General features: G+C 68.4%; 41 protein-coding genes and 1 tRNA gene. 22 read left to right on the forward strand and 20 right to left on the reverse strand.

Annotated features, from left to right (window positions below; translation table 11 throughout):
• Window positions 1-936: 936 nt before the first annotated feature.
• From guaB to G1C96_RS08935, 3 genes are all read right to left on the reverse strand, one after another.
• On the reverse strand, window positions 937-2484 hold the full coding sequence (gene guaB, locus G1C96_RS08925) for an IMP dehydrogenase (RefSeq protein ID WP_169276249.1): 1548 nt from the start codon (window positions 2482-2484) through the stop codon (window positions 937-939).
• 153 nt (window positions 2485-2637) lie between these two features.
• Window positions 2638-3867 (reverse strand): MraY family glycosyltransferase, encoded by a 1230-nt coding sequence (locus G1C96_RS08930; RefSeq protein WP_169276250.1) that lies wholly within the window; start codon window positions 3865-3867, stop codon window positions 2638-2640.
• Entirely contained in the window at window positions 3864-4526 is a 663-nt protein-coding gene (locus G1C96_RS08935; protein WP_169276251.1) for an L-threonylcarbamoyladenylate synthase, read from the reverse strand. Before G1C96_RS08935 ends, G1C96_RS08930 begins: the two co-directional genes overlap by 4 nt.
• Window positions 4527-4789: 263 nt before the next feature.
• Between G1C96_RS08935 and G1C96_RS08940 the strand changes: the two genes are divergently transcribed.
• Both G1C96_RS08940 and G1C96_RS08945 read left to right on the forward strand, forming a co-directional pair.
• Complete coding sequence (locus G1C96_RS08940) at window positions 4790-5554, forward strand: hypothetical protein (RefSeq protein WP_169276252.1); 765 nt, start codon at window positions 4790-4792, stop codon at window positions 5552-5554.
• 201 nt (window positions 5555-5755) lie between these two features.
• On the forward strand, window positions 5756-6427 hold the full coding sequence (locus tag G1C96_RS08945) for a sugar O-acetyltransferase (RefSeq protein WP_169276253.1): 672 nt from the start codon (window positions 5756-5758) through the stop codon (window positions 6425-6427).
• Between the two features lie 33 nt (window positions 6428-6460).
• Here G1C96_RS08945 and G1C96_RS08950 read toward each other — a convergent pair whose 3' ends face one another.
• The 4 genes from G1C96_RS08950 to G1C96_RS08965 all read right to left on the reverse strand — a co-directional run bounded on the left by G1C96_RS08950 (window position 6461) and on the right by G1C96_RS08965 (window position 10986).
• Entirely contained in the window at window positions 6461-7894 is a 1434-nt protein-coding gene (locus G1C96_RS08950) for a hypothetical protein (RefSeq protein WP_169276254.1), read from the reverse strand.
• Window positions 7895-7954: 60 nt separating this feature from the next.
• Complete coding sequence (locus G1C96_RS08955) at window positions 7955-8797, reverse strand: ABC transporter ATP-binding protein (protein WP_169276255.1); 843 nt, start codon at window positions 8795-8797, stop codon at window positions 7955-7957.
• 141 nt (window positions 8798-8938) lie between these two features.
• Complete coding sequence (locus tag G1C96_RS08960; protein ID WP_169276256.1) at window positions 8939-10189, reverse strand: histidine kinase; 1251 nt, start codon at window positions 10187-10189, stop codon at window positions 8939-8941.
• Between the two features lie 101 nt (window positions 10190-10290).
• Window positions 10291-10986 (reverse strand): response regulator transcription factor, encoded by a 696-nt coding sequence (locus tag G1C96_RS08965; protein ID WP_169276257.1) that lies wholly within the window; start codon window positions 10984-10986, stop codon window positions 10291-10293.
• Between the two features lie 133 nt (window positions 10987-11119).
• Between G1C96_RS08965 and G1C96_RS08970 the strand changes: the two genes are divergently transcribed.
• From G1C96_RS08970 to G1C96_RS08980, 3 genes are read left to right on the forward strand one after another with little or no spacing between them, the layout of a single operon-like run.
• Entirely contained in the window at window positions 11120-11830 is a 711-nt protein-coding gene (locus G1C96_RS08970; RefSeq protein WP_169276258.1) for a hypothetical protein, read from the forward strand.
• 24 nt (window positions 11831-11854) lie between these two features.
• Window positions 11855-12178, forward strand: a complete 324-nt coding sequence (locus G1C96_RS08975) for a nucleotidyltransferase family protein (protein ID WP_169276259.1) — start codon at window positions 11855-11857, stop codon at window positions 12176-12178.
• A complete protein-coding gene (locus G1C96_RS08980; RefSeq protein WP_169276260.1) occupies window positions 12178-12537 on the forward strand; it encodes a HepT-like ribonuclease domain-containing protein in 360 nt (119 codons plus the stop codon). Before G1C96_RS08975 ends, G1C96_RS08980 begins: the two co-directional genes overlap by 1 nt.
• A 43-nt stretch (window positions 12538-12580) precedes the next feature.
• Here the strand turns inward: G1C96_RS08980 and prmC are convergent, their stop codons facing one another.
• The 5 genes from prmC to G1C96_RS09005 all read right to left on the reverse strand — a co-directional run bounded on the left by prmC (window position 12581) and on the right by G1C96_RS09005 (window position 18218).
• Entirely contained in the window at window positions 12581-13486 is a 906-nt protein-coding gene (gene prmC / locus G1C96_RS08985; RefSeq protein ID WP_205832117.1) for a peptide chain release factor N(5)-glutamine methyltransferase, read from the reverse strand.
• 84 nt (window positions 13487-13570) lie between these two features.
• Window positions 13571-14659: a peptide chain release factor 1 gene (gene prfA / locus G1C96_RS08990; protein WP_169276262.1), complete on the reverse strand. Its 1089-nt coding sequence runs from the start codon at window positions 14657-14659 to the stop codon at window positions 13571-13573.
• Window positions 14660-14802: 143 nt separating this feature from the next.
• On the reverse strand, window positions 14803-15015 hold the full coding sequence (gene rpmE, locus G1C96_RS08995) for a 50S ribosomal protein L31 (RefSeq protein ID WP_152350560.1): 213 nt from the start codon (window positions 15013-15015) through the stop codon (window positions 14803-14805).
• A 152-nt stretch (window positions 15016-15167) separates the two neighbouring features.
• Complete coding sequence (locus G1C96_RS09000) at window positions 15168-15980, reverse strand: hypothetical protein (RefSeq protein ID WP_169276263.1); 813 nt, start codon at window positions 15978-15980, stop codon at window positions 15168-15170.
• Window positions 15981-16055: 75 nt separating this feature from the next.
• The gene (locus G1C96_RS09005) at window positions 16056-18218 is read right to left on the reverse strand and encodes a zinc ribbon domain-containing protein (RefSeq protein WP_169276264.1); all 2163 of its coding nucleotides are present in this window, start codon (window positions 18216-18218) and stop codon (window positions 16056-16058) included.
• 155 nt (window positions 18219-18373) lie between these two features.
• Here G1C96_RS09005 and G1C96_RS09010 point away from each other — a divergent pair.
• Window positions 18374-18447, forward strand: a tRNA-Ile gene (locus tag G1C96_RS09010).
• Window positions 18448-18513: 66 nt separating this feature from the next.
• On the opposite strand, the gene G1C96_RS09015 is transcribed toward G1C96_RS09010, so the two are convergent.
• Complete coding sequence (locus G1C96_RS09015) at window positions 18514-19143, reverse strand: ECF transporter S component (protein ID WP_169276265.1); 630 nt, start codon at window positions 19141-19143, stop codon at window positions 18514-18516.
• Between the two features lie 262 nt (window positions 19144-19405).
• Here G1C96_RS09015 and hdhA point away from each other — a divergent pair, with 262 nt between their 5' ends.
• The gene (gene hdhA / locus G1C96_RS09020; protein WP_169276266.1) at window positions 19406-20227 is read left to right on the forward strand and encodes a 7alpha-hydroxysteroid dehydrogenase; all 822 of its coding nucleotides are present in this window, start codon (window positions 19406-19408) and stop codon (window positions 20225-20227) included.
• A gap of 187 nt (window positions 20228-20414) precedes the next feature.
• Here the strand turns inward: hdhA and G1C96_RS09025 are convergent, their stop codons facing one another.
• Both G1C96_RS09025 and G1C96_RS09030 read right to left on the reverse strand, forming a co-directional pair.
• On the reverse strand, window positions 20415-21719 hold the full coding sequence (locus G1C96_RS09025) for a class I SAM-dependent methyltransferase (RefSeq protein ID WP_169276267.1): 1305 nt from the start codon (window positions 21717-21719) through the stop codon (window positions 20415-20417).
• 150 nt (window positions 21720-21869) lie between these two features.
• Window positions 21870-22700 carry a hypothetical protein gene (locus G1C96_RS09030; protein WP_169276268.1) on the reverse strand — a complete coding sequence of 277 codons (831 nt, stop codon included), beginning with the start codon at window positions 22698-22700 and terminating at the stop codon, window positions 21870-21872.
• Window positions 22701-22987: 287 nt separating this feature from the next.
• Here G1C96_RS09030 and G1C96_RS09035 point away from each other — a divergent pair, with 287 nt between their 5' ends.
• On the forward strand, window positions 22988-23647 hold the full coding sequence (locus tag G1C96_RS09035; protein WP_335341946.1) for an HD domain-containing protein: 660 nt from the start codon (window positions 22988-22990) through the stop codon (window positions 23645-23647).
• Between the two features lie 926 nt (window positions 23648-24573).
• On the opposite strand, the gene G1C96_RS09040 is transcribed toward G1C96_RS09035, so the two are convergent.
• From G1C96_RS09040 to G1C96_RS09050, 3 genes are all read right to left on the reverse strand, one after another.
• The gene (locus G1C96_RS09040) at window positions 24574-25767 is read right to left on the reverse strand and encodes a hypothetical protein (protein ID WP_169276269.1); all 1194 of its coding nucleotides are present in this window, start codon (window positions 25765-25767) and stop codon (window positions 24574-24576) included.
• Window positions 25764-26447: an ATP-binding cassette domain-containing protein gene (locus G1C96_RS09045; protein ID WP_169276285.1), complete on the reverse strand. Its 684-nt coding sequence runs from the start codon at window positions 26445-26447 to the stop codon at window positions 25764-25766. Before G1C96_RS09045 ends, G1C96_RS09040 begins: the two co-directional genes overlap by 4 nt.
• A 74-nt stretch (window positions 26448-26521) precedes the next feature.
• Window positions 26522-27607, reverse strand: a complete 1086-nt coding sequence (locus G1C96_RS09050) for a peptidoglycan-binding domain-containing protein (RefSeq protein ID WP_169276270.1) — start codon at window positions 27605-27607, stop codon at window positions 26522-26524.
• Window positions 27608-27924: 317 nt separating this feature from the next.
• Here G1C96_RS09050 and G1C96_RS09055 point away from each other — a divergent pair, with 317 nt between their 5' ends.
• The 12 genes from G1C96_RS09055 (at window position 27925) to G1C96_RS09110 (ending at window position 40126) form a co-directional block, all read left to right on the forward strand.
• Window positions 27925-28632 (forward strand): response regulator transcription factor, encoded by a 708-nt coding sequence (locus G1C96_RS09055; protein ID WP_169276271.1) that lies wholly within the window; start codon window positions 27925-27927, stop codon window positions 28630-28632.
• Window positions 28629-29888, forward strand: coding sequence for a sensor histidine kinase (locus tag G1C96_RS09060; RefSeq protein ID WP_169276272.1), 1260 nt, complete (start codon window positions 28629-28631; stop codon window positions 29886-29888). The genes G1C96_RS09055 and G1C96_RS09060 overlap by 4 nt, the downstream gene beginning before the upstream one ends.
• A 266-nt stretch (window positions 29889-30154) precedes the next feature.
• Window positions 30155-30895, forward strand: coding sequence for a hypothetical protein (locus G1C96_RS09065; protein WP_169276273.1), 741 nt, complete (start codon window positions 30155-30157; stop codon window positions 30893-30895).
• 95 nt (window positions 30896-30990) lie between these two features.
• On the forward strand, window positions 30991-31725 hold the full coding sequence (locus G1C96_RS09070; protein ID WP_169276274.1) for a hypothetical protein: 735 nt from the start codon (window positions 30991-30993) through the stop codon (window positions 31723-31725).
• Between the two features lie 339 nt (window positions 31726-32064).
• Entirely contained in the window at window positions 32065-32484 is a 420-nt protein-coding gene (locus G1C96_RS09075; RefSeq protein ID WP_169276275.1) for a hypothetical protein, read from the forward strand.
• Window positions 32485-32745 carry a hypothetical protein gene (locus G1C96_RS09080; protein WP_169276276.1) on the forward strand — a complete coding sequence of 87 codons (261 nt, stop codon included), beginning with the start codon at window positions 32485-32487 and terminating at the stop codon, window positions 32743-32745.
• 435 nt (window positions 32746-33180) lie between these two features.
• Window positions 33181-34257 (forward strand): phosphate/phosphite/phosphonate ABC transporter substrate-binding protein, encoded by a 1077-nt coding sequence (locus tag G1C96_RS09085; protein WP_205832115.1) that lies wholly within the window; start codon window positions 33181-33183, stop codon window positions 34255-34257.
• A 166-nt stretch (window positions 34258-34423) separates the two neighbouring features.
• Window positions 34424-35242, forward strand: coding sequence for a phosphonate ABC transporter ATP-binding protein (phnC, locus tag G1C96_RS09090; RefSeq protein WP_169276277.1), 819 nt, complete (start codon window positions 34424-34426; stop codon window positions 35240-35242).
• A 1-nt stretch (window position 35243) separates the two neighbouring features.
• Complete coding sequence (gene phnE / locus G1C96_RS09095) at window positions 35244-36095, forward strand: phosphonate ABC transporter, permease protein PhnE (protein ID WP_169276278.1); 852 nt, start codon at window positions 35244-35246, stop codon at window positions 36093-36095.
• A 32-nt stretch (window positions 36096-36127) separates the two neighbouring features.
• Entirely contained in the window at window positions 36128-37012 is an 885-nt protein-coding gene (phnE, locus tag G1C96_RS09100; protein ID WP_169276279.1) for a phosphonate ABC transporter, permease protein PhnE, read from the forward strand.
• 192 nt (window positions 37013-37204) lie between these two features.
• Window positions 37205-38794, forward strand: a complete 1590-nt coding sequence (locus tag G1C96_RS09105) for a bifunctional metallophosphatase/5'-nucleotidase (protein WP_169276280.1) — start codon at window positions 37205-37207, stop codon at window positions 38792-38794.
• A gap of 252 nt (window positions 38795-39046) precedes the next feature.
• Entirely contained in the window at window positions 39047-40126 is a 1080-nt protein-coding gene (locus G1C96_RS09110) for a MurR/RpiR family transcriptional regulator (protein ID WP_169276281.1), read from the forward strand.
• Between the two features lie 308 nt (window positions 40127-40434).
• Here G1C96_RS09110 and G1C96_RS09115 read toward each other — a convergent pair whose 3' ends face one another.
• Together G1C96_RS09115 and G1C96_RS09120 are read right to left on the reverse strand one after the other, a co-directional pair.
• Entirely contained in the window at window positions 40435-41967 is a 1533-nt protein-coding gene (locus G1C96_RS09115) for a DHA2 family efflux MFS transporter permease subunit (protein ID WP_169276282.1), read from the reverse strand.
• Window positions 41964-42554, reverse strand: a complete 591-nt coding sequence (locus G1C96_RS09120; RefSeq protein ID WP_240945190.1) for a MarR family winged helix-turn-helix transcriptional regulator — start codon at window positions 42552-42554, stop codon at window positions 41964-41966. The genes G1C96_RS09115 and G1C96_RS09120 overlap by 4 nt, the downstream gene beginning before the upstream one ends.
• Window positions 42555-42709: 155 nt before the next feature.
• Between G1C96_RS09120 and G1C96_RS09125 the strand changes: the two genes are divergently transcribed.
• Window positions 42710-43624, forward strand: coding sequence for an EamA family transporter (locus G1C96_RS09125; protein WP_169276283.1), 915 nt, complete (start codon window positions 42710-42712; stop codon window positions 43622-43624).
• A 217-nt stretch (window positions 43625-43841) separates the two neighbouring features.
• The coding region (locus G1C96_RS10145) for a hypothetical protein (RefSeq protein WP_205832116.1) at window positions 43842-44179 on the forward strand (338 nt) is incomplete at its 3' end.

Below are 44179 nucleotides of genomic sequence, written 5' to 3' on the forward strand. Positions count from 1 at the left end.
CAGGCCGAGCAGGACCCGGCCGTCGAACGCGCTAGACTCGTTGACAAGCCGCGCGGTTTCCTTCACTTTTTCAATCACACACCGAATGAAACCGCACGGCCCTTACACACCAAAATCGGAAGAGCCAAAAAAGCCCACGTCTCCGCACAGGACGACAGAAGGAAACCCCCTCCCCAGTCACCCCAAGCGGAGACCGTTCTTTTCGGTCATCCTGAGCGGAGGCCGCAGGCCGGAGTCGAAGGATCCTTGAACACCCACACAGCACACCAAGGATCCTTCGACTCCGCTACGCTCCGCTCAGGATGACGGGAAAAAACCACGGCCTTGCTCAGGATAACGGGGGAAAAAAGACCTGCAGCCCCGCGCAGGACGACAGAGGGAAAGACCCCTCCCCAGCCATCCTGAGTGGAGACCATCCTTTCCCGTCATCCCGAACGGAAGCTGTTCTTTTCGGTCATCCTGAGCGGAGGCCGTCCTCTCCCGTCATCCCGAGCGGCGGCCGCACGAGCCTGCCCTCTGTCATCCTGAGCGGAGGCCGCAGGCCGGAGTCGAAGGATCCTTGAACACCCACACAGCACACCAAGGATCCTTCGACTCCGCTACGCTCCGCTCAGGATGACGGAGGAAAAACCACGGCCTTGCTCAGGATGACGAGGAAAAGACCTGCAGCCCCGCGCAGGACGACAGAGGGGAAAGCCCACGGCTCCGCTCAGGACGACAGGGGGAAAAAACGTGCAGTCCTGCGCGGGACGACGGGAGAACGAAAACGGCATGCAGGGGCTGGCCAACGCAAAAGTCCCCCACGCGGAGGTGCGAGGGGGACTTGAAGATCAGCGACCGTTGGCCGGCTGGTTGATCGGTCGGTCAGTCGACCAGTCGGCCAACCAACCGATCAAACGGTCAGTCGATCGATCAAACGGCCGACTAACCAGCCGATCAGTTGTTGTGGAAGCCGGAGTAGTTCGGGGCTTCGGCGGTCATCACGATGTCGTGCGGGTGCGACTCGCGCAGGCCGGCGTCGGTGATGCGGATGAAGCGACCCTTCTCGGCCATCTCCGGGATGTTGTGCGCGCCGATGTAGAACATCGACTGGTGCAGGCCGCCGAGCATCTGGTAGAGCACGGCGTTGAGCGGTCCGCGGTACGGCACCTCGCCCTCGACGCCTTCCGGCACGACCTTGTCGTTGCTGGTCACGTCGGCCTGGAAGTAGCGGTCCTTGGAGTAGGACTTCTTGCCGCGCGGGGCCATGGCGCCCAGCGAGCCCATGCCGCGGTACAGCTTGTACTGCTTGCCGTGCAGCAGGACCTTCTCGCCCGGAGCCTCCTCGCAGCCGGCGAGCGTGCCGCCGAGCATCACGGACGAGGCGCCGGCCACGAGGGCCTTGGCGATGTCGCCGGAGTAGTGGATGCCGCCGTCGGCGATGCAGGGCACGCCGGCCGCGCGGCAGGCCTGGGCGGCGTCGTACACGGCGGTGAGCTGCGGAACGCCCACGCCGGCCACCACGCGGGTGGTGCAGATGGAGCCGGGTCCGATGCCCACCTTCACGGCGTCGGCGCCGGCGTCGATCATGGCCTGGGCGCCGGAGCGGGTGCCGACGTTGCCGCCGATGATCTGCACGCCGTCGAAGGCGGAATCATGCTTGAGGCGGGAGATCATGTCGAGCGCGAGCTTGGCCTCGCCGTTGGCGGTGTCGACGACGAGCACGTCCACGCCGGCCTCCATCAGGGCGGAGGCGCGCTGCCACGCGTCGCCCAGGAAGCCCACGCCGGCGGCGACGCGCAGGCGGCCCTGCTCGTCCTTGGTGGCGTCCGGGTACTGCTCGGTCTTGACGAAGTCCTTGACGGTGATCAGGCCGGTGAGGCGGCCTTCGGCGTCCACGAGCGGCAGCTTCTCGACCTTGTGCTGGGCGAGGAGGCGATGCGCGTCTTCCTTGGAGATGTTGGACGGACCGGTGATGAGGTTGTCCTTGGTCATCACGTCCTTGACCTTGAGGTGGTCGTAGTCCTCGGAGGCGATGAAGCGCATGTCGCGGTTGGTGATGATGCCCACGAGCTTGTTGTCGCTGTCCACGACCGGCAGACCGGAGATGTGGAAGCGGCCGCAGAGCTTGTCCAGCTCGGCGAGGGTGACCTCGGGGTGCACGGTGAGCGGGTCGGTGATCATGCCCGACTCGGAGCGCTTGACGACGTCCACCTGGGCGGCCTGGTCGTCGATGGACAGGTTGCGGTGGAGCACGCCGATGCCGCCGTTGCGCGCCATGGCGATGGCCATTTCGGCTTCGGTGACGGTGTCCATGGCCGCGGAGAGGACCGGGGCCTTCATGGTGATCTTGCGGGTCAGGTGAGTGGTGGTGTCCACTTCGGACGGAATGACGTCCGTCTCGTTCGGCAGCAGCAGCACGTCGTCATATGCGAGGCCGAGCTTGGCGAAAATCGGAGGAAGCGGATTGAATGCGGACTGTTCTTCTGATTGCAAAGTAGCCATGAAAACACTATATGCACGGTGGCTGACGTTTGCGGGCCGCGTCGTGGTCATCGCCGCGCACGGCCGACGCCGCACGACACGCCGTACGGCACGGCGCCCGGAACGACGCCCGAAAAGACCGGCAGGAGATGCCGACCGGCCGTCCCGCGTCCGTTACCGGCGGTCTCCGTTCTTTCCGCCGCGCGCGCCCGTCGCATCGGACTTGCGCGACCCGCCGGAGCCGCCGTCGGCCTCCGCGCGCGCATGCTCTGCCCTGCGCCGGGCCGCGCGGTACTCCGCGTTCTCGCGCCGCAGGTCGGGCAGACGGGCACGCAGGTACGGGTACATGGTCACGATGGTGAGCACCACCACGGCCACCGCGAACCCCACGGCCACGTAGCGGATGCGGAAGAACAGGATGAGGATCGAGGAGAAGGAGATGAGCGCCGCCCAGCTCCACAGGATCGTCACCGCACCCTGCACGGTGTGCCCGATGCCGATCATGCGGTGGTGCAGGTGCATGCGGTCCGGGTGCATGGGCGACTGGCCGTGGCTCACGCGCCGCACGATCGCCAGGCACATGTCCAGCACCGGCAGGAACAGCACCAGCACGGGCAGCAGGATGGGCATGAACACCGGCAGGTAGATCGACGTGTGCACGCTCATCGGGTCGAGGCGTCCGGTCATGACGATGGACGCGCAGGTGATGAGGTAGCCGAGCAGCATGGATCCGGAATCGCCCATGAACAGCTTGGCGGGATGCCAGTTGTGCAGGATGAAGCCCACGCAGATGCCCACCAGCGCCACGTCGATGAGCGTGGCCATGGAGGCGTATGAGGGCGACGTGCGCGCCAGGATGTACGAGTAGATGCCGAACGCCGTGCCGCCGATCGCCACGATGCCCGACGCCAGGCCGTCCAGGCCGTCCACGAAGTTCACCGCGTTGATGGACGCCACGATGAGGATGGCCGTGAGCGCGATGGACAGGCTCGGCGAGGCGGCCACGAGCGAGCCGAGCGGCAGCGAGATGATCTGCACGCCGCCCCACGCCACGAACACGGAGATGAGCAGCTGCCCGGCGAGCTTGAGCATCCAGTCGAGGTCCCACAGGTCGTCGGCCACGCCCAGCAGGCAGATGCCCACCGCGCCGGCCATGATGGCCCATGCGGTGGTGTCGGAGGCGAACAGCTCGGCCATGAACGGGATGCGGCTGGCGAAGAGCATGGCCACGAGGAAGCCGATGAGCATGCCCACGCCGCCCATGCGCGGGGTGGGCACGGTGTGCACGTCGCGCGCGCGGACCTTGCCCACGGCGCCGATCTCGATGGCGAGGTGGCGGACGATCGGGGTGACGAGCCAGGTGACGCCGCCGGCGATCGCGGCGATCAGGAAGTAGACCCTCATGCGCCCAGTCCTCCCCCGTTGACGGTCAGGGCCCGGCGGATGGCCGACTGCGGGATCACGCCCTCGCGCAGGATCTCGATGCCGTCGCGCGCGTGCGGGTTCGCGGCCACCACCGTGCTGGAGACGTGTCCCGGCGTGGATCCGCCGTCCAAGTACAGCGCCACGCGGTCGCCGAACGCCGCCACGGCCTCGTCCACGCTTTGCGCGGATTCGTCGCCGGAACGGTTCGCGCTGGAGGCGGCCAGCGGGCCGGTGGCCCTGAGGATCCGCAGGCACAGCGCTGAGTTGGGGATGCGGATGCCTTGCGTGCCGGGGCCACCGTCCGCGCCGGCGCGCACGGTGGCCAGCGTGCAGTCCTCGCGCGCCACGGCGATGGGCGAGAACGCGCCGGGCAGGAACGCCGCGGCGAGGCGGTTCAGCGGCGCGGGCAGCTCCAGTCCCAGCGCGTCCACGTCGTCCACGGAGGCGACGAGCACCTGCAGCGCCTTGAACCGCGGACGGCGCTTGACCTCGTAGATGCGCGCGATGGCCTCGGCGTTGCGCGGGTCGCACGCCACGCCGTACACCGTGTCGGTGGGGATGACCACCAGTTCGCCGTCCCGCACCAGCCGCGCCGCCAAGGCGCATGACTCCTCGCTCACCGCACGCACATCGACCATCGTCGTCACTCTCTTCGTCCTCGTGTCCCCGCCGGACCGCCGGCATTCGTTCGATACGCATTCCATTGTGCATCACGCGGCGGCCCCGCGCGCCGCGACGGGACTAGACTTGAGGCGCCGACGCGGCCTGCACGGCGTCGATCACGCGGTTCCTTTCCTTGGGAGCGGCCGTGCGACGACCCCGCGGACGACCGTGCGGCGGCAGCGGGACGGCCCATGGATCAACCCGTGGAACGACCGTGGAACGAGCACGAAAAGAGGCAATGATGGGGTTCCTCGACCAGCTGAGGACGATGTTCGCCGGACATTCGGGCACCGGCAGGGTGCGGATCGGCGGGCCGCTCGCGGTGCCGGACGCCAAGCGGGCGCTCACGCACGTGCTGGTGCAGCAGCCGCTGCTGGGCATGCGCCCCGTGGCCGAGGCGCTGCGCGACCTGCAGCGCGAGACGCCGTGGCTGGTGACCTACGGCATGGACCACTACTTCAACTCCCCCAAGCTGGTGCGCTTCCAGAACTCGGGCGGCAAGCAGCTGGACGTGGACGCGATCGCCACGCTGCACGCGCAGCCCGGCCCGCTGGCGGACGAGGTGACGATCCAGCATCTGCTGGACGACATCGAGGACCGGCGCGGGCATGCGAGCGCGGACGCGCAGATCGGGCACATCAGCGTGACGCCGGTGGCGCGGCGGACCGCGGAGGTGCTGGGCGGCGCGAAGGCCGGCGCGGCGGCCGACGACGCGGCCGTGCGTGACTGGCTGTTCGCGCTGCTCGACCAGATCGGCGTGATCGACGAGGTGACCGGCGGCGATCTGAAGCCGCTGGCGGACGCGCTGAAACCGGCGATCGGCGAGGCCGAGGTCTCCGCTGCGGGTCTGCGCGGCGCGGTCGCGGACGCGCTGGGCATCGCGGACGCGGGGCTGCGCGCGGCGCTGATCGACCAGACCACCGCCACCGACGCCTATCTGGCGGCCGTGGAGATCCTGTCCCGGCACGGCATCGAGGTGCCGGAGACGGTCGAGCTGGCCTGAACCCGCAGGCGGGGGTTCACAAGATTTTCGGCGGCTCATCTTGTGCGACGGCATGTGCACAGAACCGCACATCACACTCGGCCGAAAACGGCGGACTTCCAAGGAAGCACCTGTTCATACGCGCAATGGGCGGGGTCACAAGATGAGCCGCCGAAAATCTTGTGACCCCGCATCGCCGGCAGGACGGCTACAATGCCGGCTATGACCGAGAACAACCCTTCCCCGATCCCGCCCGTGGAACTGAGAACGCCCCGCAAATCCGAACGCGAGGAGATGCTCGCCGGCAAGCTGTACGACGTCTCCGACCCGGAGCTGGTGGCGCTGCGCGACCGATCCGCCGACCTGTGCTCGCGCTTCAACGCCCTGCCGCGCGGCGCGCGCGCCGAACGCGCCGCCGTGCTGGACGAGCTGCTGCCCGGCCACGGCGAGGATCTGGACGTCCTGGGACCGGTGTTCTTCGACTACGGCTGCCATACGACGATCGGCGACCGCGTGTTCGCGAACTTCAACTTCACCGTGCTCGACTGTGCGCCGGTGACGATCGGCGACGACGTGCTGTTCGGCCCGAACGTCTCCCTGCTGCCGCCCATGCATCCGCTGCGCTTCGAGGACCGCAACGTGCGCCGCCGCCCGGACGGCTCCTCCTACGACTACGAGTACGGCCGTCCGATCGTGATCGGCTCGAACTGCTGGTTCGGCGGCAGCGTGACCGTGCTGGGCGGCGTGACGATCGGCGAGGGCTGCGTGATCGGCGCCGGCGCCGTGGTGACGCACGACATCCCGCCGCACACCGTGGCCGTGGGCAATCCGGCGCGCGTGCTGCGCGAGATCACCGAGGCGGACGCCTCCGCCCTGCAGGAGTACGCGCGCTAGGACGCGCTAGGACGCGCTAGGACGCGCTAGGAATCATCCCTCGGCGCCCGGCATGACCTGCGCCTCGGTGGCCTCGCAGGACCGCAGCAGCTCCCCGTGCCGTGTGAACCAGTCGGCGAACCGCGCATCGTCGAGCCGCGCCAGCGCATCCGCCAGCGCCCCGCCGCGGCGGGAGACCGTCTCGCCCGTCTCCACGTCCACGCCGGACGTCGTCGAACCGCCCAGCCGCGCGAGGATCTCCTGCTGCACGACGGACAGGACGTTCTCGCCTTCGGAAAGCGCCCTGCCCTCCCCCACCACCGGGGCCGGGCACCGCATGCGCCCGGCCACCGACTGGACCATCGTCTGACGGATCTCCGCCGCGATGCTCTCCGCTCCCGCGCCGCCCGCCGGCGCGGGGAACATCGCGGCGTCCTCCGCGTTCCGCCATTCCGCCCCGCTGAACTGCTCCGCCACGGTCACGTGCGGCAGGGGCGCCAGCGCGATCACGCGGTGCGCGGTGTCGGCGATGACGCCGACCAGACCGCGATCGGCCGGATGCACGCAGACCGTGACCCGTGCTGAGGCGTCCGAGCAGACCTCCGTCCGCCCGTCGTGGCGGACCAGCGGCATGGGCACGACGATCGACGCGACGGTCATGGCCACCGCCACGGCCGCGCCGATCCACAGCGGGACGTCGGTCACCCGGTCCCGGCGGCCGACGTCGTCCAGCACGTCGCGCCCGACGCGGAGCGCGGCGAGCCCCAGCGCGGCGAACAGCGCGATGCGGTACAGGCTGGACGCCGGGACGATCTCCGTCCCCGGCATCGGGAAGTCGTTGCCCCAGAGCGGCGCGGGCATCAGCGCCGAGAGGCCCGTGTTCGTGAGCACGGTGTTCGTCAGCATCACGCCGCCGTTCAGCCAGACGAACGTGACCAGGGGCAGCAGGACCGTCATCCACCGCGAGGCGACGACCGCGCCCAGCACGGATGCGCAGACCGTCACCGACGCCAGCGTCGTCAGGGCGGACAGCAGCGCCGGCAGATCGGGCGCGCCGTAGTCGGCGTGCATCGCGGTGCGCGCGGCCAGCGGAGTCAGGGCGACGACGTAGCCGGCCAGCGTCGCCGCGCAGCAGCCCGCGATCTGCCGCGAAAGCACGCGGAACGTCCCGCCCGCGCACAGACGCCCGATCACCAGACCGTGGACGCGGTAGGAGCGCCCGAACGCGGCCGCCGCGACGGCGACGACCAGCGCGGGCAGCAGGAGACCCTCCCGCGCGGCCACGGTCAGCGACGTCCAGCGGACCACCGGGGAGAACAAGTAGGACGACGTCTGCGCGAACGCGGCGAGCGCCACGCCTGCGCCGAGCGCCGCCATGGAGGGGACGCTCGGCCATGCGGCGCGGGACCCGCGCGCGCCCGCGCGGAGTCGGCGGGATGCCGTATGAAGCGTCGCCCGGGACGCCGTCCGATTCGTGGTCGCGGTCATGATGCCGTGCTCCTCTCCGCGCGTCGTCCGCGCATGGGCCCGTGCGTCCCGTCCGCCGCGTCACCCGCGCGCGGAGATCCGCAGGAACAGTTCCTCGATGGCGCGGGTGCGGTCCTCGTCGTTGCCCAGGGTGCCGACGCCGTCCGCAATGCCGCCCGGTCCGCCGACGCCGTCCGATCCGGCGATGTCCCCCGCGTAGGCAATGCCGCCGTCGACCATGATGAGCAGCCGGTCGGCGCCGCGCGAGACGTCGTCGATGATGTGGGTGCTGAGCAGCACCGTGGCGCGCTCGCCGAGCCTGGCCACCATCGTGCGGATGTTCGCGCGCTGCATCGGGTCCACGCCGGCCGTGGGCTCGTCCAGCAGGATCACCTCGGGCCGGTGGGCCGTCGCGCAGGCGATGGCGAGCCGCTGCCGCTGGCCGCCGGACAGCTGCCGCGCGCGCATCCCGCGGCGGTCGAGCAGGTCCACGGCGGCGAGCGCGTCGTCCACCGCCCGCGGGATCAGATCCTCGCGCAGCCCGTGGGCCCATGCGGCGTAGGCGACATTGTCCTCCAGCGTGGAGCATCCCATGAGCTCGAACCGCTGCGGCAGGTAGCCCAGTCCGGCCCGGGCCGACTCCCGTCCACGCGCGTCGGAGGCGTCGTGCCCGGCCACGACCACATGGCCTTCGTGCGGCCGCCGGAGCGTGGACAACACGTTGAGCAGCGTGGTCTTGCCGGCGCCGTTCGCGCCCAGCAGCCCGGTCACGCCGCGCCCGATGGAGAACGACACGTCGTGCAGCACCTGCGTCCTGCCGTAGCGGAACGAGACGTGCGAGCAGACGAGGCCAACATCGGCCGCGTGGGACCGATGCCCGTCCGTCGATCGACGTGCGTGCCGTGCCTGCGTTCGTCCCGCCATGATGCGCCTCCCTTGATGCTTCCCGATGCGTGCGACCCGTATGCCGATCCGCCGCGGACCGCATCGTCCGCGGGGCATACGGCCATTGCACCATCGCCGGCCGGAACGTTCCACCGGCTGCCGTAGCCGCTACGGCACTCGCTATGGCATGAACGGGACCGTCGCGTTCAGGGACCACACGCCGTTCTCGTCGCGCACGGCGAAGGTGCCGCCGGCCGCCTCGATCAGGCGCCCGTAGCGGGCGAGACCGGTGCCTCCGGAGACCGGCGCCCGTTCGCCGGAGGATGCATCCGGAGATGGCGGGAGGACCGCGGCGTCATCGGCCAGGGAGACGGCGACGCCGTCCGCGTGCACGGCGATCGACATCATGACCGGGCCGTGCGGGTCGGCGTGCTTGATGACGTTGCCCTCCAGCTCGTGCAGCAGGCCCTCGACCAGATCCGCGCGTTCCCCGGGAACCGTTCCGCCGCCACGGTCGGCATCGTCGAACAGCAGCTCCACGTCGAATCCCACGCGTCGCAGGTGCTCCCTCATGCGTTCGGCGGCGGCCCGCAGCCGGTCGCCCAGATCCGCGGCGGCGCCCGCGGATGCCGGCGGGGAGACATATGGCCCGCGGTCGCTCTCCGACGTCTCGATCAGGTCGATGACGTCCCGCACCTGGGCGAGCGACCGCCGCAGCGCGGCGTCCAGATCGTCCAGCGTCGCGTCGCACCGGGCGTCGGTGCCGTCGCCGTCGCGTTTCCGCATCGTCCCCACCAGGGACAGCGCGTACACGATCGTGTTGGCGGTGGAGTCGTGCAGCGTGCGTTCGATCCGGTCGCGCAGCGCGCGACGCCGCTCGCGCCGACGCAGTTCGGCCAGCCGCCGGTTCCTGCGCAGCGCGACGGCCGCGATCGCGGACGCCAGTTCGCCCACGCACAGCAGCACGAACCGCGGCACGCCGCCGGACGCCGCACCCGCCGCGGTCATCACCAGACAGGCGTAGACGGGCGGGGCGATCAGCAGGACGCCGAGCACCGGATGCCTGCCCGTGAGCCGGAACGTCGCCGCGCACACCGCAGCCACGGCGAGCACGGACATCGGCAGCGGCATGCGCCCGTCGAAGCCGTTGAGCAGCGCGCACGCGCTCCACATCGCCGTCACCGCGCAGGGCGCCCAGCGATCGGACCACGCCATGCAGGCGACGGCCGCCGCGAACAGGCACATGCCGCCCGCGGCGAGCGCGAACGGGCCGACGGCCGTGCCGTAGGGGGAGGCGAACAGCAGCAGGCAGGAATGGAGCAGCGTCGCCACGGCCAGCGCGGCGTAGACGGCGGGCCGTCCGTACCATGGCCCGAGCACGGACCGCAGCGTCCGCTCGACGCGTGCCGTCCGTGCTGTCGCCCGTGACATCTGTGCCTTCGCCCGTGCCGTCCACGCCGCCGCCGTCCGTGCCATCCGTGCCGTCCACGCCGCCCATGCGCGACGGATGCGCCATGCGCGCGGCCGCGCGTTCACAGCGCACCCCGTCTGGTGAGCAGATGGATCGCCTCGAGCAGACTGTGGGCGCCGAGCTTGGCGAGCGCGCGGTTGCGGTAGGAGTACACCGTGGTGGGCCCCACGCCCATGGCCCGCGTGATCTCCTCCGTGCTCATGCCGCGCGCGTAGTGCCGGAGCGTCTCCAGTTCGCGGGCGGACAGCGGCTGCGAATCCGGGACGGGCCGTCGGTCGCCGGCGTCCGGTTCGTTCCCGCGGACCCGGCCGTTCTCGTCGTCCAGGCCCCTTGGGCGTTCCGCGCCGGTTCGCCGCCTCCTCGCAGCCTCGGCGATCGCCGCGCCCAGTCCCGTGCCGATCTCCTCCTTGCCCATCAGCACGTCCATGCCCGCCGCGCGCGCCTCGTCCCGGAACCGGTCCGCCGAATAGGCGGTGACCCCCACCATGCCGATGCCCTCCGTGCCCGCACGCCCGCGGATCCGCCGGCACACCTGAAGACCGGAGATGTCCCCCAGCGAAACGTCCACCACCATCACGTCCGGCAGCGCGCCCCGGCCGCGCAGCGCGCGCGTCACCAGCTGCAGCGCCTCCACCCCGGACATGGCCCGCCACAGCACCACGCAGCCGCGGACGCGCCCCGCGGCGGCCACCAGCATGTCGAGCGCCAGCGGATCGTTGTCCGTCACCCCGACGCGAATCAGCCGTTCCCTGTCCATACGGCCCATTGTGGCATCCGCGGCCATGCGTCGCCATGCGGGAGCCCGCTCCTGCCGTACCCGCTACGGCACGGCGTTGCGCGACGCGCGGCAGCAGCGTTGAATGCGGTTACGGGCAGACAAAGGGGTGGCCATGGGCACGCATCGCGCATTCCATTACTGGCGCAGGGGACGGCGTCTCGGATCGGCCGCGCTCGTGCTCGCAGCCGGGTACGTGGCGACCTGGCTGTGGTGGGACGTGAGCGTCGACACGTATCTGCTCGGACAGTACTACGGGGTCACGGTGTCCGTCATGCAGGTGTCCCCCGCCGTGTTCGGCACCGCGGCGTTGGCGCTGACCGCGCCGGACATGCCACGCATGGAGCTGCTGTGCGGCCGGCGCACGCACGATCTGACGGCCGCGTTCATGGCCGTGGTCGCGCTGTGTGCCAGCTGCATGGTCCCCGCCGTGCGTCTGCTGTTGGACGTCGCGCCCGTCCGATGGATCCCGGGTGCGGGCGACGCCGGGCGGCGTCCGTTCGCTCCCGCGACGTGGGAGCTCCTCGCGCTGATGTGGATGCCGTGCGCGCTGACGATGGCCGTGGCCGTCATCGGGGTCACGGTGTGCGGGCGGCTGGCCGGCGGCGGCATCGTGCTGGTCTGGCTCGCGCTGCTGCTGGTCGTCGCCTCGTGGAAGCCCGTCTCGCGCCTGTCGCCGTTCATGTGGGATTCCTCCGTCCGCGGCGACGGCATGCCCGCCGCGATGGCGGCCGTGTTCCTCGCCGCGTGCGTGCTGCAATGGCAGTGCCTGCGCCGCGGCTGGACGCTCGCCGGCCGCTACGCGCCCTTCTCCGCCGTCAGGTAGCGGGGCGTGGACTACCATGAGGACATGGGCACTCTTTCGTTGGAACAGGTAAGGTCCGCCGCACGTCGCGTCGCCGCGAACCACGGCGTGGGGGCCATGTATGTCTACGGTTCGGTGGCGCGCGGCGACAACGGACCGTTTTCCGATGTGGATCTCGTCTACCGTCTGAACGAGGGCAACAAGGCCACGGCCGGAGCCATCCTGTCGTTGAAGGACGATCTGGAATCGGAGCTCGGGTCACCGGTGTCGCTGCTGTCCATGAGGACGCTGCTGTTCAATGCCGAGCACACCGCATCCGGCAGACGCTTCTACGATGCCATCAACGACGATCTGACGAGGATCGTGTGATGAAGGATTCCGAACGTGACGAACTGCTGCTGGACGAGCTCATCGAGCATCTGCAGTACGCCCATGACGACGTCTCCGCATTCGACCGGGCCGAGGATCTGGCGCTGAGCCGCAAGGACCGCAATTCCGCGGCCAAGGAGATCGAACAGGCGCAGGAATGCGCGAGTCGTCTGTCCGACGCATCGCTCGCCGCGATGACGGATGTTCCGTGGAGGGAGCTTCGCGGTCTGCGCAACGTCATCGTCCATGAATACGGCGATGTTGACTGGGACGTGCTCTACGACACCGTCATGATCGACTTCCCGCCCGTCATCGGGGCTCTGAGACGACATCGCGGGCACGCGGACCGCTCCGAGTGAACCTGTCGAATGAACTGCGCCGCGGCTGGACGCTCGCCGGCCGCTACGCGCCCTTCTCCGCCGTCAGGTAGCGGGGGCGGCCGGTGTAGTCGTTGTGTGTGACGGCCGTGGCGAAGCCGGCGACGTGCGCGTAGGCGGCGAGGCGGTCGCCCTGCATGATGTCGTGTTCCATGACGAACAGGCCGCCCGGGCGCAGCAGAGCGAAGGCGCGTTCGATGATGCGCTCGGGGATGAGCGTGCCGTCCGCGGAGCCACCGTACAGGGCCAGCGCCGGATCGTGGTCGCGCACCTCGGGCTGTTCGGGGATCTGCGATTCGGGCACGTACGGCGGGTTGGAGATCACCAGATCGACGGTGCCGTCGAGCGCGGCGAGCGTGCCGCGGCTCGTGGCGTCGCCGATCTCCAGCTGGTAGTTGTATCCCACCTGCGGGTTGATGCGGGCCACGGCCTCGAGGTTGCGCTTGGTCCATGCGGCGGTGCGCTCGGAGAGCTCCACGGCCCACACCTGCGCGCCGGGTACCTCGCTGGCCACGGCGAGTCCGATCGCGCCGGATCCGGCGCACAGGTCCACCACGCGCGGCGAGTACAGGCCATGCTGCGCGGTGAGCCAGTCGAGTCCCTCCTGCACCACGAGCTCGGTCTCCGGGCGCGGGATGAACACGCCGGGGCCCACCTGAAGGTCGAGGTAGCGGAACGGCGCGTGTCCGGTGACGTACTGCAGCGGCTCGCGGCTCGCGCGGCGGGCGACCATCGCGTCGAACCCGTCCGGCACCGTCCACGTCTCCCCCATGAGCATGGCCTTGTCCACGTCGCGCGGTTCGCGTCCCGCCGCGTGGGCGAGCAGCAGCTTCGCGTCGTGGTCGGGCGTGTCGACGCCGGCCTCGCGCAGGCGCGCGGCGGCGGCGCGGATCAGGTCGGCGACGGGAACGGTCTGGGCGGCAACGGTCATGGCGGGAACGGTCGGTGCGGGAACAGTCATGGGATCACCTTCGTACGGCACTGCGTGTACGGATGGGCGGCGCGGCGTCCCGCGCTACTGCTGGCTGGCGAGGCGCTCGGCCTCGTCCGCCTGGATGTCGGAGTCGATCACGGCCTGCAGGTCGCCGTCGAGCACCTGGTCCAGGTTGTACGCCTTGTAGTTGGTGCGGTGGTCCACGATGCGGTTCTCCGGGAAGTTGTAGGTGCGGATGCGCTCGGAGCGGTCGAGCGAACGGACCTGCGAGTGGCGCATGTCGGCGGCCTCGGCGGCCTCCTGCTCGTGCTTCATGGCGAGCAGTCGGCTCTTGAGCACGCGCAGCGCGGCGGCGCGGTTCTGGATCTGCGACTTCTCGTCCTGCATGTTCACGGTGATGCCGGTGGGGATGTGCGTCATGCGCACGGCGGAGTACGTGGTGTTCACGGACTGGCCGCCGGGGCCGGAGCTCATGAAGATGTCGATCTTGAGGTCCTTCGGATCGATCTCGATCTCGTCGTCGTCCTCGTCGGCTTCGGGGAACACGATCACGCCCGCCGCGGACGTCTGGATGCGGCCCTGCGATTCGGTGACGGGGATGCGCTGCACGCGGTGCACGCCGCCCTCGTACTTGAGCGACGCCCACACGCCGTCCTCCGGCGCGGGCGTACCCTTGGCGCGGATGGCCATCTGCACGTCCTTGACGCCGCCGAGCTCGGTGGTGTTCTCCGACTGGATGGTGACGGTCCAGCCGCGCTTCTCCGCGTAGCGCGTGTACATGCGCATCAGGTCGCCGGCGAACAGCGCGGCCTCCTCACCGCCGGTGCCGGCCTTGATCTCCATGATCGTGTCGCGCGCGTCGTCCGGGTCGCGCGGGATGAGCGCGGTCCTGAGCTTCTCCGTGACGCCCGGCAGCTCGCCTTCGAGGCGCTTGGCCTCCTCGGCGAAGTCCGGGTCCTCGGACGCCATCTCGCGCGCGGCCTCGAGGTCGTCGCGCACCGTCGTGTACGCGGTGTAGGCGCTCACGATCGCGCCGAGCTCGGCGTGGCGACGGCCCAGCTTGCGCAGCTTGTCCGGGTCGGACACGATGTCCGGGTCGGCCATCTGCTGCTCGATGGACCGGTACTCCTCAAGCGCGGTCACGGCCGCGGGGAACTGTTCGTCTGCCATGGAAGTCCTTGCGATGCTCGCCCGACGACGGTCGGAACGGAATGGAAATCGGGAAAAGAAAAAGGAAGAAAGAGGACGGAAACGGGTTCCGGATATGAAAACGCCAGCCGGCGCAGGGTATGCGGGGGCTGGCGCGAAGTATGCTACTTGGTCTTCTTGCCGTAGCGCTTCTCGAAGCGAGCCACGCGGCCACCGGTGTCGAGAATCTTCTGCTTGCCGGTATAGAACGGGTGGCACTGCGAGCACACGTCAACGAACATGTGATCTTCCTTGCCGGCGGTGCGGGTCACGAAGGTGTTGCCGCACGAGCAAGTCACCTCAACGGGGTGATAATCGGGATGGATACCCTGCTTCATGTTGTCTCCTATGGAATTCGGGGGACCCGGGTCGTCCGCCGGTATGGCAGGCGTGAACCGGAACCTATGGGATTATACGCCGTGGTGCGGATGTGCGACACACCGCGCCGTGCGGCCGTCGGCACGCGCATGCCGCGTCTGCCGGAACCCGCCTACTGGAACTGCAGGAAGTCCACGAACGCGAGCGGCCACTGCGTGCCCGCGCTCACGTTGCCGAAGCCCAGGATCGCCCCGTCCGGCAGCCCCTTGGCCTTCCACGTCCGCGATCTGCCGAGGTCGAGCCCCACCGCGGTGTGCGCGGCGGAGGCATCCAGGTCGTCGGCGTAGACCACCGCGTCGCCGAGCGCAGCCAGACGAGAGGCATCGAGCACCGCGGAGGCGTCGTTGATGTTGTTGCGCTGCACCATCTCGCCGAACAGCGCCCTGGTGGCGATGACCGTGTTGATCTCGCCGGAGGCCATCATCGCGGCGAGCTTGGCGGAATCGTCCAGATAGGCGCCGCCGAGCATCGCGGAACCCGTGCCCGCGGAGGACGAGGACGACGCGGACGCCGAGGCATCATCGGACGCGGACGCGCTGGGCGACGCCGTGGACGTGAGCACGAACGTGGCGTCGATGGCGAACACGCGCGGGTCCTCCTCGGGATGCGCCGCCGCGAAGTCGCCCTGCAGGTCGCTCAGCTTCTGCGACTGGTCCGCCAGACCGAACGTCGCCACGTACAGCTTGGTGGCCGGCGGGCGCGTGAGGTAGAACACGGTCATGCCGATCACGATGGCCACGGCCGCGATGATCGCCACCGTGCCCAGCAGGAAGTGCTGGATGAAGTAGGGGAACTTCTCCTCCCTGGGCAGCTCCCTGAGCGTCTGCCACTTCGACTGGTTGGCGTACGTGTTGGTCTTCGCCAGATCGGCCACGGCCGACAGCTGGTCCTTCGACAGGCCCGTCTCGATGCTCTTCTTGTCCATGCGCGCTCCTCGATGCCGGACGGCGCGTCCGTCCCGCGGCTGTGGTGTACCTTACCACCGCGGGCTCGACGCGGCTCAGCGCGAGGCGGAGGGCGTGGCCGCCGCGGTGGGCGACGAGGACGCGGCGCCGGAGGACGCGCCCGGCGTCGGCACCACGCCGGTGGGATCGGCGCCGGTGGTCAGCACGTAGCGCGCGGACGAGGATGAGGAACTCGAGGACGACGATGAGGAGGACGAGCTCGAGGACGACGTGGCCTGGATCATGTCCCACAGCTGCCAGTTCGTCACGTTCACGTCCGGCGAGTCGGTCAGCTTGCCCCAGTCGCTCACGGGCAGCAGCGTGTAGTCGTGCGAGACGGTGTTGCCGGCCAGATCGATCACGATGGACTCGTCGGTGGTCTGCGCGTACACCTGCCCGGTCATCGGGTTGATGCCGGTCACGCCCTTGCTGCGTCCGGAGTCGGTCAGGTGCTGCCACTGGGAGGCGTCGAGCAGCTCGGTGGCGGCGAGGTCCGCGCCCACGTGCACCACGTGGTGCGTGCCGTCGTTGTAGTTGCCGTACTCCACGAGCAGCGAGCCGTCGTGGAACTGGCGGAACCTGAACGACGTGCGCGACGCCTTGGCGTTCTCCGTCTCCTGGAAGCCCACCAGCTCGGCCATCGACCTGGAGGATCCGTCCGCGGAGTACACGCGTGTGGTGCCCAGATACATGTTGCCGTTGCTGTACGGCATGACGTTCCCGCCGATCACGGCCGCGCGGTCGATCGAGCAGTCGGTGGAGGCGTTGGACGCGTCGCAGAAGTTGAGCGGCTGGTCGAACACCGGCTGATTGGAGTCGACGTCGTAGATGCGGTAGTGGTCGGTCTTCGCCAGATACTTGCCGTCGAGCTGCAGCGGGCTCACGGACGCGTTCGTCACGTCCATGCCGGAGTAGCCGCCGGAGGAGCCGTAGCGCGGCGTGGCCTGCGTGGCGAAGGTCTGCAACGGCAGCATCGCGTTGGTCGACTTGTTCACGGCCACCAGCTGCACGTGGTCGATGTCCTGGCTCACCGGATCGCGGCCGTTGACCTGGATCTGCTCGCGCGTGCGCCAGCTCTTCTCCACCACGATGGACTGCTCCGAGGCGGCCGCGCGCGAGAAGCGGTAGTTCTGCTTGTCGCTGGCCACGTTGTCCTCCTCGGTATTGAGGTCGATGCGCTGGCCGATCGTGCAGGAGCCGGAGTCGCCCAGCGTGAACGGCTGCGCGTACAGGTGCACGCTTTCCGGCGTGGTGCCGGTGGCCTTCACCTTGAGCTGGTAGAGCACGTACACGGTCGGATCGTCGCCGTAGGTGGCAGTCAGGGCGAAGTAGCTCGAGGTGTCGTCGGCGCTGTTGATGAGCTTCTCGTCGCCCTGCAGCACCGAGTCGACGCTGCACACGGCCACGGACTGGAGGCGCGGGGTCCACACGCCGAAGGAATAGTTGTCGTTGGTGTCGCCGGAACCGGAGCCGCCGCCGCACGAGTGCAGCTCGGTCACCAGCGCGCCGCCGCGCCAGTCCCATCCGGAGACGGGGAAGGTGGAGGATGCGGTGGAGGACGACGAGGACGTGGAGCTCGGCGAGGAGGACGAAGACGCCGACGCGGAGGAGGACGCCGTGGACGACGCCGACGGCGAGGACGCGGGCGCGCACGGGATGGTGTCCGGCAGGCTCACGCGCGTGGCGGCAGGCCTGGCGCTGGGCGTGGCGGTGGTGGAGGACGATCCCGGCGTGCGCGACGACGAGGACGCGGAGGCGGACGGCGCCGCGGTGAGCGATGCCGGCGCGGTCGCCTCCGTCCCGGAACCGAAGACGCCCAGCTTCCACAGCAGGAGTCCGGCGACGACGCCGACGACCACGATCACGGCGATCACGATGGCGGCGATTTTGCCGGCCCTGCCCTTCTTCTTTCCGCCGTCGTCCGGGCTGCCGGGTGCGGCGGGCGTCGCAGGCGTGCCGGGTGCCGCCGGTGCCGACTGTACGGGCTGTACAGGCTGTACGGGCTGAGGCTGCGCGGGCTGAGGCTGAGGAGCGACGGGCGCCGGCGCCGCCTGCTGCGCGGGCTGAGGCGCGACGGCCTGCACGGCGGGCTGAGGCTGTGCGGTGGGCTGCTGCGGAACCTCGGCGGCGGTCCCGATGTCCAGCCGCGCGCCGCAGTTCACGCAGAACGTCGTCCCCGGCTCGTTTTCCTTGCCGCAATTCGTGCAGAACGTGCCCATGACAGGCCTCCCTTGGATCTCCCGATGCTCTCTGGGTCCCAAGGATATCCGCCCGCCCGGTCATCGTCCCGCGCCGCTCCCCCGGTGTCCCCGGGCGCCCGAATCCTCGGTATCCGCGTCGCCGCGTGCTATGATCGGACGTCGTCGCCAACGACGGGGGCTTAGCTCAGTCGGTTAGAGCATCGGACTCATAATCCGCCGGTCGTCAGTTCAAGCCTGTCAGCCCCCACTCATCCTTCCGCACGTTGCAGGTGCACGTCGCGCGTACGCATCGCCGCGCGCCTCACGCGGAGACTCAGTCGACGGTGCCGCGCACGGACTGTCCGGAGGCGAAGCGGTCGAGCGCGCCGGTGGCCGCGATGGCGCGGAACAGGAACCAGCTGAAGACGCCGGCGATGGCCACGCCGCCGATCACCTCGCAGGTCATGTGGATGATGCCGCGCGGGCTGAACAGCGAAACGGCCTGGTAGCGGAAGAACAGCAGGTAGAAGCCGTACTCCACGGCCACCAGCGCGCCGGCCAGCATGGTCATCGGCAGGTTGAAGAGACGGTAGCGCGTCACGACGAACGGCAGCTCGGCGACGATGCCCTGCAGCGCGGCGGAGACGAACACGAAGCCGAACGAGAACTGGTTGCCGAGCAGCATCTGCACGGCCACGCCCACGACGTTCACGTAGATCGCGGCGCCCGGCTTGCGGATCACCGTCACGCCGAGCGTGCCGGAGAAGTACCAGATGGCATGGAACAGGCTGCTCAGACCGGGCAGGATGGCCGCCATCACGGCGAAGAGCGACTGGGAGACGAAGTTGAATCCCCATTGGACGACGCCGCAGCCCACGCCGAGCGCGGCCCCGACGGCGATGTCGGCCGTGGACCAGCGCAGCGAATGACGGACGGATGCGGACATGGTGGTACCTGCGGACATGAGATTTCCTCGTTTCCCCTATCTGAACCGCGCACTGTCTCTGCGGGCCGGGCGCGGACGAGCGTGCCGTGCGGCCGGGCGGCCCCTGACCTGCGCGGCACGGGCGGGGACGCCGCGGCCCATCGTAGCAGCGTGTCGTGTCACTATGTGGCACGCGGCGCGGCCTCCGGAAGCATGAACGGATTCCGTGACCTTCGCGGCGTACGCTGGTGGCAGGTCGGGCGCGGAAGCCCGGCGTCGCAATGATCGTCGAAGGAGCATCATGACCGGAAGACTCGCCAACAAGGTCGTCGTCGTCACCGCCGCCACCCGCGGCATCGGACTCGCCATCGTCACCGCGGCCGCCAGGGAGGGCGCCGTCACGTATCTGGGCGCGCGCAACATGGAACGCGCCGAGGCCCGCGCGGCCGAGATCAACGCCGACGAGACCGTCAGGGCCAACGGCGGCGTGGTCAGGACCGTGTACAACGACGCCACGAAGGACGAGACGTACACCGAGATGATCGAGGCCGTGGCCGCCACGGAGGGGCGCATCGACGGACTGGTGAACAACTTCGGCACGTCCGACCCGCGCAAGGACCTCGACATCGAGCACACGTCGGTGGACACGTTCATCGACACCGTCGCCATCAACCTCAAGAGCGTGTTCATCACCTCGCAGGCGGCCATCCGCCACATGCCCCAGACCGGCGGCAGCATCGTGAACATCTCGTCGATCGGCGGCGAGGTGCCGGACATCTCGCAGATCGCCTACGGCACGTCCAAGGCCGCGATCGAGCACCTCACCAAGGACATCGCCGTGCAGGTGGCGCGCAGGAACATCCGCTGCAACGCCGTGCTGCCGGGCATGACCGCCACCGACGCCGTGCAGAACGCGCTCAACGACACGTTCCGCGACATGTTCCTCAAGAGCACGCCGATCCGCCGCATGGCCACGCCGGACGAGATCGCGCAGGCCGTGGTGTACTTCCTCACGGACGCCGCCGCGTTCACCACCGGGCAGTGCCTGGCCGTGGCCGGCGGATTCGGTCTGGCCACCCCGGTGTACGGCGACCTGCAGGCGCTCGCCACGGCGCGCGGCTAGTCGCGGCGCGCGGATAGGCACGTCGCTCGTCCGTCCTCGTCAATCCTGACTGCCTCCCCCTGTCGTCCTGGTTGTCTCCCCTCTTGTCATCCTGAGCGCAGCGAAGGATCCTTGAAATGCGTGTATGGTCAAGGATCCTTCGCTTCGCTCAGGATGACGAGGGGAGACGACGGGGCAATAATCAGCCCTACGCCCTCCACCACGGGCGCAGCGGGTACCACTTGCCGTCCGGGTGCCCCACGCGGTCCGGCTTGACGGCCAGGAACTGGTGAATCTGGATGCCGTCGATCTCGAAGTTGAGCGCGCAGGCGGCCATGTACAGGCCCCACACCTTGGCGCGTTCGAAGCCGACCTGCTTCACCGCGTCGTCCCAGTTGTCCGAGAGGTTCTCGCACCAGTGGTGCAGCGTCAGCGCGTAGTGCTGGCGCAGATTCTCCTGATGCACCACGTTGAAGCCGGCGTCGTGGATGCACGACTCGATGAATCCGGGCGCGCCCAGATCGCCGTCGGGGAAGATGTAGCGGTCCAGGAACTCGTCCTGGCCGGGTTTGCCGTTCGGCTTGTCGTGCGCGATGGTGATCTGGTGGTTGAGCAGGCGTCCCATCGGCTTGAGCAGACGGTACATCTCCTCGAAGTAGCTCTGGTAGTTCTTCACGCCCACGTGCTCCATCATGCCGATCGAGCAGATGCCGTCGAAGTCGTGCTCGGGCACCTCACGGTAGTCCTGCACGCGCACCTCGGCGAGGTCCTGCAGGCCCTCGCGCGCGATCCACTCGTTGGCCCACGCGGCCTGTTCCTTGGACAGCGTCACGCCGAGCGCCTTGATGCCCCGCCGCGCGGCCGTGATCACCATGGATCCCCAGCCGCAGCCGATGTCGAGCAGGCGCTCGCCGGGCCTGAGGCCCAGCTTGTCGAGGATGAGCCGCAGCTTGTTGGCCTGCGCGTCCTCGAGGCTCATGTGCTCGTCCTCGAACACCGCGCAGGTGTACGTCATGGACGGGCCGAGGAAGTCCGCGTAGAACTCGTTGGACATGTCGTAGTGGAAGCTCACGGTCTTGGAGTCGGCGCGTTCGGTGTGCGGCAGCAGCCCCTCCTTGATGCGCGCGAACTTGCTGGGCCCCTCGGTCTGCGGCACCGGGGGCCTGCGCACGCCGTGGCTGAGCACGGCGGCGGCGAGGCGCGCGGCGTCCACGGGCGAGGGCCTGCGCGCGTAGCTGGCGAGCGAGAACAGCGCGCGCAGCACCGGGTACGGGTTGGCGTAGTCGATGCCCTCCACGTCCAGGTCGCCGAGCACGTAGGCGCGCACGGCGCCGATCTCGTTGGGATGCGCCAGCAGCTGGTAGATGCAGTTCGGACTGGTGACCTTGAGATGCAGGGAGGCGTCCGCCGGACCGAAGTGCGATCCGTCGAACGCGTCCATCCTGATCGGCGTCGCCGGGTCGAGGAAGAACCCGAGCATCTCGGCGACGGTCATCGATTTGCCATTGGCCATGGTGAACACCCACTCCCTTGCGACGACGCCCCGTGCAGTCGTCCGCTCCGAGTCGAGTGTAGTCCCGCCCGCGTTACGGTTGCGGCGACACTCTCGCCCCGTGGTGACGGGTTTCGCGCGCAGCGTAGGCGATGCGACGACCGACTCCGCTCAGCGACGCCCGGTCCCGTCCGCCGACGACCGGCGGCGCCGCCTTCTGCGGGGTTTCGGGCCACGATCCGCACCCGGTCCGGTCCCCGGCAGCGGATCGTCCCCGTACGGCGTGGCGACCGACACCGGACGCAGCGCGCTCGGCGCCGCCGCCCCGCCGATCCTCGTGCCGTCCCGGCGCATCATCCCCGGATGCGGGGCGAACAGTGCGCCCACCAGTTCGGGGAATCCGGGGTCCCATTCGCGGATGATCTCGCTGAGGAAGCGGTGGCCGTCCTCGTCGCTGGGCTCGCGCATGAACACGCTCGGATTGCCGCACATGCGCCACGTGCCGCGCGGCCGGGCGATGCGCACCAGCATGCTGCCGCCCCGCGCGCCGTCGCATCGGGCCGCGAAGTCACCCGCGTACACCTCGTAGTCGCGTCCGTCCGCCATGTTCTCCACCGTCATGCAATGGCTGCTGGCGCTGGCGTCGCGAATCCAGAACCATGCGGCGAAGTTCGTGGCGGAGAACTCGCGGAAGTCCTCGTATTCGCGGTCGCACACGCCGTCGTCCCGTTCGAACAACGCCCTGGCGATGATGTCGAACGGGGTGGTGCCCGATTCGTCCACCGGCCGGTCGTACGCGAACCACTCCTCGAACAGGCAGCGCATGGTGGCGCGCAGCCCCACGTCCGCGATCTGGCGGAAGTCGATGTCCGAGGCGCGGATGAACTCCCGCCGCGCACGCTTGTACTCGTCCTTGTCCGCCACCTTGAACAGCCTCGCCACGTCCCCCGAATACAGCGTGGCCGGGCTCTGGTCGTCGCTCATGCATTCCACGGTCATCATCGACTCCTTCCGTCGGCGCCGGAACGGTCGTCGTCCCCGCGTGAACCCACCGTAGGGTCCGCGGCGCCCCGGCCGCAACGCGTCGCCGCGGAATCGTGGATAAGTGGACAAGTCGCGTCGCGACGCGTCCGTCGTGGACGACGCCGTGCATAACCCGCGGATGCGCGCGGTCCGCGACGGCGCTATGCTGGTGCCGGTCGGAGATCGACGCTACGAGATGTCGAAGCAGTACGAGGTCGCGCGGGCATGCGTTCCCGGGGCGCGACGCCATTGACGAGGAGCCATACGTGAGCCATTCCACCGCCGCGCGCACCGAGGTCGCATCGGCCGGCGACGCCTTCCTGACCGTGCTCGAATACGGGCGGGACATCATGCTCTCCGACGGCATGCAGTCCGAGAAGCGCTACTTCCAGCACGGCAACACCACCACGTTCGAGCATTCCGTAGGCGTGGCCGAGCGCGCCGTGCGTCTGGTCAACCTGTTCGGACTCGAGCGCCGCGTGGACATGCGCTCGCTCGTCACGGCCACACTGCTGCACGACTACTTCCTCTACGACTGGCACGACGACGAGGAGTGGCATCGTCTGCACGGCTTCACGCACGGGCGCATCGCCTGCCTCAACGCGATGCGCGACTTCGGCCCGGACGTGGTGAACGACGTGGTGGCCGACAGCCTCACCAACCACATGTATCCGCTCACCAACGTGCCGCCGAAGTACCTCGAAGGCTGGCTCGTCTCCATCAGCGACAAGATGTGCGCCACCTCCGAGGCGGTGAGCCTGGACCGGTTCCGCTACGACCGCACGATCGACGACGCCGACGCGCTCCCCCACGTGCCGTCGCTGGGCGAGCTGGCTTCGGTGGCCCTCGCGCTCAACAGCACCGACGGACTGGGACGCATCCGTTCGCGCGCCTACCGCACGCTGCTCGCCATGCGCGGGCGCTGAGCCGCGGCCGACACGTTTTCCGTGACGCGTGACGTGCGTCACGCGTCACGCGGCCCGCGCACCACATGAGATACGTCACATGGACCGCGCGTCACACGTCGCATAACGGCTGGCCCCAGCACCCCTCCCCGTCACCGGGAGCGCCACCAGCGTCACGCGGAGCGGCCGCGCTCCCAGTGACGCAGCCCGAAAACGTTGGAATGACGCCGTTTTGAGCACCACCGTCACAGGGAGCGGACGCTCCGCGTGACACAGAGAGCGCTCCACGTGACACAGACCGGACACGTCACGTTCCGAACCTGAAAAACGTCACGCGGACCGCGCGTCACTGGGACGGCGCGTCACCGGGAGCGCCACCAGCGTCACGCGGAGCGGATGCGCTCCCAGTGACGCAGCCCGAAAACGCTGGAATAACGCCATTTTGAGCACCACCGTCACAGGGAGAGGACGCTCCGCGTGACACAAAGAGCGCTCCACGTGACACAGACCGGACATGTCACGTTCCGAACCTGAAAAACGTCACGCGGACCGTGCGTCACGCGGACCGCGCGTCCGAAAAACCGCGGAATCATGCCGATTTCAAGCACCGCGGCCCACGTGATGCACGGCCCACGTGACGTCGTACCGCCATCGCACGGCCCACGTGACGGTAGGCGCGACCCGCGTGACGATACAACACGTGACGATACAACCCACGTGACATACGACTCACATAATGGGCTGGCGCAGCATCCCTCCCCGTCACCGGGAGCGCCACCAGCGTCACTCGGAGCGGATGCGCTCCCAGTGACGCAGCCCAAAAACGTTGGAATGACGCCGTTTTGAGTACCACCGTCACAGGGAGCGGACGCTCCGCGTGACGCAGAGAGCGCTCCGCGTGACGCGACCGACGCTCCGCGTGACGCGGCTGGCGCTCCGCGTGACGGTTATCGGCCCTTGAACAGGCGGAACAGCTGCGATTCGCGGATGACGGCGGCGGCAAGCACCGCGCCGCACCACGCGCCGGCGAACAGCATGAGCGGCGAGCGCACGGCGCCGAGCAGCACGAGTTCCGGACTCGACGGCGACAGGCGCACCGCCAGCGCGCCCAGCAGGCATACGGCGATCAGCGTGCCCAGCCCGTCCCAGACGAGCGTCTCCAGTCCCACGCCCAGCAGCTGCGCGCCCTTGCGCTGTCCGGAATGCAGAGCGCCCGCGTATTCCAGACGCCGCCGCCACACCGCCGCCACGCCGATGAGCAGCCCCAGGCATCCGGCGACGACCGGCAGACGGCGCGTAATGCGCGCGCGGTAGAGGGACGCGGCATCGTAGCGTCGGTCGAAGCTTTTGTTGAGCTGCGACGTGCCGTATGACGCACCGCCCATGCCGCCGCCCGATGCCTCGCCCGCAGCAGAGCCGGATGTACTCAGGTCGACCGTGGCGTACAGCACCGACTCCAACTTCCCGTTGGCGGGCCACTGCCGCGCCCAGCATTCCTGGAAGGGCGCCGAGTCCACGGACACGGGCACCACGAGCGCATAGAGGAACCGGGTGTCGCGCCCGTCGTTGGGCCAGTCGAACACGCCGGCCACGCGCGTGGTCCCCGCGGAGGTCTCGAGCCTGCTGCCGACCGACAAGCCAAAGTCGCGCGCCGCGTCGGACGACATCCACACGCCCGTGGGGTCGACCACGGCACCAAACGCGCCAGACGAGTCAGACGCACCCGTCGCGCCCGACGCACCGCCCGCGCCAACTGCGCCGCCTCCCCCGACGCTGCCGGCAAGGATCCGCAGCAGCCCCGGCGTCACCTCGTAGGTGGCCAAATCGCGCCGCGGGGTGGCTAAGATCACCGCCGACTCTCCCGGACGCATCGCCCCTGAAGCGTCCGGTCCGCCGTCCGTTCCCGCGAGAGCCTCGCAGGTCGCCCCGTCGATGACGTTCGCGGTGGCCACCATGGAGGTCACGTTCGCGCCGGCGGCGATGCGTGCCGCGGCGTCGCGTTCCTGCCCGATCACCGTCATCGCCTCGTAGCCGCCCAGCAGCGCGCCCGCCAGCGCCACGATCAGGCACCACAGCACCGCGCGCGTGGTGCCGCGCGCCACGTTGCGCATCGCTTCGGAGACGATTGCGGAGATCCTCATGGCGTCGCCTCCCGCACTGCCACGGGCGCCGACGCCGCGGACTCCGACGGCGCATTGTCTCCCGATTCGCCGGCACCCGGCGCATAGTGCGCCAGATCGATGACGCGCGAGCATGCGTCGCGCGTATCCGCGTCATGTGTGGCCACGACCACGATCATGCCCTGTCCGGCAAGCGAGCCGAGCACCCGATTCACGCCGTGCGCGGTACGCGTGTCCAGCTGGGCGGTCGGCTCGTCCACCAGCAGCATGTCCGGCCGGGAGCACACCGCGCGCGCCAGCATGAGCCGCTGCGCTTCGCCGCCGGAGAGCGCCGCGAACGGACGGTCCGCCGCATAGCGCAGATCGAACAGGTCCATCGCCTCGAGCGCCTTCGGCTCGGCCTCGCGCCGACGCATGCCCTTCGCCAGCAGCGGGAAGACCACGTGGTCCAGCGCCGAGCGTTCCGGCACGCCGTAGGGGTTCTGGAACACCCAGCCCACCCGTTCCACGCCTTCGCGCACCACACGCCCGGCGGCCGGTTTCTCCCAGCCGGCGAGGATCGAGAGCAGCGTCGACTTGCCGCAGCCGGAAGGCCCGCACACCGCCACGGTCTCGCCCGGAACCAAGGTGAAATCCAGCCCTTCGAACAGCGTGTCGGTGCCCGGGAACCGATGCGCCAGCCCTTCGCCTCTCACGACCATGTCGGTGCCTCTCACGACCATGTCGGTGCCTCTCACGGCCATGTCGGCGTCCCTCGCGACCTTGTCGCCGTCCTTCACGAACATGTCAGCCCCGCGATCCGGCTGCCCAGATCCACCGTGGCGGGCGTGGAGCCGTCGTCCGCCTGCACCAGGCTCACGCCGAGCTCCGAACCGACGATGCCCACCGGGATCACGCGTCCGTCCGAAGCCACGCAGCCGTGCGTGCCGTTGGCGCGGTCCACGCCGAACACGGCCGCCGCGGGCACGCGCATCACCTGCACCGGCTGCGTGAGCGCCACGGAGGCGTCCAGCCCGGACGATGCCACCATCGTGGGGTCCATCTGCCGGAACGCCTCGGTGGCGGAGACCTTGGCGCAGAACGCCGGATCGTCGATCTCGACGGCGCCGGCCGGCAGCGTGGTGGTCTCGCCGAGCAGCGTGAACGAACGGTCAAGGTCCGACGCGATGCCGCTGCGCAGCGCAAGCTTCGCTATGCCGCCGGGAATGGAGCCCACCACGGATCCGGCGGCGATCTGCGCGCCCGGCACGCCCTGCCATGCGGTCACGGCAGCCGCCTGCACGGGAATCCACAGCACGTCGGCCATGTGCAGCGCGCCGTCCGCATCGTCCCCGTTGCCGGCGTCCTTCATGAGCTTCGCGACGGCCGTGGCGGTGGCGCGCGCATACGTGTCCGATTCGCCGTCCGCACCGAGTCCCAGCCGCGCCAGTTCGGCGTTGAGCGCCTTCACGTCCGCGCCCCTGTCCCCCACGGCAAGGTCGCGGTACAGCGGCGTGGAGGTGTTGAGCGCCACCACGGAGCGCCCGTTGACGGCGAGCGCCGGCTTGCCAGATTCCACGCCGGATTCGGCGAAGTTTCCCGTCACCGTGCCGGATGCGTTGACGATGAGGTCGCGCTGCGCGGACAGCGTGACCGTGACCGACGCGTTCTCCGCGCCGTTGTATTCCTGCGTGCCCACCGGCGATTCGGTGATCTCCCGCGCCTGCGCCAGCACCAGCGGCGCGCGGTCGGGTAGCCACAGCGCGCACGCCCCCACGCTGAGCGCCACGGCCGCGAGCACGGCGAGCAGCAGCCACGTAACCGACACGCGGCGGTCTCCGGCGCCGCGCGGCCTTCGGTTCGTTGCCTTCATGGCCTTCATGCGCGCCCCTTCCCGTTGCGCCGACGCCCATGCGCCGGCCGTTCCGTGCCGACTTGCTGCGTTGACTGACTGTTCCGTGTCGACGGAGCGCGGACGCGCCGCGAATGCGCCGTTGCCCAACGAAGCCTCCCGCCCCTGTGCCATCCACCCTACCGTGCGCCGCGCGCGATGCGCACGCCCCATATAGCCGTTTTGTGTATGTCGCGGCGTGTCGCCGTCGCACGGCACGTCCTACCACGTCCGGCCGGCCGCAACCGCACGGCAACGCGAGACACGTATGCTGTGGTTCGAAGGGTGATTCGACGAGGAGGGATTCCATGGACGAGCGAACCGGCGGCATCCGGAGGGACGACGCGCGACGCCCCGATGCACGTCCGATCGTCTCGTCGCCTCTGTCGGTCGGCGTCGTGGACAACGACATCCGCTCGCTGGATTCGCTGCGGCTCATCGTCGAGGAGCTGGTGCCGGATTCGCGGGTTCCCTGGACCGCCGTCGATGGCGAGGACGTCATCATCCGCTGCTTCGACGAGACCACGCGCCCCGACATGCTGCTGCTCGACCTGTCGTTGGAGGGACTGCAGGGACCGACCGTCTGCCGCATCCTCCGCGGGCGGCTCGACGTGATGCCGATCCTGGCCGTGACCTCGTATTCGCTGAACCGCTACCGCGACGAGTGCATCCGGGCGGGCGCGCAGGGACTCGTCTCCAAGAACGTGGAGGCCGACATCGCCGAGGCCATCGGGACCGTGCGCCGCGATGGCGTCTTCGGCGACGGGTTCGAGACCGCCGACGTGGCGCACAAGCGTCTGGCCGGTTCGCCGCGGCGTGAGGACGAACGCCTGAGCCCGCAGGAGATGGCGGTGATGGACATGCTCGCCGAAGGCATGGATGACGCCGAGATCGCGGACCGGCTGCGCATCTCCGCAAGCACCCTGCGCAAACACGTCCAGCACGCCAAGACGAAGCTGCACGCCGCCACGCGCGTCCAGGCGGTGGTCAAGTGGCTCAAGGGGCACGATTGGTGACAGACGAAGAAGCCGAAGAAGTCATGCCACAAAGCGGCAAGACGCCGCGCACATCATTGGCGCAGGTACGCCAATGGTGCGGCGTACACCGTATGACGTACTGGATCATGGCCGCGATCGCCGCCTCGTGGAGCGTGCTCGAATGGGTCTGGGAACCGACCGTCGGCGTGTTCGGCGGTCTCGTCGCCGCCATACACGTGGCCGGCATCATGATGATCCCGATCTTCCCGCGAATGGCAAGCGCATTCACCATACTGTTCGCCGCGGCGGCCTGTCTGGTTCCGTCCTCCGGCGGCCCGAGTCAGATCTGGGGTCTCTTTCTGGCGTTCGGCGTGCTGGGATACACGGCGGCTTCATGGATGGCCGTCGGTTGTTACGCGACGCTCATGCTCGCCAGCGTCATCCAGCTCTACGTGCTGCAGCCCGCCGCCGTCACCGATCCGAGAACGCTGTTGTCCTTCGCCACGGCTCAGGCCATCGCCGCATGCTTCGGCAGGGCCCTTCAGTGGCGGCAACGCATGGAGGCAGCGCAGCGCGAGCGCGCTCTGCTGTCCGAACGGCAGCGGGAGATCAAGCGGAACACCGCGCTCGCGTTGGCGCTGCACGATCAGGTAAGCGGGTCATTGTCGCTCGCGTCACGGGAGGCGCAGCGACGCATGCGACGGATTCCTCCGGACAGCGATGAGTACGAGACCCTGCAGCGCATCAACGCCGACGTGCTCGACGGTCTGAACGGTCTGCACGACGCGATCGACCAGTTGCGCCATGTCGATGCCGCCGCGGGCGCCGTGCCACGGCGGCACGCACCGGAACCGGACGCCGATCTTCGGCATGCGCTCCGTCGACTCATCGAGCAGGAGGATCGGCGACTCGCGAAGCTGGGGTATCACGGACAAGGCAGTGTGGAGTTCATGGGAAGCGACGATCTCAGTCCGCAACTGCAGCAGGAGCTGCTCGGTCTGACCGCCGAACTGTATGCCAACATCTGCAGGCACTGCCCGGCTTCCGGCACGTATGCGCTTTCGATACGCCGTGCGGAAAACGTCATCGTCGTCACGGAACGCAACGACCGTTTCGGTGACGATTCCGGCACTGATGGTTCCGTTATCGGTGGCGAAGGCAGCGGCGAAGAGCTCCGCGGAGGCCATGGCCTTGCCCTGCATGCGCGTGCCGTCGCGGCGCTCGGCGGCACGTGCGAGTTCCGCCCGGACCATCACGCATGGTCCGTCACCGTTCGGATCCCCCTACGAGCCTAACGGCCCGCAAAACCACTGCAGCCATGGCGGGCAATGCCAGAGCGCAGATAACACACCGCTTGCCGGACATCCTATCCGTTCCGGTTTTCATCCGGGAACCTCGTCACCGGACCGCATACACAAAATGACTATTGCGCATATCGGCAGGAGCCGAATCGCTGCTACGGTGGAATCAACCGAGACACAGGCATTCAGTGGGGAAGGCCCGTGACAGCAGCGGAGATCGGCTCGGCAGCAACCGGACTCCGTCAGAGAGGGGAACCATCATGAACGCACGAAACGGAAGAGCCCATGCCGCTGCCGCGGCCATCATCTGCCTCGCCGCGCTCGCCGGCTGCGCCGGAGACCCCTCCACGGCGGCGTCGCAGACCGCGGACGATGGGATCTCTAGCGGTTCCAGCGTCGCTTCCAGCGCGCCCAGCTACATGACGGCCCCCATCACCGGCGAGAAGTCGGCCAGCTCCATCGCCGACCACATCCAGCAGTACCTCGACCAGCCGAGGATCATCACCGCATACGAGAAGCCGATCCTCGAACAGGCGCGAGACAACGGCGGACTCACCGCCAAACAGTACGAGGAGGCATGGTCGCACTTCAGGATGTGCATGGCAGGCAAGGGATACAGTTCGGTCACACCGACGAAATACCCCAACGGCGTATACGATCACACTGAAATGACATATGCGCCACAATCCATTCCGAATTTGCGTTTCGAGGATGACAAAATAGCTTGCTACCAAGATATCTCAGTCATCAATCAGGTATATAGCGCACAGGTGGGAAACCCGAACTTCTACGCCAACAGGAACGAAGCCATCGTCGACTGCCTGCACCGCAACGAGCTCGTTCCCAAGGACTACACCGCGCAACAATTCCAGAACGAAGAGCTCGATGCGATGCAGAACGAAACATCGATGCTGAATACGCATCCGGATATCAATCTGCGCGACGAACGCGTGCGCGGCTGCTTCGCGGCAAACATGTCATTCTACGGATTCACGTACTGATTTGGCGGACACGATCCCCGCACTGCAGCAAGCTTACGGAACGGCAACGGAGATCACTCGGCAGCAACCGAACTCCACTAGAGAAGGAAACCATCATGAACGCACGAAACGGAAGAGCATATGCCGCGGCCACGGCCATCGCCTGCCTCGCCGCGCTCGCCGGCTGCGCCGGAGGCCCCTCCACGGCGGCATCGCAGACCGCGGACGATGGGATCCATGACGGCTCCAGCATCGCTTCCAGCGCACCCAGCTACATGACGGCACCCATCACCGGCGAGAAGTCGGCCAGCTCCATCGCCGACCACATCCAACAGTACCTCGACCAGCCGAGGATCATCACCGCATACGAGAAGCCGATCCTTGAACAGGCACGCGACAACGGAGGCATCACCGCCAAGCAGTACGAAGAGGCATGGTCGCACTTCAGGATGTGCATGGCGGGCAAGGGGCATCCGTCGCTGACCATCAAGCAGTACGCCAACGGGATCTATGATCAGGGCGTCGTCACGTACGGGCGGCAAGGTGCGCCGTCTCCGCGGTTCGACGACGACAAAAGCGACTGCTACTTCGAGATCGGCGTGCTCAATCAGGTGTATATGACGCAGATCGGCAACCCCGACTTCTACGCCAACCAATCGGAGGCCATCGTCGACTGCCTGCACCGCAACGGTCTCGTCGCCAAGGACTACACCGTGCAGCGGTTCGTCACGGAGAAGGACGCTCGGAACGCGGAGGGACTTCCCGCATACAGCTTCGACCTCAGGGACCGCAACATCCTCGCCTGCTTCGCCGCCAACGGCTCCACGTTCGGCGGCGTGGGGTTCGACTGACGGCGCGATGCGCGGCGATCCGGGGTATGGGCGCAATGCCAATACATTGGAATACCAATACAATGGAATCAACGCGATCCGCATGGACGAGGATCGCGGCATCGGGGCTCGGCGCTTGGGACGGCCGATCCTCTCCGACGTTGGGAGCACATCATGAACGGTTGGACTTCACGCAATCCGCGCGGCGCATCGCATATCGTCTCGTCACGTCGTGCACCGTCGCGCATCCGCGCTGCGCTGGGAACCCTGTGCGGCATCGTCGCGCTGACGGCGACGCTCACGGGCTGCGCCGGAGGCGATGGCAATACGGCGGGAGCGACATCGCAGACGGACACACGGGTGCCGTCGTCTGCGACGATCACGACGACGCCCACGAACAACGCACCGGGAGGGAATTCGACGGACGCACAGGCCGGGGTTGACGCCTCCGAACTTCCGCTGGCGCCCTCGGCGCAGCTCATCCAGCAGTACCTCGACCAGCCGCGCATCATCTCCGCATACGAGAAGCCGATTCTCGAACGCGCCCGTGACAACGGCGGCGTCACCGACGACGACTATGAGGCCGCATGGACGCGGTTCGAGGGCTGCATGGCGGATCGGGGCTACACGAAAGTAACGGTAAAGCGCTACCCGAACGGCATCGTCGACCGGGGCGTCATGCGATACGAGCCGCGCACCATACCTGCATACCGGTTCGGAGACGATGCCGACGAGTGCTATCGCGACATCGCGGTGCTCAATCAGGTGTACCTCGCGTAGGTGGGCAACCTGCGCTTCCTCGCCACCGACTCAGAGGCAATCGTGGATTGCCTCGTCTCACATGGACTTGCGCCCGCCGACTTCACCGTGGAAAAGTACACGCAGGAGCGTCTCGACGCGCTGATGCAGGACCGTGGCTTCAACGAGGGGCTGAGCTACGATCTCACGGATCAGAACGTGCAGGGATGCCTCGCAGCCAACAATTCGGGCGTCGACGTCAGCGATCGGCTCGCAGCCGACCTTTCGCACGACGGCGCGTAGGCACGTCGACCTTTCGCACGTCATACGGGCCGCACGCACGTCACGCGGAGCGCCCCCGACGTCACGCGGAGCGGACGCGCTCCCGGTGACGCAGCCCAGAAACGTTGGAATTACGCCGTTTGTGGCACCACCGTCACCGGGAGCGGACGCTCCGTGTGACAGTCGGCCCGCTCCGCGTGACGGGGAAGGCGCTCCGCGTGACGGTCGGGGCGCCCCGGCAAGGTGACGGCAAGGTTACGCGGGCGTCAACTTCCATGAAACATCGTTCAACAATTTTCGATTTCACGGAATGTCGTTCAATGCTGCATTTACCATGGAAGTGTCGGCGATGAAGGGGGCGGTCGTACGGCCGCCCGAACGAGCAAGGAGAACGCCGGCCGTGGCCGTGCGCGAGCGAACGACGCGCGCGGCGATTCCCGAAAGGAACCCAACACCATGTTCGAGAAGATGAAGAAGCAGACCGCCGTCGTGCGCCGCGCCGCCGCCGGCATCCTGGCCGGAGCCATGTGCGTGAGCGCCCTCGCCGCGTGCGGCAACCCCGCCGCCAACGGCAACGCCGACTCCAAGAACATCGACACCCTCAAGGTCGCCTTCGTGCCCTCCAAGGACCCGCAGGAGATCATCACCGCCACCGAGCCGCTGAAGAACCTGCTCAAGGAGCAGCTCGGCAAGGAAGGCTACACCGTCAACAACGTGGACATCACCGTCGGCTCCAGCTACGAGGCCGTGGGCGAGTCCCTGAGCGCCGGCACCGTGGACGTGGGCCTGATCCCCGGCGGCACCTACGTGCTGTACGACGACGACGTGGACGTGCTGCTCACCGCCACCCGCGGCGGCCTGAACGTCGACTCCGACAACCCGAAGGACTGGAACGACGCCGCCCCGATCAAGAAGGACGACACCAAGCAGACCACGTCCTACCGCGGCCTGATCATCGCCGGCCCGTCCGCCAAGGGCCAGGAGCTCGCCAAGAAGGTCAACTCCGGCGAGAAGCTCACCTGGGACGACATCAAGGACGCCAACTGGTCCGTGATGGGCGCCTCCTCCCCCGCCGGCTACATCTACCCGGCGCTGTGGCTCAAGGACAACTTCGACGGCAAGTCGATCACCGACCTCACCCACGCCGCGCAGTCCGACTCCTACGGCTCCGCCTTCGCCCGCCTCGCGCAGGGCCAGTTCGACGTGCTCGCCACCTACGCCGACGCCCGCATGGACTACGAGCAGAAGTGGACCACCGACTTCGGCCGTCCGAACGACATCTGGAAGGACACCGCCGTCATCGGCGTCACCCCGGCCATCTACAACGACACCGTGAGCGTCTCCAAGAACTCCAAGATCATGTCCGACGAGTTCAAGAAGGCCCTGTCCGACGCGTTCATCGCCATCGCCAAGACCGACGAGGGCAAGAAGGTCATCGCCGTCTACACCCACGAGGGCTACCAGCCGGCCAAGTCCTCCGACTACGACAACGAGCGTCAGGCCCAGGAACTGGTCAAGCAGCTCAAGAAGTGATCCCGGCCCATACGGGCCGACACATGAAAGGGCCCTTGGTGCGCATTCACGCCAGGGGCCCTTTCGTACGTCCGCACGCGCCGTCGCACGCGGCGTACGCGACTCTCTCACGAACACCACCCCACCCCAGCCACAAGCAAGCAAGGAAACAGGAACGAGGCACCGCATGATCGAGATGCGTCATGTCCAGAAAACCTACCCGAACGGGTTCACCGCCCTGCACGACGTGAACCTCACCATCGACCAGGGCGAGTACGTCGCCGTGATCGGCCTTTCGGGCGCCGGCAAGTCCACGCTGATCCGCACGATCAACCGCATGATCGACATCAGCGACGGCAAGCTCACCGTCGACGGCACCGACGTGAGCTCCCTGAGCGGCAAGGAGCTGCGCCGCTTCCGCCGCAACGTCGGCATGATCTTCCAGTCGTTCAACCTGGTGACGCGCACCAAGGTGATCACCAACGTGCTCGCCGCCAAGGTGCCGGACCTGCCGTGGTGGCGCTCCATCCTGGGCCTGTTCCCCAAGGAGGACGAGATGGAGGCCCTCAAGGCGCTCGACCAGGTGGGCATCGCCAACAAGGCGTACACGCGCGTGGACCAGCTCTCCGGCGGCCAGCAGCAGCGCGTCGCCCTGGCCCGCGCCCTGATGCAGAACCCGAAGATCCTGCTGGCCGACGAGCCCGTGGCCTCCCTGGACCCGGTGACCGCCGAGCAGGTGATGGACGACTTCGGCCGCATCAACCGCGAGCGCAACATCACCGTGATCATCAACATCCACCACGTGGACCTGGCGCTGCGCCACGTGAGCCGCGTCATCGGCATCCGCGCCGGCGAGGTCGTCTACGACGGCGGCGTGGACGGCGTGAACGACGCCGTGCTGCGCGACATCTACGGCGACGAGGCCCCCGAGCTCGGCCAGGCGCCGGTCCCGGCGAAGAAGGCCGACGCCGCGTCCAAGGAAGCATCCAAGGAAGGCGGTCGCTGACATGGCCGGCACCACCGCAACCAACGCCGGCTCCGCGCCGGCCGACGAGCAGGTGCGCGGCACGCTCATCACGCTGCCCAGCGGCACCAAGGTCGTCAAGCCCCGCTCCTACGCGCTGCCCATCACGCTGGGCATCCTCGTCTTCGGCGCGTTCTGCATCTGGTTCACCGGGTTCGACCCGACCGTGCTGGCCGCCCGCGGCGACGAGTTCTTCAAGATCCTCGGCCGCATGGTGCCGCCGGACTGGTCCAGCGCCGGCAGCATCGTCGACCCGCTGCTCGACACGATCCGCATGTCGCTGCTCGGCTCGTTCATCGGCACCGTGACGGCCATCCCGTTCGCCATGATCGCGTCGACCACCATCATCCACTCGCACATCGTGACCGTGGTCATGCGCTTCATCTTCAGCCTCATCCGCACGCTGCCGACCATCATCACCGCGCTCGTGGCCACGTACATCTTCGGCCTCGGCACGCTCGCCGGCACCACGGCCATCGCACTGTTCACGTTCTCGTACCTCGGCAAGGTGCTCTACGAGGAGATCGAATCGGTGGACATGGGCCCGTTCGAGGCGATGACCGCGCTGGGCGCCTCCCCCTCGCAGGCGTTCCGCTACGCCGTGCTGCCCGCCATCGCCCCCTCGTACATCTCCAATGCGCTGTTCTGCTTCGAGGGCAACGTGCGCTACTCGGCCATTCTGGGCTACGTGGGCGCCGGCGGCCTGGGCCTCATCCTCAACGAGAACCTCGCGTGGCGCGAGTACTCCACCGTGGGCATGATCCTGCTGGAGCTGCTGCTCACCGTGTTCGTGATCGAGACCACCAGCCGCGCCATCCGCCGCAGGCTCGAGTAGTCGCGGACGTTACCAGAGCTAAGGAAACCATCATGAGTGCAACCGTCAATTCCGCAACGTCCTCCTCTCCCGCGCCCGCATCCGGCAAGGGCTCCGGCACCGGCCGCGGCGCCGACGTCGCCAAGCTGTACGCCGACCGCCCGCACGCCACCGTCGGCCGCATCGTCACCGCCGTCGTCATCGTGGCGCTCATCGTCTGGTCCACCACCGGCATCGAGGCGTCCGGAGCCAAGGCCGACAGCGGCTGGACCGTCGTGAGCTCCATCCTCAACGGACTGGTCCATCCGGCGCCGCAGCTGCTGTTCAACCTCACCCCGCAGGGCGTGCCGTACCTGCTCGTGGAGACCATCGCCATCGCGTTCATGGGCACCGTGGTGGGCGCGGTGATCGCCGTGCCGCTGGCGTTCCTCGCCGCCACGAACCTCATGCCCAAGCCGATCGCATGGATCGCGAACTTCGTCATCATGGCCATCCGCACCGTGCCGGTGTTCGTCTACGGCATCATGTTCGTGCGCGTGACCGGCCCGGGCGCGTTCGCGGGCCTGATGACCATGTCGCTATGCTCGGTGGGCATGGTGAGCAAGATGTTCATCGAGGCGATCGAGGACCTGGACCGCGGCGTCATCGAGTCCCTCTCCGCCATGGGCCTCAACCGCTGGCAGCAGATCCGCTTCGGCGTGCTGCCGCAGATGATGGCGAGCTTCCTGTCCACCGCCATCTACCGCTTCGACATGAACCTGCGCGACGCCACGATCCTCGGCCTCGTGGGCGCCGGCGGCATCGGCGCGCCGCTGATCTTCGCCATGAACTCCTACCGCTGGAACGAGGCGGCGTCGATCCTGTGGGGTCTCGTCGTGCTCATCCTCGTCGTGGAGTTCTGCTCGACGAAGATCCGCAACAAGCTGGCGCGAGGCTGATCGCGGCGACCCGTCCGTCGCATCGCGCGTTCCGACCGCGCGTTCCGACCGCGCGTTCCGATCGCATAAGCCGACCGCGCATCCGTGCCGCCGCCGCATTCGTCCGCAGCGGCGGCACGCGCGTCTCCCCCTACCGATTCTCCGGGGCGCAGCGCCCCGCACGACCCCAAGGCAAAGGACACCATTCACACCATGGCACGCACCTTCCGCATCTGCTCCACCTCCGACACGCACGGGCACGTCTTCCCGGTCGACTACGACGCCGACCGTCCCAAGGACTGCGGCCTGCTCAACATCGCGCACGACGTGCACGCCCTCGCCGCGCAGCCCGGCCCGGACGGCAAGCCGATTCCCACGATCGCGCTCGACGCCGGCGACACCCTGCAGGGCACCCCGTACTCGCAGCTGTTCGTGGCCGGCGACGCGTCCGCGGCCGACCGCGAGGCCACCGCGGGCCTGCCGCACCCCATCGCCGCGGCGTTCAACGCGGTGGGCTACCGCTACGTGACGCTCGGCAACCACGACTTCAACTACGGCTACGACGTGATCGCGCGCTACCTGGACGCGCTCGACGCCGAATGCCTGTGCGCCAACGTGCGCGACCTCAAGGGCCGGCTGCCCATCAGGCGCTACGCGTTCCTGGACCTGCCCAACGGCATCCGTCTGGGTCTGACGGGCCTGGTGACCGACTGGGTGAACGTGTGGGAGAGCCCGCGCAACCTCGAATACCTGGCCGTGACCGACACGTACGCCGCCGCCGAGGAGATGAACGAGTTCCTCAAGTCGCGCTGCGACGTGAGCATCTGCATCTACCACGGCGGCTACGAGCGCGACGTACGCACCGGCGAGCCGCAGAGCGACACCACCGAGAACCGCGCGTGGCAGATCGCGCACGACCTCGACTTCGACGTGCTCATCTCCGGCCACCAGCACATCTCCATGCCCGGCGCCGTGATCAACGGCACCGCCACCGTGCAGACGTGCGCCACCGCCACCGAGTTCGCCGAGCTCATCGTCACGCTCGAGGACGACGGCTCCGTGCACGCCACGTCGCGTCTGGTGCCCGTGGGCGCCGAGCACGACGCCGAACCGTACGCCACGCTGCTGCCGTACGAGGAGCGCACGCAGCGCTGGCTCACCGAGCCCGTGGGGCGCATGACGCGCGACATCCCCTCCGACCCGCTGCTCGACGTGGCCATGCACGGCAGCGAGCTGGCCGCGCTGTTCAACGAGACGCAGCGCGAGGCGACCGGCACGCGCGTGGCCGCCTCCTCGATCTCCGGCATCGGCATGGAGACCGGATTCCCGGCCACGGTGACGCATGGCGCCGTCTCGCGCGCCTACTCGTTCGCCAACACGCTCGCGGTGCTCGCCGCGCCGAAGTCCGCGATCAAGGCGGCGCTGGAACGCTGCGCCGAGTACTTCGACCTCGACGCCGACGGCCGCCCGGAGATCTCCGAGCGCTTCCTCAAGCCCAAGGTGGAGCACTACAACTACGACTACTGGGCGGGTCTCTCCTACACGTTCGACCTGACGCGCCCGCTCGGCGATCGCGTCACCGCGCTGACGTATTCGGACGGCACGCCGCTGCCGGACGACGAGCCGATCGAGGTGTGCGTCAACAGCTACCGTGCCAGCGGCACCGGCGGCTACGAGATGCTCGCCGCGTGCCCCACCGTGCGCACGGTGGAACGCTCCATGCAGGACCTCATCATCGAGTTCCTGCAGCGCCACGACCCGTGGACGCCGGCGATCGACGGCGGTCCCACGATCGTGTACTGAGTCCGTTCGCGGGACTCCGCGTCCCGGTCCCGCGCCGCATTCCGTCCGGAACGCCATCCAACATGGGAAGCGGATGTGGTTCCGGACGATGCGGGACCGTATTCCGTCCGGAATCACATCCGCAATGGATTTCGGCGGTGGATTCGGACCGACGACGCACCGCAAACGTCCGAGACGCCATCCATAACGGGAAACGGATGGCGTTTCGGACACGTGCCGGCCGCCGGCCGGAAGGGAAAAAGGTTGGGGAACATGGACATCGAATCGATGCCGGTCAGATCGCGCATCCTCACGATGCTGCCGTCGCTGCAGACGGCCGAGCGGCGCGTGGCGGAGTTTCTGCTGCAGCACGCGGACGAGGGCGGCGACCTGACGGTGAGCGCGGTGGCGGCCGGATCGGGGGCGTCCGCCGGCACCGTGGTGCGCACCTGCAAGTCGCTGGGATATCAGGGCTACCAGCAGGTGCGCGTGCTGCTGGCGCGCGACAGCGTCACGCCGGCGCATGCCGTCGCGGCAGCCCCGCTGCCGGTCGAGGTCGCCGCGTCGGGGGCATTCGTGGCTGCGGCCACCGCGGGATTCCGCGCCGACGACACGCGCGACGCGGCCGTCGGGACCGGCGGGAACGGCTTCGGTTCGCCCGTCTCCGCCGGTCATGCGAAGGCCGCGGACGGGCCTTCGGGGACCGGCGCCGATGACGAGTCGGGCGATGCCGGCGTTCCGGGTGTACTGGGCGCGCCCGGCGCACCCAGTACACCCGGAACCCGCGTGATCGGGCACGCCGTGGAACTCGCGCGCCGCATGCCGCTGCTCATGGGCATGCTCTCCCCCGCCGAGCTGGACGAGGCCGTCCGCCTGACCCGTCGGGCGCGCCGCGTGCTGGTGATCGCCTCCGGGCTGTCCGCGCCGATCGGGCAGAGCTTCACGTCGCGGCTCATCCGCTGCGGCATCGACGCGATCACGTTCAACGACGTCATCGACCAGCACATCGCCGGCAGCATGCTCGGCAGGGACTGCGTGGCGTTCGTGATCTCCGGCTCCGGCGTCAACGCGCACGCCCTCGCCGCCGCGCGCTCCGCCGCGAAGGCCGGCGCCACGGTGATCGCCATGACCTACTTCGCCGCGTCCCCGCTCACCGAGCTGGCGGACATCTCGCTGATCCTGGAACCGCCGGACTTCACCTTCGGGCAGGAGATCCGCGACGTCTCGCGCGTGGCGCTCATGATCCTCACCGAATCCGTGGCGGGCGAACTCGGGCGCGAGACCGGCCGCTCGCACGACGCGTTCACCGTCATCTCGCAGCATCTCGAAGACGCGGACGCCGAGAACGACTGACCCGGCGAGCGGATCTTGCCGTGATGCGGCATGTTGTGCCTGGGGCCGCCGCACGGCAGGTTCGCAGGTTCCACCGCACGGCACGACTCGTCGTGCGGGGCCGTCCGCGCCAGCCGGCGTGGGAAACCGGCACGGATTGGGTACGTAGTTCGAGCCGGCAGCGCGTATCTGCATAGTCAGGGGCAGATTCGGCGATCCGCACGCAGGTATCTGCGCGCAAAGTCGAAAAACTACCCCTGACTCTGCAGATACCCTGCCGAACGGGCCTCGAATACGAGCGAAACACGGCCCGGATCACCGGATCCGCGTCACCGGGCGGCCGGCACGTCCACCCGTTCCGGCTCCGGCGGCCGGCGCACGGAGAACCGGAACATCAGCGCCGCCAGCGCCACGCCGGCCACGGCAAGACCCATGAACACGCGCACGCTTTCGCCGAACGCCTGCGCGTACGGTGCTTCGGCGGAGAACTCGGCGATGAGCGTGCTGGCCACGGCCGTGCCGATCGCGCCCGCCAGCTGCTGGACCGTGTTCATCACGGCCGAGCCGTCCGCGTTCAGGCGCGCGGGCAGCTGGTTGAGCGCGTGGGTCTGGTCGGGCACGAGCACGAACCCGGAGAACGCCATGAACGCCGCATACGTCACGGCCACCGTCCACACGCCGCCGCCCGCGAACGCGAACACCGCATCCGCGAGCGTGGTCGCCGCGAAGCCGATGATGATGAACTTCGGCGGGAAATGGCTCCTGAGCAGTCCGCCGATCACCGGCGCGGAGACGGCTCCCACCACCGCGCCCGGCAGCAGCACGAGGGCCGCGTCGAGGCTGCCCAGCCCGAAGCCGCGCTGCAGGAGGATCGGCAGCAGGAAGTTGAGTCCGAGCGCGCTGCCCGAGGCCATGAGCAGGATCAGCATGCCGAGCGAGAATCCCGGGTAGGCAAACACGCGCACCTGCACCAGCGGGCGCTCCATGCGGAGCTGCAGCGCCGCGAACAGGGCGAGCGCGGCCACGGCGAACGCGAGCATGCCCCAGAACCGCCAGTCGCAGTGCCATGCGGCGAAGAAGCTCACGGCCACGATCAGCGCGGACAGGCCCGCGGCCACGAGCAGCAGCGACGGCACGCTGATCGAGGCGGCACGCGCATCCCCGCCGTGTCCTTCGCGCACGCCGTCACCGTGCCTGATCTCCGGCACGGTGGCCAGGCCGAGCGCGAGCGAGACCGCCAGGAACGGCAGCATGGCGTAGAAGATCCAATGCCAGTTCAGGTATTCCATCACCACGCCGCCGAACACCGGGCCGATGGCCGGCGCCGCGCACGTGACGAGGCTCACGATGCCGAGCATCATGCCGCGGCGTTCGAGCGGCGCCTTCTCGAGGATGATGGTGGTGATGAGCGGCAGCGAGATGCCGGTGCCGAGCGCCATCACGAGCCTGGCGGCGAGCAGCATCGGGAAACTCGCGGCGAGCGCGCCGATCAGCGTGCCGACCGTGAAGATCGCGACGGCCGCGGCGAACAGCGTCCGGGCGGCGAACCGGCGCACCATGAACGGCGAGACGGGGATGGCCACCGAGAGCAGCAGCAGGTAGCCGGTGGTGAGCCACTGCACCACGTCGGCGGAGATGGCGAACTCGCCCATGAGCACGGAATAGGCGATGTTGAGCGACGTCTCCGAGAGGATGCCGAGGAACGTGAGGATCGCGAGCGCCACCACGGCCGCGACGAGGCGGCCGGATACGGGGCGCTTGCCGTCGCTGACGTCGCTGACGGCGTTGCCGGCTTCGATGCTGTTGCCGCCATTGGCGGGCGGGATACGGTCCGGGGACGGGGACTGACGTGCGTCGGTCATGCGGTGCGCTCCTTCCGGTCGGTCGGTTCATGGCTCGCGGCCGCGGAGACGGACACGGAAACGGACACGGATTCGGACACGGCCCCGGGCGTGAACTCGGACGCGGCGTCAAGCGCCGACGAGTCCCGCCGCGCGGCGTCCTCCCGCATGAGCCGCAGCGTCGCCTCGATCGTGACGACCGCGGTCTCGCACTGTTCGGAGGAGAGACCGTCGAGCAGCCGGCTCAGATGCGCGTGGTAGTCCTCCACGTAGACGCGGCGGATCCTCAGGCCGCGTTCGGTAAGCGCGAGCGTCACCGCGCGGCGGTCGGACGCGGCGGCATGCTTGGTGACGAGTCCGCGTTCGGTCATCTCCCCCACGAGCTTGGTGACGGACGGCGTGGTGACGCCGAGGAACGCGCTCACGTCGCTCACGCGCGCCGTGGGCACGTCCTGTCCGCCCGGCTCGTTGATGTTCCAGATCGCGTCGATCACGTGCACGTACCGCGGCTTGAAGCCCGGCGGCAGCGCGGGCATAAGCTCGGTGATCGCCTTCGCCTTCCAGCAGGCGTCCATGAGCCTGCGCACCTCCTCGACCGGCAACGTCATGCGCGATTCACCCTTCCTTGGCACGGTTGCCAATAGTTATCAACGATCATTACCTTTGGTAACTATATTCGTCGCCGGGACAATCCGCGCGTCACACATGCGATGCACACGCGCCACGCCGCCGCAGCACCGTCATCCGGTCGTATCATCGTCCGGTGAGCACTCCACAGATCCGCCAGACGCCGCAGGGCGTCGCCGCCACCGTGACCGCGTCGGTCGTCTACGGCATGTTCCCCCTGTACTGGGCCGCGCTGGCCTCGGTGTCCTCGATGAACGTGATGCTGTACCGCATCGTCACCGCCGCCCTCGTGATGGCGCTCTTCATGCTGGCCACGCGCCGCTGGGGCCGTTTCACGCGATCCGTGCGCGCCATGCGGGCCACGCCGCGCGTGTTCTGGATGGCCGTGGCCGCCGCCGTGCTGGTGACGGTGGACTGGGTGGTGTACATCCATCTGGTGGCGATCGGGCGCACGTCGGAGGCGAGCGCCGCGAACTTCCTGCTGCCGCTCATCAACATGCTGCTGGCGCTGGCGCTGCTGCGCGAACGCACCACGCCGCTCGGCGTCGCCTCCATGCTCATCGCGCTCGCCGGCGCGGCGCTGTACGTGGCCGACACCGGCGCGTTCCCGGGGCTCGCGATGCTCATGACGTTCAGCTACAGCGGCTACTGCCTCATCAAGCGGTTCGTGCCGCTCGACCCGTTCGAGTCGCTGACGTTCGAGACCGGTGTGCTGGCGCCGTTCGCGGCCGTGGCGCTCGCCGTGCAGCCGCGTCTCGGCGTGCCGGCGGACGCGCCGTGGTGGACGTGGGCGCTGCTGGCCGGCTGCGGCGTGCTGACCGTGGTGCCGCTGGTGCTCACGTCGTACGGCGTCAAGCACGCGACGTTCCTGTTGCTGAGCTTCACGCAGTACATCACGCCGACGATCCAGCTGGTGCTGGGCATCGCGGTGCTCGGCGAACGGGTGCCGGCGCATCGGTTCGTCTCGTTCTCGGTGATCTGGGTGGCGCTGGCGGTGTACACGTTCGATCTGATCCGTACGGCGCGGCGGCGTTCGTCCTCCGACGCGTGACGACGAAGGGAACGGAGGAGACGTGCGACGACGGACGCAGCAGCCACCGGTCGTTCCCACGTCCGTCGTCCCTCTCGTCCGTCGCCCCTTCGCCCGACCACCCGTCGCAACGTTGCGACGAACGACCAACATAGCGCACCACGCACGCCCCTCCGACGGCCATTCGCGGCAACGTTGTGACAAACGACCACCACCGGAGACGAATCGGCACCCCCACATGACCATCGATCGCAACGTTGCGATCAACGGCCATCCAACCGGACACGGCACGCCATCAAGCCGGTCTTTCATCGCAACGTTGCGACGAAGGACCAACATAGCGCACCACGCACGCCCCTCCGACGGCCACCCACGGCAACGTTGCGATGGACGACATCACCAATCCGGTATGAATTCCATATCTGTGCCGGAATACGACGCGGGAAAAGTGGCTCTTCGCATTTTGGTGTGTATGGGTGGTGGTTTAGAGGTGGGTCTGGATGGCTTGTCCGAATCCGCCTGTGTGGAGCAGGCTTCTGGTGATGTAGTTGTCGAGATTGCGGAAGCCGAGGGCGA

This window comes from Bifidobacterium moraviense (assembly GCF_012932365.1).
Classification (GTDB): Bacteria; Actinomycetota; Actinomycetes; order Actinomycetales; family Bifidobacteriaceae; genus Bifidobacterium; species Bifidobacterium moraviense.

Bases quoted from the DNA above. Each gene is read 5' to 3' on its own strand.
- G1C96_RS09030 (WP_169276268.1), bottom strand. From the start codon at position 22,700: ATGATGACCGTGGAATGCATGAGCGACGACCAGAGCCCGGCCACGCTG.
- G1C96_RS09055 (WP_169276271.1), top strand. From the start codon at position 27,925: ATGGACGAGCGAACCGGCGGCATCCGGAGGGACGACGCGCGACGCCCC.
- phnE (WP_169276279.1), top strand. From the start codon at position 36,128: ATGAGTGCAACCGTCAATTCCGCAACGTCCTCCTCTCCCGCGCCCGCA.
- G1C96_RS09040 (WP_169276269.1), bottom strand. From the start codon at position 25,767: ATGAGGATCTCCGCAATCGTCTCCGAAGCGATGCGCAACGTGGCGCGC.
- G1C96_RS08930 (WP_169276250.1), bottom strand. From the start codon at position 3,867: ATGAGGGTCTACTTCCTGATCGCCGCGATCGCCGGCGGCGTCACCTGG.
- G1C96_RS08940 (WP_169276252.1), top strand. From the start codon at position 4,790: ATGATGGGGTTCCTCGACCAGCTGAGGACGATGTTCGCCGGACATTCG.
- G1C96_RS08960 (WP_169276256.1), bottom strand. From the start codon at position 10,189: ATGTCACGGGCGACAGCACGGACGGCACGCGTCGAGCGGACGCTGCGG.
- G1C96_RS08945 (WP_169276253.1), top strand. From the start codon at position 5,756: ATGACCGAGAACAACCCTTCCCCGATCCCGCCCGTGGAACTGAGAACG.
- G1C96_RS09110 (WP_169276281.1), top strand. From the start codon at position 39,047: ATGGACATCGAATCGATGCCGGTCAGATCGCGCATCCTCACGATGCTG.
- hdhA (WP_169276266.1), top strand. From the start codon at position 19,406: ATGACCGGAAGACTCGCCAACAAGGTCGTCGTCGTCACCGCCGCCACC.
- G1C96_RS09065 (WP_169276273.1), top strand. From the start codon at position 30,155: ATGAACGCACGAAACGGAAGAGCCCATGCCGCTGCCGCGGCCATCATC.
- G1C96_RS09120 (WP_240945190.1), bottom strand. From the start codon at position 42,554: ATGACGTTGCCGGTCGAGGAGGTGCGCAGGCTCATGGACGCCTGCTGG.
- G1C96_RS08965 (WP_169276257.1), bottom strand. From the start codon at position 10,986: ATGGACAGGGAACGGCTGATTCGCGTCGGGGTGACGGACAACGATCCG.
- G1C96_RS08950 (WP_169276254.1), bottom strand. From the start codon at position 7,894: ATGACCGCGACCACGAATCGGACGGCGTCCCGGGCGACGCTTCATACG.
- G1C96_RS09085 (WP_205832115.1), top strand. From the start codon at position 33,181: ATGTTCGAGAAGATGAAGAAGCAGACCGCCGTCGTGCGCCGCGCCGCC.
- G1C96_RS09005 (WP_169276264.1), bottom strand. From the start codon at position 18,218: ATGGGCACGTTCTGCACGAATTGCGGCAAGGAAAACGAGCCGGGGACG.
- G1C96_RS09000 (WP_169276263.1), bottom strand. From the start codon at position 15,980: ATGGACAAGAAGAGCATCGAGACGGGCCTGTCGAAGGACCAGCTGTCG.
- G1C96_RS09070 (WP_169276274.1), top strand. From the start codon at position 30,991: ATGAACGCACGAAACGGAAGAGCATATGCCGCGGCCACGGCCATCGCC.
- G1C96_RS09050 (WP_169276270.1), bottom strand. From the start codon at position 27,607: ATGAAGGCCATGAAGGCAACGAACCGAAGGCCGCGCGGCGCCGGAGAC.
- prmC (WP_205832117.1), bottom strand. From the start codon at position 13,486: ATGACCGTTGCCGCCCAGACCGTTCCCGTCGCCGACCTGATCCGCGCC.
- G1C96_RS09105 (WP_169276280.1), top strand. From the start codon at position 37,205: ATGGCACGCACCTTCCGCATCTGCTCCACCTCCGACACGCACGGGCAC.
- G1C96_RS08955 (WP_169276255.1), bottom strand. From the start codon at position 8,797: ATGGCGGGACGAACGCAGGCACGGCACGCACGTCGATCGACGGACGGG.
- rpmE (WP_152350560.1), bottom strand. From the start codon at position 15,015: ATGAAGCAGGGTATCCATCCCGATTATCACCCCGTTGAGGTGACTTGC.
- phnC (WP_169276277.1), top strand. From the start codon at position 34,424: ATGATCGAGATGCGTCATGTCCAGAAAACCTACCCGAACGGGTTCACC.
- G1C96_RS09015 (WP_169276265.1), bottom strand. From the start codon at position 19,143: ATGTCCGCAGGTACCACCATGTCCGCATCCGTCCGTCATTCGCTGCGC.
- G1C96_RS08935 (WP_169276251.1), bottom strand. From the start codon at position 4,526: ATGGTCGATGTGCGTGCGGTGAGCGAGGAGTCATGCGCCTTGGCGGCG.
- guaB (WP_169276249.1), bottom strand. From the start codon at position 2,484: ATGGCTACTTTGCAATCAGAAGAACAGTCCGCATTCAATCCGCTTCCT.
- G1C96_RS08980 (WP_169276260.1), top strand. From the start codon at position 12,178: ATGAAGGATTCCGAACGTGACGAACTGCTGCTGGACGAGCTCATCGAG.
- G1C96_RS08975 (WP_169276259.1), top strand. From the start codon at position 11,855: ATGGGCACTCTTTCGTTGGAACAGGTAAGGTCCGCCGCACGTCGCGTC.
- phnE (WP_169276278.1), top strand. From the start codon at position 35,244: ATGGCCGGCACCACCGCAACCAACGCCGGCTCCGCGCCGGCCGACGAG.
- G1C96_RS09045 (WP_169276285.1), bottom strand. From the start codon at position 26,447: ATGGTCGTGAGAGGCGAAGGGCTGGCGCATCGGTTCCCGGGCACCGAC.
- G1C96_RS09025 (WP_169276267.1), bottom strand. From the start codon at position 21,719: ATGGCCAATGGCAAATCGATGACCGTCGCCGAGATGCTCGGGTTCTTC.
- prfA (WP_169276262.1), bottom strand. From the start codon at position 14,659: ATGGCAGACGAACAGTTCCCCGCGGCCGTGACCGCGCTTGAGGAGTAC.
- G1C96_RS09115 (WP_169276282.1), bottom strand. From the start codon at position 41,967: ATGACCGACGCACGTCAGTCCCCGTCCCCGGACCGTATCCCGCCCGCC.
- G1C96_RS08970 (WP_169276258.1), top strand. From the start codon at position 11,120: ATGGGCACGCATCGCGCATTCCATTACTGGCGCAGGGGACGGCGTCTC.